Here is a 57671-nt window from a genome sequence, read left to right on the forward strand (position 1 = left end):
GGCATGCGGCGCAAGCTCGGGTTCTGCATGGCGATCGTGCACACCCCGGACCTCGTCGTGCTCGACGAGCCGAGCACCGGCGTCGACCCCGTCAGCCGCATCGACCTGTGGCGGCTGGTCTCGGAGACCGCGGCGGCCGGCGCGGCCGTGATCATGTCGACCACCTACCTCGACGAGGCCGAGCGCGCGGGGCACCTGGTGGTACTCGACGGCGGGGAGGTGTTGGTGCAGGGCTCGTACGACGAGGTCCGCGCCGGCTTCCCGGGGACGGTGACACGGGCGCCCGAGGCCGTCCGCCCGCAGTGGTCGTGGCGTCGCGGCCGCGAGCGGCACGAGTACTGGCCGGACGGGGACGCACCCGCGGGACGCGAGGTCGTCGCCCCCGACCTGGAGGACATCGTGATCGCGTCGTCCCTGGTCCGACGAGCGACGGCGGTGGCGCGATGAGCGTCGCGCTGCGCGCGGTCGACGTGACGCGCCGCTTCGGGCACTTCACCGCGGTCGACTCGGTGACGATGGAGGTGCAACCGGGCGAGGTCGTCGGCCTGCTCGGGGCGAACGGAGCCGGGAAGACGACGCTCATGCGGATGCTCCTGGGCCTCCTGCCGACGAGTGCCGGTGACGTCGAGATGCTCGGCGGCCCGCCCAACAGGGACCGCCGTCGGCGTGTCGGGTACGTGCCGCAGAACCTCGGCCTCTACCGCGACATGACCCTGGCCGAGAACCTGGCGTTCGTCTGCGACACGTACGGGACCCCGGTGCCCGCGCTGCCTGACGGGCTCGAGCCCTACGCGCGCACCCTGGTGGCCGAGATGCCGCTCGGCGCCCAGCGGCAGGCCGCGTTCGTCGCCGCTCTCTCTCACGGCCCGGAGCTCGTCCTGCTCGACGAGCCCACGTCCGGGGTGGACGCGCTCGCGCGCGCCGCGCTGTGGGACACGATCCGCGGTCAGTCCGACGAGGGCGTCGGCGTGCTCGTCACCACGCACTACATGCAGGAGGCGCAGCAGTGCGACCGCCTGCTGCTCATGTCCCGCGGCCGGCTCGTCGCGCAGGGGAGCGAGGCCGACATCATCGGCGACACCCGTGCGCTCGCGGTCCGGACCGACGACTGGGCCGCGACGTTCGCCGCCCTCAACGCCGCCGACGCGCCGGTGATCCTCGACGGTCGCTCGGTCCGGGTCGCCGATCTCGCGCAGTCCGACGTGGAGGGCATCCTGCGCGGGGCCGGTCTGCACGCGACGGTCGAGGCGGTCCCGGCGACGATCGAGGAGCGGATGCTCGTGCTGGCCCGCGCGGACGCGCGCGCGGACTGACGTCCGGTCGTCACGCCAGGGACAGGAAGAGCTTCTCCAGCTTCTGCACGTCCAGCGCCGTGGCCTCGTCGTCAGCCGCACCCTCCGGCCGGACCAGGCACTGGCGCATCCCGGTGGCGATGATCGCGAACCCCGCGCGGTCCAGCGCGCGCGAGACCGCGGACAGCTGCGTGACCAGCTCCTCGCAGTCGCGCCCCTCGTCGAGCATGCGGATCACGCCCGCGAGCTGGCCCTGCGCACGCTTGAGCCGGTTGGCGATCTTGGCGACCTCGTCGCGGTCGAGCTCCATCAGAGCTCTCCTCTCAGCGGCAGGTGCAGCGCTCGTCGGTGGGGACGTCGGCCATCACGTCGTCGACGTGCATGCCGCAGCCCTCCCAGCCGATCTTGCGACAGGTGGCGCAGCGGACGGGGTAGCACATGGTGGCCTCCTTTGGGCTTCGCGGTCAGGCCGCGAGGTGAGGGTGGACGGCGGTCAGCGTGAGCCAGCCGCCGGACAGGTTCCGGGCGTCCAGGCCCGCGGCGAGCAGCACGCGGGTGGCCAGGTAGGAGCGCACGCCGCTCGCGCAGTGCACGCTCACCGGGCGGCCGGAGGCGGCGTCGCGGACCTCGTCGAGACGTCCGCGCAGCTCGGTGTGCGGGATGTTGAGTGCACCCTTGAGGTGGCCGGCCGCGAACTCGGCCGCGCTGCGGACGTCGAGCACGAGGGTGTCGGTCAGGACGTCGTCGAGCTCGTCGGCCTGCCACTGTGGCATGGTGCCGTCGAGCACGTTCTGCGCGACGAACCCCAGCATGTTGACTGGGTCCTTCGCCGAGCCGAACGGCGGCGCGTAGGCGAGCTCGAGCTCGGCCAGGTCGTCGGCCGTCATGCCGGCGCGCAGGGCGGTGGCGAGCACGTCGATGCGCTTGTCGACGCCGTCGGGGCCGACGCCCTGCGCGCCGAGCAGTCGCCCGTCTGGGGCGAAGCTCGCGACGAGGTGCACCTGCTCCGCACCCGGGAAGTATCCCGCGTGGTGCCCGCCGTGCAGGCGGACGACGACGTGCTCGGTGCCCGCTCGGCGCAGCGTCTCCTGGCTCGCGCCGGTGACGGCGGCGGTGAGGCCGAAGACGCGCACGATCGCGGTGCCCAGCACGGTCGCCTGCGGCGTGGTGCGGCGGCCCAGCATGGAGTCGGCGGCGCGCCGGCCCTGGCGGTTGGCCGGGCCCGCGAGCGGGACCGGGCCGACGTCGCCCGTGACGGCGTGACGCACCTCGACGGCGTCGCCGACCGCCCAGACGTGCGGGTCGGACGTACGCTGGTCCGCGTCGACGACGATCGCACCGCGCGCGCCGAGCTCGAAGCCGGCGTCGCGAGCGAGGTTGCTCGCGGGGCGGACGCCGATGTTCATCACGACGTCGTCGGCGGGCAGCGCCGTGCCGTCGGACAGGTGCACGACGACGCCGTCGTCGTGACCCGAGATCGACACGACCGCGACACCCAGGTGCAGCCGCGCGCCGTTCGCTCGCAGCTCGTCGGCCAGCCGGACCGCCAGCTCCGCGTCGAGCGGGGGCAGCACCTGCTCCGCGAGCTCGACGAGGTCCACCTGCAGTCCGCGCGCGACGAGTGCCTCGGCCGCCTCGAGCCCGATGAACCCGCCGCCGACGACGACCGCGCGGCGCTGCTCGTCGACCTGCTCTTCGTGCCCCTCGAGGCGTGCGAGCAGCGCGTCGAGGTCCGGGATGGTGCGCAGGCTGTGCACGGCCGGGTGGTCGATGCCGTCGATCTGCGGGCGCACCGCGACCGCACCGGGCGCGAGGAGCAGCGCGTCGTAGGGGAGCGCGTACTCGTCGTCGGCCGTCGCGACCGTCACCGTGCGCGCCGCGCGGTCCACCGCGGTGACGCGGTGACCCGTGCGGACGTCGAGGTCCAGCGCCGCGCGCAGGGTCGCGGGGGTGTGCAGGAGGAGGGCGTCGCGGCTCTCGATCTCTCCGGACAGGTGGTACGGCAGGCCGCAGTTGGCGAACGACACGTAGTCGGACTTCTCGAGTACGACGATCGACGCGTGCTCGTCGATCCGCCGTGCCCGGGCCGCCGCGCTCATGCCGCCCGCGACGCCGCCGACGACGACGATCCGACGGGGCGCGGTGTGGTGCGAGGTGGTGTCCATGGCATCACGATACCCCGGGGGGTATCTGACGACGAATGCGGCGGCGTTAGCGAGAGCCGGGCATCTCCCCCGCGACCCGTAACGACCTGTGGCGGCTCGTGTCGCAGACCGCCGCGGTGGGCGCGACGCGAGGCCCTTTGTGCAGCGCCACGACCCCTCCGCGGTCAATGTGATGGGCGTCACTCCATCTCGACCGTTTCCGCGCAGCAAATCGACACAAAGCAGACGCCGAGCTTGGTTCACTGTTCACAGTCGCGCACGCTGCGCGGCTGTGAGCAGGGGGTGCGTGGAATGTTGTCTGTCGTGAAAATGCTGCCGAAGGTCGCTGTCGTGTCAGGTGTCGCAATGGCCGCCAGCATGCTCATCGGGGCGGCCATGCCTGTCGCGCCAGATCCCCGCCCGCCGGCCGCGGATCAGGTCGAGGCGCTCGCGAAGCTCGTAGACGTCGAGCCGTCGTCCGACCTGGATGGCCCGGTGCTTGCGGCAGGAGAAGTGGACGGCGCCGACGCCGGGGTGCCCGTGATCGCCACAGCGTGGCCTGACCAGAAGACGCTCGATTCGCAACGACCCGGCGACGAGGTCGAGCTCGTCACGATCGCCGCAACCCTGACTGACTCGGATGGTAGCTTCAAGCTCGTCGCCGACCCCGGAGCCGTCGCCGAACTGACCGGCGGAAACGAGCGTACGGTCAACTTCGACGTCACCGCTGCGAACGCTGGCGACGACGTCGCGGTCGTTTCGACCTCAGCCGTGCTGTCTCCGGAGATCGTCGCCGACAAGTCGATCGACGATGCGCTGGCGGGCGACGTCACGATCGAGGCCGACGAGCCGCTCACCGTCGATGACGTCGCCAGTGCGCGCGTTCGCAGCGGCAGTGCGACGGCTTCGGGTCATGTGGAGTTCTCCACGACCGACGTGAAGTCGACGGATGGCCCTGCGAAGGTGGCGATGAGTGCTGCCACCGTGACGGCTGGGTACAAGTGCGGCACCGTACTTCTCGAGCGGCTGGACAAGCGCCCGACAATCATCGGATCCACCTATTCAACTTCGTCGGCGGTGACGTCGCAATTCATCTATGAGTCGGGCGCCGAGTCGTCGTTCGGGGTCGGGGCGAGCAAGAGCGGCGCCTTTGGTTCTTGGGAAGCCAGCGGCACCAACAAGATCACGAACGGGGACATCGACGAGTTCGACCAGCACAAGGGGCAGCACGGAATCATCTACAAGAAATTCCAGAATTACGGCAAGTACCGGAACGTGCTCTGCGACGGCGACACCGGGCAGTTCGTGTCGTACTCGGTCAGGCCTATCGGCTCGCCCTACGGATCCTATGAGGCGGGATCGCCTGTACCCGCGACGTCCTCCAAGAACTGCGTCCAGTACAAGTCCAAGCACACTTTCAGTACAGGGAAGGCTCAGAACTGGACCACGGGCGTCACGCTCGAACCGCTCATTGGCTTCAACGCGTCGGCGCAGTCGGGCTACACGACGAAGGCCGAGATCGTCATGAGCCGCGCGGCCGGCACCTACTTCACCGTATGCGGGACGGGAAACGTCCCGCAGCAGAGCAACTCCGGACGACTGGTCGCGAAGTAGTGAACAGGGTCCCGTGGCCTCGAAAGGCGCTCGCGGGCGTGCTCCTCGCCGGCATCGTCGTCGGATCCGCAGCGTGCAGCGGATCCGACGAGCTGCCGTCCGGTTCGCTCAGCATCGGCTCGGGCGCCGAGGAGTGGAACTGCCCGGATCCCGGGGTGCGCACCACGCAGGCCCTGGGCGCGATGTGGGTGACCAATACGGGCACGGCGCCGATCAAGATCCGCAAGGTCGAGCTGGTCGCGCCCCATGACGTGCAGGTCGACCCGGCGTTCCTCGTTCCTGAGGGTGGGCTGTGGTACACCGTCAGCGGCGACGTCCCGCCGCCGGCACGGGGTGACAAGTCGGCAGCGGACGCCTGGTCGCGCAGGGTCACGCCGGACGAGGCGGTCATCCGCCCCGGACAGCTTTGGGAGATCGTCGTGCCGATGCGCACGCTGAGCGACGACGCGAGCTTCGAGGCGACACGCATCGAGTACGACGAGGACGGCACGCGCAGGGTCGGCCGGGACGCGACCGCCATGGCCATCGACGGCAAGGGCCCGGGATGTGGTGACGGCGGTCAGGTGAACGGCAGGTAGCTCGTGGACCGTGCCGCGCGCGTTGGGGCCGCCCGTCTCGACGAGCACCCGATCGCGGCGATCGACCACACCGGTTGACGAGCGCGTCAGCATCGGCAAACATGGAATTGGAAGCGCTTCCAAAACCTGGACCCGCTCCGTGCACCGCGACTCGACGACGCCTCGCGGTGCGACCCGGGTGATCCCCTCGACCGGTCGTCGACGTCGGCGCCGGCTCTCCTCGGCCTGCCTGCAGGCCCTTCGCACCATCCGTACCGATGGAGGTACACACATGCGATCAACGACGACGCATCACCACCGCCACGCGCACCTGCGCCGCTGGGGACTGGCCGCCGCGCTCGTGGCTGGCATCGCCGCCGGCCCCGTGCTCGCACCGCCCGCCGAGGCCGCGATCGGCGGCAGCTTCACCGACAACCTCGACGGCTTCGACACCGCCCGCTGGTACAAGCCTGACGGGTACAGCAACGGCGGGATGTTCAACGCCGGCTGGCGCGCGGACCACGTGTGGCACAGCGGCGGTGTCATGGGCATCAACCTCGACACCACGAGCTGCCCCGGCGGCTGCTCCGGCAAGCCGTACGCGTCCGGCGAGTACCGGTCGACCGACCTCTACTCCTACGGCCGCTACGAGGTCCGGATGAAGGCCGCGTCCGGCGGCTCCGGCACGGTGAGCTCGTTCTTCACGTACACCGGCCCGAGCGACGGCCAGCCCTGGGACGAGATCGACGTCGAGATCCTCGGCAAGAACACCCGTCAGGTGCAGCTCAACTACTTCACCAACGGTGTGGGCGGCCACGAGACCCTGATCGACCTGGGCTTCGACGCCGCTGCCGGGTATCACAACTACGCGATCGAGTGGTGGAACGGGGGCACCATCAACTGGTTCGTGGACGGCAACCTCGTCCACCAGGAGAACGGCTCGCGCGGGGCACTGCCCACGCATCCGCAGCGGATCATGATGAACCTGTGGCCCGGAACCGGCGTGGACGGCTGGCTCGGGCCTTTCAGCTACTCCGGCCAGCGCACGGCGACGTACGACTGGGTGAAGTACACGAAGTACTGAGGCATCTCCGTCGGCCGGGCGGTCCGGGCCCCTGCCATGGACCGTCCGGCCGGGCAAGACCACGATGCGCCGGTCGCTCAGACGGGCAGCACCCCACGGTCGCGTGCCACCGCCACCGCCCGGGTGCGCGAGGTGACACCGAGCTTGTCGTACAGGTGCGCCAGGTGCGTCTTCACGGTCGCGCGAGAGACGAACAGCTCGCGCGCGATCTCGTCGTTCGACCGACCGGCCGCCACCAGCCGCAGCACGTCGAGCTCGCGCGAGGTCAGCGCGAGCTGCGGGGTGCGGACCCGCCCGAGCAGCCGTTCCTGGACGGCGGGGCCGAGCGTCACCTGCCCGGCCGCTGCGGCCCTGACCGCGCGCACGAGCTCGTCGGTCGGTGCGTCCTTGAGGAGGTAGCCGGTCGCGCCCGCCTCTACGGCCGCCAGGATGTCCGCGTCCGAGCCGTACGTCGTCACGACGAGCACCGCGGGTCCGCCGCGTTCGGCGAGCAGCCGTGTGGCCTGGGCGCCGCTCATGCGGCCGGGCCCGAAGCGCAGGTCGAGGAGGACCACGTCGGCCCGATGGGCTCCTGTCCACGCGAGCATGTCCTCGGCCGTGGACGCCTCGGCGACCACACGGATGTCCTCGTGGCTCTCGAGGACCGACCGCAGGCCGGCGCGGACCACGGGGTGGTCGTCGGCCAGCGCGACGTCGATCACGTGCCCTCCTCGTCGTCGGGCCGTGGCACGGGCAGCGCTACCGCGACGGCCGTCCCCAGTCCGGTCGCGGTCTCGAGGGACAGGGTGCCGCCCAGCTCGCGCACGCGCGACCGTATCGCCGCGAGCCCGAAGCCGCCGCCGGACGCAGGTCCGGCCGGGTCGAAGCCGCGACCGTCGTCGACGACGTCCAGCAGCACGCGGTCGTCGAGGTAGGTCAGCGTGACGTCCGCACGACGGGCGTCGGCGTGCTGACGCACGTTGGCCAGCGCCGACTGCGCGATGCGCAGGAGCGTGGTCTCGACTGGCGCCGCGAGCGGCCGCGCCGTGCCCTCGACGCGCGCGACGACATGCAGCCCCTGCCCGTCTACGCGGTCGGCGACGCGCCGCAGGGCGTCCGGTAGGGCGGCAACGGCCAGGTCCGCCGGTGCGAGGGCGCGCACGAAGCGCCGCGCTTCCGCGAGGTTGTCGAGAGCAGTAGCACGCGCTCGGTCGACGAGGGCGCCCGCGCGCTCGTCGTCGCTGCCGAGCGCCGCCCGGGCGGAGCGCAGCAGGAGCTCGACCGCCGAGAACCCCTGCGCGAGCGTGTCGTGCACCTCGCGGGCCAGCCGCTCGCGTTCGGCGGCGACGGCTCGGTCACGCTCGGCCTCGGCCAGGTGCTCGCGCGCCGCGGTGAGCTCGTCGAGCGCACGTTGGCGCGCCTGCGACTCGCGGACGAGCGCCTCGAGGGCGAGCACCACACCGACCGCGACGGCGGCGCCGACCACTGGCCCCAGGACGTAGCCGAGTGCGGGGTCGCCGGGCGCTCGCCACGACGATCCGCTCACCACGGCGCCCGCGGTGGTGAGCGCCACCGCGACGATGCCGAGCCGAGGTCCGAGGACGTGCATCTGGAGCAGGACGAGCGGGAACGCGAGCCACAGGCCGGCCGGGGACGTGACGAGCAGGACGCACCAGAGCGCCAGGTCGACAAGCATCCAGGCGATCGCCTCGGGGCGCTTCCCGCGGGGGACGTCGACGGACACGTCGTGGACCCGCACGCGGCGTCGGCCCCAGACGTGCACGGCGACCAGCGCACCTCCGGCTGCCGCCGCCGCCCACCGCGACCCGTTCGGTGCGCGCAGGACGGCGACGAGCACGAGCGCGACGAGCAGGGCATCCAGCCCTCGCAGCAGGGCGCGCGTCGCGTCGACCAGTCGTCCCACGCCCGCCACGCTAGCCGCCGCCGAACGCCGCGCATCGGCCGAAAGGACGAGTCCGGCCTCGTCCGTCCGTCGGCGAAGGCAGGGCCGACCTCACGAGCCGCGAGGGGCGGTGCCTGGACGAGCCTGAGTGCAACACCGTCGCACACCCTGGGAGAACTCGTGTTCGTCGCGCTCCGCGAGCTGCGGTACGCCCGTGGCCGCTTCGCCCTGATCAGCGCCGTCGTCGTCCTCGTCGCCGCGCTCGTCACGTTCCTGTCCGCGCTGACCGCTGGGCTCGCGCGAGCCTCGGTGTCCGCGCTGACCGACCTGCCCGCCGACCACCTCGCCTTCGGCATGGCTGCGCACGACGACAAGCCGGACCTGACGTCGTCGCGCGTGACCCGCGACCAGTGGGAGCAGTGGTCATGGGTGTCGGGCGTGCGTCACGCCGAGCCGCTCGGGGTCGTGACGACGCGCGCCTCGGCGCACGGCACGACCGTCGCCGTCACGGCGCTCGGCGTGCGGGCCGGCTCGATGCTCGCCCCGGGCGGTGCTCCGACCTCGGGCCACGTCGTGCTCACGCAGCGGGGAGCCATGGCTCTCGGGGTCGCGGGCGGCGACGGCCTCGCGATCGACGGCGTGGCGCTGACGGTCTCACGCGTCGTGGACGACGACCAGCAGCTGGCGCACACGCCGGTCGTCTGGGTGTGGCTCGACGACTGGCAGACGTTCGGTGCACGGGATGGCGACGGCGGCCCGGTCGCGACGGTCGTCGCGCTCGACACCGACGGGTCCGCCATGCTCCCCGCGGCCGATGCGCGCGTCGGCACGACGACCGTGCCGATCGCCGACGCCCGCAGCGCGGTCTCGTCGTTCACCGCCGAGAACCTGTCGCTCACCACGATGCAGGCGTTCCTCGTCGCGATCTCCGCGCTCATCGTCGGTGCGTTCTTCACCGTGTGGACCATCGGCCGGCAGGGCGACGTGGCCGTGCTCAAGGCCCTCGGCGCCTCGACCCGCTACCTGCTGCGCGACGCGCTGGGCCAGGCGGCGCTCGTCCTCGTCGGCGCGGTGGCCGTGGGCACGGCGCTGGCGGCCGCGGCCGGCTCTGCGCTCGCGGACGTGATGCCCGTCCTCGTGTCACCCGCGACCACCGTCGCGCCCGCGGCCCTGCTCGTCGTCGTCGGGCTCGTCGGAGCCGCCGCGGCCATCGCCCGCATCACCCGTACCGACCCGCATGCGGCGCTCGCCGCCAGATGAGAGGCGCACCGATGGACCTGCACCTGAACGACCTCACCCTCGTCTACCCCGACGGCGACGCGGTGCTCACCGCGGTGGACGGTGTCACCCTCCACGTGCCGGCCGGCACGACGACCGCCCTGCTCGGCCCTTCGGGCGCCGGGAAGTCGAGCCTGCTCGCCGTCGCGGCGGGGCTCACCCGCCCGACCTCCGGGAACGTCGCGTTCGGGGAGCAGGTCGTGCTGACGTCGAGCACGAGCCGGGCCGACGCGACACGTGTGCGCCTCGAGCGGGTCGGCATCGTCTTCCAGGCTCCCCAGCTCATCGCCTCGCTCACGGCGCTCGAGCAGATCGAGCTGCACGCCCACCTGGGTGGCCGACGTCCGGCGAGCGTCCGTGACGAGGCCATGCAGCTGCTCGACGCCGTCGGTCTCGCGGAACAGGCCCATCGCCGGCCGGCGCACCTGTCCGGCGGTCAGCGCCAGCGGATCGCGATCGCGCGCGCGCTCGTCGGCCGGCCGGACGTGCTGCTCGTGGACGAACCGACGTCCGCGCTGGACCACGATCGCGGCACGCTCGTCGTCGAGCTGCTGACGAGCCTTGCGCACGAGCTCGGCGCAGCGACCCTGCTGATCTCGCACGACGCGTCGACGCTCGGATCGGTCGACGCGACCGTACGGATCGTCGACGGGCGCCTCGCGGAGGCGGACTCCTTGGTGTGACGGTTCTGGCCCGGGCTCGGTCAGACCTCGCGGAGCATCGTGTCGGAGTCTCCGTTGCGACCGACGACGACGAACCCGTGCCGCTCGTACAGCCTGCGCGCGCCGGTGTTGCCGTCCTCCACGCTCAGGCTCAGCGCGCGCCACCCGAGCTCGCGTGCGAGGTCGATGCAGCCGACGAGCAGCGCGCAGCCGATCCCGCGTCCGCGGTGGGTCGCCGCGACGCCGAGCCCGAGCTCCGGGACGTCGTCCGCCACGTACCCGTACCCGGGCTCGCTCGCCGGCAGCGCGCGTGCCCAGACGGCTCCGACGGCGGGGGAGTCGTGCGGGTCGTCGTGCCCGTCGTCGTCCAAGGCCACCAACCCGAGGTCCCCGGGCCGCATCCACCCGCCGAGGTACCGCGCGGTGTGGCTGTCGGAGACCACCTCGTCACGCGTGAAGCGCGCGGTGCCGTCCCAGTTGAACGCCTCGAGAAGCATGTCGTGGAGCAGGTCGAGGTCGTCCGTCGTCGCCCGGCGCAGGTGCATGGCGTCGGGTCAGGTGATCGTCGAGCCGGAGCGGACGAACGCCTTGCCAAGGAAGAAGATGCTGTGCGCCTTGCCGGTCCAGAAGCTCGCGCCGGTGTTCTTCGTGATCGTCGAGTGCGTGATCTTCAGCGTGCCGGTCCGGTCGTTGCTCACGTAGAAGACGCCCGGGCCGCCCTCGGGGGAGCGGTTGCGCTGGATCGTCGTGCGGTCGACCGTCACGGACTGCTTGGTCCCGTCGAAGTACACCGCGCCGCCGTTGCCGCCCTTGCCCGACGAGGCTCCGCTGCCCGTCGCGACGTTGTCGGTCAGGGTGCTCCCGCGCAGCAGCATCGGTGCCTGCAGCGAGGAGACCGCGCCACCGTTCGCGCAGCGGTTGCGCACGAAGGTCGAGTCGAGCAGGCGCGCGGTCACGCGCTGGCCGACGAGGCGCACCGCCCCGCCGCCCGCGTCGGAGTCGCGCTTGACGCACCGGTTGTCGCGGAACGTCACGTGCTGCACGGTCAGGCGGCCACCCCGCATCGCGATCGCCCCGCCGCCCCGCAGGTCGTCGAGCCGGTGGCCCTTCCAGGTGGGTGCCTTGCTGGCGTCACCCTTCTGCATGACGAGGTCCTTCACGACGACGTGCGGCGTCTTCTGCCTGTCGCAGTGCGCGTCGAGCCAGCCGAACCGCTCCTCGCACGCGTTGGCGTACAGGATCGGCCGCTTGCCCGCGCCGGAGAGCGTGACCTTGCCGCCGCCGTCGAGCACCAGCTTCTCGACCACCTTCGCCGAGCGGTCCTGCCACGGGTGCTTGCAGGTGGTGGTGTTGCAGACGACGAGCGTGCGGTCGAGCGTGATCGTCACCGGCTTGCTCCCGCACCGGAACCTCACGGTGCCGCCGCGCTGGACCGCCTTGGCCAGCGCGGCCGGCGTGCAGGACTTCGCGGTGCCCTTGCCGACGTACGTGACGTCGGCCGTCGGCGCGGCGGCGGTCGCAGCGGACGTCGACGCCAGCGCGGTCACGACGAGCGCGGCGATCCAGGCGAGGCGACGAAGCATGAGCGCACGGTAGCGCGCACCGGCCCGACGACCGCTACCTACGTGACGAGCCCGGCGACCCGCAGGATCTCGTCGACCACGCGCGCGACCGGCGCGGTGGCGTCGATCGCGACGCCGACCGGCACGGTCTCCTTCGTCGAGTGCCACCGCGCGATGAGCGCACGGTCGGTCGGGACGCCGTCGCGCCACTCGTCGTCCGGCCGCGCGTCGAGCCGTCGGTGCAGCGTGTCCAGGTCGACCTCGAGCACGAAGACGCCGTCGAACGCGTCGACGAACTGCGAGAGGTTCCGCGACCCGCCGCAGAAGAAGGTGACCGCCTCGTCGTGGTCCGCGACGAGCGCTCGGACCTTCGCGGCGTCCCACACGTGGTCGTCGCGGCCGCTCGTCTCGAACGGCTCGCCCGTGCGCGCGTCGCCCGCGTACGCCAGCTCGCGGTCGCCGTGCACGGCGTGGAAGCCGCGTCGCTGCAGCTCGTCGGCCACGGTCGTCTTGCCCGTGCCCGACAGCCCTTCGACGAGGTAGTTGGCCCGGCCCACGTGCGGGAGACTAGCGCGCAGGCGGAGCCATGCTCTCGCCGGTGCACGCACGTCGGGCACGACGAGAGGACACCACGATGCCCAGGCCACCGCTCCCGCCCGACGTCGCCGCGCTGCTCGCGCGCCCCAACCCGGCCGTCATGGCGACGATCCACCCCGCCGGCCACCCGGTGACGGTGGCCACGTGGTACCTGCTCGAGGACGACGGTCGGGTGCTGCTCAACCTCGACGCAGAGCGAGCCCGGCTCGAGCACCTGAGGAGGGACCCGCACGTCTCGCTCACCGCGCTCGCGGAGGGCGACTGGTACACGCACGTGAGCGTGCAGGGGCGGGTCGTCGAGATCCGCGACGACGTCGACCTGGTCGACATCGACCGGCTCTCGGACCGCTACGGCGGGCGGCCGTACCCGGTGCGTGACCGGGCGCGGGTCAGCGTGCTCGTGGAGATCGACCACTGGCACGGGTGGGGTGCGGCGCGCTCGTCCTGAGCGGTCGAGACGGTGGTCGGCGCCCGAGGCGCGGGCCGACGGGCTCAGGCCCAGGAGAAGGCGGGCGGGAACACCAGCACGACGACCGCGGCCCAGGCGGCGTAGACCGGCAGGTAGCGGGTCTGCCAGCGTTCGACGGCGTCGAACGTGCCGCGCCCGCGCAGGAACCGCCACAGCAGCCACCCGGTGCCCACGAGGTGCACGCACAGCACCACGTCGAGCCCGAAGGCGGCGAGCTTGTTGGCCGTCCAGCCGGCGTCCGCGATCCTCGTGACCATCGCGGTCAGCGCGAGCACGTTGACGGCGAGGGCGACCACGACGAGCACCAGCTGGAGCCGGTCGAACAGCCGTGCCGGGGCGAGGGGGTCGCGCGCGCTGATCGAGTACAGCAGCAGCCCGAGCACCAGCAGCAGCATGGCGTCCATGAGGGTCAGCAGGTCGCGGTCGACGGTGGCGAGCGGGGCGCCTGCGAGCAGCGCGACGAACGTGGCGGCCAGCAGCACGATCGTCAGCGGGGTGAACACCCTGGTCAGGACGGGTGCCATGTTCTCCACCACGCTCTTCTTCGCCTCGACCAGCCAGGCCGCCACGAAGAACGCTCCGGGTACCGCGAACGGCATGAGCCAGGTCTGCACGAAGGTCGAGACGTCGATGTCCACCGCGCCGAAGGTCGCGAACAGCAGGGCCAGCAGCACGCCGCCGCCCAGCGCGATCAGCGCGAAGTAGACGACGAGCTCGCCCGTGAACCGCACGAAGTCCATCCGTTGCTCGTGCTCGCGCCAGCGCCCGCCGGCGTAGGCGACGCCGAGCAGCAGCCACAGGAGCACCGGCAGGTGCGCGGCGGCCAGCACGAGTGTCGTCGCCGGTGCGTCGGGCACGTCGACGAAGGGGTACAGGTTCACGGCCAGGGCGACGGCTGCCGTGAGGCCGACGAGGGTCGCGACGACCAGGCGGGACGGCCGCCGCGACCACGCGAAGTACGCCGCGAGGAACGGGAGGACCGCGAAGCCGACGTCGAGACCGAATCGTGCCCCGTCGCCCAGCGCGAGCAGCGCCTTGACCGCGATGCCGGCGCACACGGCGAGCGCGACGAGCACACCGAGGTCGCGCCAGCGGCGGTCGTTCGTGGTCGCCTGCGGCACGAGCACGAGCTGCTTCCACAGTCGCTCCGAGTGCTCGCGGGCGAACTCGCGCGAGACGTCGTCGAGGTTGCCCATGCGCCGCACGGCCACGAGGAACGCCTCGTCGTCGTCGAGACCTCCCGCCCGCAGGTCGGCGACCCGGCCACGCAGGTTGTCCTCGAGCTCCGCGGCGTCGTCGGCCGTGATGGCCCTGCGCCGCAGCACCCAGTCGCGCCACTGGCCGATCTGGTCCTCGAGGTCGCTCATGCCCACGCCCCCGCCGCGTCGGGGCCCTGCAGCGTGCTCCACACCTGACGGAGCGCGTCGGCGACGACGTCCCACTGGGCCTGGCGCTGCCCCAGGGTGTCCCGGCCGGCGGCGGTCAGCGCGTAGTGCTTGCGCCTGCGGCCCGCCTCGGCGTCCCAGCGTGCGCTGACCCAGCCGTTGCGCTCGAGGCGGTGGAGCAGGGGGTAGAGCATGCCGTCGGTCCACTGCATCTGGCCGTCGGAGAGCTCGGCGACCCTCTTGAGGATCGCGTAGCCGTGCAGGTCGCCGTCGGCGAGGATGCCGAGCACCAGCGGTGTGGCCGACGCCGCCACCAGGTCCTTGTCGATGTGCATGTGCTGCTCCGATGCCTTGAGGTACTAGGGATGGTACCCCTAGATCTGCAAGTGGTCGTCAGCAGTACACCATGGCCTGTATTCAGCAATCGATGTACTGTCCGACGTCATGGAGACCGCGACCCTGACGCACACGGCAGCTCTCGTCCGGCTGGGGCACGCGATGTCGGACGGCACCCGCGCGCGGATCCTGCTCGCACTGCGGGAGGCGCCCGCGTACCCGTCCGACCTCGCGGACGCGCTCGGCGTCTCGCGCCAGGTGATGTCCAACCAGCTCGCGTGCCTGCGCGGGTGCGGCCTGGTCGAACCCATCCCGGACGGGCGGCGGACGTGGTACCGCCTCGCGGACCCCCACCTCACGCAGGCGCTCAACGACATGCTCCAGCTCGTCCTCGTCGTCGACCCGGAGTGCTGCGGGCCCGACTGTGCGTGCGGCCGATGAGCGCCCTGTCCATCGGGCCGCGACCGCTCGACACCGAGCGACGCCGGGTCCTGGAGCGCCGGATCCGGTGGGTCGTCGGCGCGACGATCAGCTACAACGTCGTCGAGGCGGTCGTCGCCCTGGCGTCCGGCACCGCGGCGTCGTCCACGGCTCTCGTGGCGTTCGGGCTCGACTCCGTGGTCGAGGTGCTCTCCGCGGTCGCGGTCGCGTGGCAGTTCGCCGCGCCCGCCCCCGAGACACGCGAACGCGCCGCGTTGCGCACGATCGCGCTCTCGTTCTTCGGCCTTGCGGCCTTCGTCGCCGCCGACGCCGGCAGGTCGCTGCTCGGCGCTCGCCAACCGGACCACTCGACGGTCGGGATCGCGCTGGCGGCCGTCTCCTTGGCCGTCATGCCCGGGCTGTCGTGGTTCGAGCGCCGGACCGGACGCGAGCTGGGCTCCGCCTCCGCGGTCGCGGACTCCCACCAGACCCTCATCTGCTCCTACCTGTCCGCGGTCCTGCTGGTCGGTCTCGTGCTCGACAGCGCGATGGGCTGGTGGTGGGCCGACCCGGTGGCTGCGCTGGTCATCGCCGCGTTCGCGGTCCGGGAGGCGATCGAGGCCTGGCGCGGCGACGCCTGCTGCGCCCCCGCGTCGGCCCTCGTCGACCCCGCGGCCTGCCGGGACGACTGTTGCCGTCCCGGCGAGTAGGGCGCGCGCCGCACCGCACGCCCGCCCGGCGCGCCTGGGGGACACTGGAGGACAAGCTGTCGCCTGACGAGGAGTTCACCGTGCCGCAGGGAGTTGTCCGCTGGTTCGACGCCGAACGGGGGTTCGGGTTCCTGGACCTCGGTGAGGGTGCCGACGACCTGTTCGTGCACGCGTCGGAGGTCGTCGGCGACGACGGCCCCCGCGTGCTCCGCGAGGGCCAGGAGGTCGAGTTCGAGGTCGGCGAGGGCGACCGCGGCCCGCAGGCGCGCAACGTGCGCGTGACCGGCGACGTCGCGTCCGACGCACCGCTCGGCGTGCTCGGGACCGTCGCCTGGTACGAGTCGACCAAGGGGTACGGCTTCGTCATCCCCGACGACGGCCGGCCGCAGATCTTCGTCCACAGCTCCGCGATCGTCGGCGGCGGGGTGATCCGGGACGGACAGCGGGTCGCGTTCCTCGTCGTCGATGGCGAGAAGGGCCCGCAGGCCGACCACCTGCTGCCGCTGGCCGCCCGCGTCGAGGCGCCCGACGGCGCCGACGGGACCGTGACGTTCTTCGATGCCGACAAGGGGTTCGGCTTCATCTCGCCCGACGGCGGCGGCGAGGACGTGTTCGTGCACGTCCGGTCCCTGCTCGGGGGGCTGCGCGAGCTGTCCGAGGGCGACCGCGTCGCGTTCGAGTCCGCGCCCGGCGAGCGCGGCCCGCAGGCCCGGGACGTGTCCCTCGTCGGCGGCGCGCCTCGACGGTCCGCACCTGCGGCCGCGCGCGGCCGCTCCGACCGCGCCCGCCCCACCGCTGGCGCCGCGCGCGGCGGCCTGGGCGTCGTCGCGCGCTACGACGCGGACCGCGGGTTCGGCTTCATCACGCCCGACGACGGTGGCGACGACCTGTTCGTGCACGTCTCCGTGGTCCGGGGCGACGAGGTGCTGGAGGAAGGCGACCGCGTCCGCTTCGCGGTGCGCCAGAGCGACCGGGGACCCCAGGCGGACCGCGTCGAGCTGGTGTGACGCTGGGCTCGCACGGGGCGGCTCCCGACGTCAGGAGCGCACGGGGAGGGACTCGAGCCACGTCTGCCAGGTGGGCTCCTCGCGACGCACGTACTCGGGTGCGTCCACGGAGAAGAAGTAGGCGCGGACGACGGCTAGCGCGGTGCCACCCTCCTCGGCCCACGCGACCACGCTGAGGATGCCCGGCACCGGTGCGGCGAGCCTCACGACGGCGTGCCGGTCGCCGATCCGCTCGGTGGTCCCGGTCGTGCCGTTCACCTCGACGGTCGCGCCCTCGCTCGTGAGCCCCAGCTCGTCGCGCAGCGTCGACCAGAGCGAGGCCTCGTCGCCCGGCCTGGACGCACTGACCTCCAGCTGCGTCGCCTCCTGCCCTGCGAAGTCCCGCAGGTAGACGCGCAGGTTGTCGAAGGACGGGAGCCAGCCGGGCGCCAGGGTGTCCCACCACTCCTGCTCCCAGGCCGCGCCGGTGCCGAACCCGCTGCTGGTGACCCGGACGACGCACGTGCCGCCGGACCGCGCCTCGACGACGAACTCCGACGTCAGCGGGCTCAGCTCGTCGGGGTCCTTGCCCATCAGGGCGGCCCAGTCCTCCTCGTACTCGAGGCGACGCGGCGGGTCCCAGCCGGTGACGCGTCCGTCCGAGCCCGTCTCGGGGCCCATCGCGAAGTGGAGGGAGCCGCCCTCGCGTTCCTCCAGGTCGGTGGGGAGGAACCACGCGCTCATGCCCTTGGCCGTCGCGATCGCCTCCCAGACCTGCTGCGGGGTCCCGGGGACCTCGACGCTGAACTCCAGGCGGTACGGGACGTCGGTGGTCGTGCTCATGACTCCTCCTCGGGTACGGGGTGCGAGGCGACGACGAGCCGGTGCGGCCGCCCGTCGTCGTGGTGGTAGCGCGCGGCCAGGTCGAGCACCGCGGCGGTGAGGTCGTCGGCGAAGGCGGACCGGTCGGCGGCCGACCGGAAGCCGATGGTGGTGTCGACGGTCAGCGTGGGCAGCCGCTCGCCGGAGCGAGCCGCGCGCCGCGCGAGGACGCCGACCTCCCGCACCACTCGTCCTGCCAGCGCGACCAGGTAGGCCGCCGAGCGGCGGTCGGCGCTCGCTCCGGGATCGGCGGCGGATGCGGTGACCGCCGCGGGCGAGACGACGAACGCTGCGGCCGAGGCCTGCAGCACGCGCTCGGTGATGCCGCCGTGGTGGCGCTCCTCGGCCAGCTCCACCAGCCCGTGCGCCTCGAGCGACCGCAGGTGGTAGTTGACCTTCTGCCGCGTGATCCCGACGCGCGCGGCGAGCCCGGCCGCCGATGCGGGGACGCTCAGCTCGCGGAGCAGCATGGCCCGGACGGGGTCCAGCGCGACGGCGGCGGCGTCGGGGTCCTCGATGACGGCGATGTCCTGCATGCGATAGACGGTGCCCCTTGACAAGTATTCTTGTCAAGGGGTCGACGGCAGCGGCGCCGCGCGACTCAGCTGTGCGGTGCGGCCGGAGGCGGCGGGGTCCACCCCATCGCGGCCCGCGAGCCACGAAGGACCGCGCTCGCGGGGGTCAGGCGCATGAGGCCGTTGCGGAGGCCCTGCCGCCATCCTCCGCCGAGGTGCGACCCGAACCGTCCGGACGCGACCGCCGACCGCGCGAGGGCGCGGCACCTCGGCCGACGAACGGCGTCGAACTCGTCGAGCGCGGGAGCCAGACGCCCGCCGGCCGCGACGGGCGAGCCCACGAGGAGGCCGACGCACAGCCCGTCCTCGAGAGCGGTGGCGGCGCCCTGCCCCATCGTCGGGAGGGTGCCGTGGGCCGCGTCCCCGACCATGACGACGCGGCCCGCGGTGTAGCGGGGCAGGCCGCCCGGCAGGTGGTGGACGTCGTGGCGCATGACCGCACCGGGCGGCGTCGCGCCGAGCACCTCCAGCACCGGGGGCGCCCATCCTGCGAATCGGCTGCGGGCGGCCGCGAGCTCGTCGTGCACGGGCAGTCGCTCAGGCATCGCGACGTACCCGTACCAGTAGGTCTCGTCCTCGGCGACGCGCAGGATGCCGAACTCGGCGTGCGGGCCCCAGTACTGCCGCAGGGCCTCGTCGCCGAACGTGCCGGGGGTGACCGCACGCCAGCTGGAGTAGCCGCTGTACACGGGCCGGCTCGCGGGGAACAGCGACCGGCGTACCGCGCTGCTCATGCCGTCCGCCCCGACCACCAGGTCGGCCCGCCTGTCGTCGACGACGGCTGGTGCGCCGTCGGGGTCCCCGGGCCCGACGGTCGTGACGGTGGCTCCCGTCTGCACCTCGACCCCGCAGTCGGCCGCCCGGCGCAGCAGCGCCGAGTGCAGGCGACGACGATGGACACCGATCAGGGCGACGGCCTCGCGCATCGCTGGGGTGTCCGCCAGCTCGAGGATCGCCCGCCCGTGCAGGTCCCAGGTGCCGCCCGCCCGGGTGGGGTAGCCGAGGGCCGCGACGTCGTCGTCGTCGAATCCCAGCCCCCTGAAGGCGGCGACCGCGTTGCCGGACATCGCAAGCCCGGCCCCGACCTCGCCCAGGTCCGCCGACCTCTCGAGCACCGTGACCTGCCACCCCGTGCGCGCGAGCGAGATCGCCGACGCCAGGCCGGCGATCCCGGCACCCACGACGATCGCCGTGCATCCCATGCCGACCTCCTCGAGAGGGCGGGTCGTCCTGCGTTGCGGGCGACCGTGGTGGTACGCATGCTGCCGCACTCCCGTCCTCGGCGCCGAGCGCGTCGACGGGCGACGACGCCGTCGAGCCTCTCCGTCAGCGAGGCGGTTCCGTCGTCGGCCGAGCCAGCCGGAGCTCGTTCCCGTCAGGGTCGGTGAGCGTGACGACACCGTCGCGCCCACCCTCGCGGCCGGCGCCCAGCCCGACGAGGCGCGCAGCCGCCGCGTCGGGGTCGGTGGCGACGAGGTCGAGGCGCTGGCGGCTCCCCTCGTGCCGGCGGGTGGCGGGCTCGCCGCCCCAGGAGACCTTCGTGCCGCCCGCCGGCGACTGCACCGCGGTCTCGTCGTCCTGGTCCCACACGAGCGGCCACCCGAGTGCGTCGCGCCAGAACAGCCCGACCTCGCGGGTTCCCTCGCACGTCACCTCGCCGAGCGGCCCGCAGCCGGCGAGGAAGCGGTTGCCGGGCTCGATGACGCAGAACGCGTTGCCGCCCGGGTCGGCGAGGACGACGTGCGGCTCGTCGGGGAGCTGGCCGACGTCGAGGTGGGTGCCGCCGAGGCTCAGCGCCGTCTCGACGGTGCGGCGCTGGTCGTCGAGGCTCTCGCTCGTGACGTGCAGGTGCAGGTGGCTGCGCCTGATTTCGTCTGCCGGCGTCGCGACGAAGCGCAGCCCGACCTGCGTCTCGTCGCCCGGCAGCAGGGCGCCGGTCGCCTCGGGGACCACGGTCCGGCCCAGCAGCCGCGCCCAGAAGGTTGCTACCGCGCCGGGCTCGACGACGTCGAACGCCACTGCCTCCAGATGCACGGTCATCGCCCCACGGTACGAATCGGCGCTCCGGGACGGTCAAGGCGAAATCGGGGCTCCGCCCATAGCGCTCGCCGACGAGGCCGGTCTCCGCTCAGCGCGCGGCGACGACCCGGAGGCCGGGCACCTGGGACATCGCGGCGTCGGCGGTCACGAGCGCGACGCCTTCGATCACCGCCTGCGCGACCAGCAGGCGGTCGAACGGGTCGCGATGGTCCCAGCCCATGGACCCGGCGAGCAGCGCGTGCTCAGTGGAGATCGGCAGCTCGTCGGCGCTGATCTCGCGCAGCCACGACGCCCAGGCCGGCACGAGCGTGTGGCCGATGTCGAGCTTGCCGAGCCGCGTCTTCGTCGCGACCTCCATCGCGCTCGCTGCCGAGACGAGCACGCGGTTCCGGGGGTCGCCGAGGGCGTCCCGCACGTCGGCCGCGAGCCTGCCCGGCGAACCCCAGAGCCACAGGACGACGTGCGTGTCCAGCAGGTAGCTCACTCCCATGCCGCGAGCTCGTCGTCCGGCAGCGGCTCCGAGAACGAGTCGGGCACCTCGAACTCGAGGCCTCCGAAGGGCCGACGCCACGAGGTGTCGATCGGGACGAGCCGTGCGACGGGGGAGCCCGCGCGGGCCACGACGACCTCCTCGCCACGCTCGACGCGCGCGAGGAGCTCGGACAGCCGCGTCTTGGCCTCCTGCACGTTGACTGTCGTCATGACCGGCAGGCTAGGTTGACCAGACCAGGCTGGTCAATGGCGAGCCCGCTGGCGGATCGGTGCACGAATCCGGCTCACGTGCGCTTCGAGTCCAACGGGCATCGCATCCAAGCGGTCAGGGATCTCGAGGTCTCGGAGGCGCAGGTGTAGGAACTCAGCGGAGTTGTCCGAGGTCCGAAGCCCCGACCTGCGGTTGGACAAGTAGGTGAGACGAACCGTGTCTCACCTACTTGTCCGAATCCTCGTCCCGGACCGCAACGAGGGCATCGCGGCAAGGTGGACTCGTCTAGCCAGTGTCGCCACCGGGCACCAGCAAGGCGGTTGCGGTGATCGATTGTTGCCGCCGACACTGGGTGCGGCCCCGTCGCTGCAACGACGAGGCCGCACCCAGAGCTAGTTGGGCTCGAGCGTGATGGAGACCGAGCCACGGGACCATGTGACGGTCAGTCGAAATCCGCGCTTCACGAGCATCACCTCCTTCTCCTGGGTCGGTAGAACCTGTCGGGGCCGGGCCAGGCGGCTCGGCCCCGACGTCGCCCATGATTCCCGGAAAGTCGCGAAGCACCAAGGCCGAACTTCGACCATCTGAGCGGGTTCGAACAGCCGATACAGCGGGCTAAATTGCGGTGCGAGCCGTAGACGTAGACGCTCTGAGCGCAACCCGTGTACCATCGCAGCGACCCACTTTCTCGGGTTCACGTGCAGGTACGGCTGTAGGCCTTGACGGCATGACCCCATTGACCCCGCTACAGCAGCGGAGGGGGCTCAGATGGTCAGTCAGTTTAGGAGGGCGGCCGTGGGAGCTCTCACCGTGACGGCCAAGAGGCTGCTCGCCGAAGCGGTCAAGGCGTCAGGCCGCAAAGCGACGGTGCAGATCGCGGGGGAGTATGCGTGGAAGCAGACTCCGAGCCAGTCGTCGACCGACCTCTCGAAGCTGTTCGCGCTCGGCGAGGTGCCGATGAAGCTCTACCTCACCCTTGTCATGCTGACTCGCAAGCCCCCGCACGTGCTCTATCGTGCCCGGCCCGACCACTACTGGGCCGAGATGCTGGGCTATGAGGAGCTTGACGATCGTCGCCCTACGCCGGGCGCGGGCACGCGACGCATCAAGCGAGCGTTTGCGGTGTTGGGCAGCGCGGGACCTCGCGGCGCGAGCATGGTGACACGCACGCCGGAGCCCGGGTACGGCGCTCGGATCACCGTCCCCATCCATCCTCCGCAGCCGCCGAAGACGCTGCGGGGGCCGTACATCACGATCCCGATCGAGTTGTGGTCTCGCGGCTGGATCAACGTTCTGTCAGCTCGAGCACTCTTCGTCTACCTGTGTCTACGACTGGTGCTCGCCGGCAGACCCGAGGCCGAGGGGGCCCACGTCTCCATCTGGGACAGGGAGAACTTCTGCATCAAGGACGACACCTGGGAGCGTGGCTTCAGGGACCTCGAGGCGCTTGGCCTGGCGAGGGCCAAGGTGGAGGACGAGGTGCAGGCCGATCGCTGGTCCACGGACCGCCTGTACAAGCGCAAGGTGTACTACCTCAACAGGACGTTTCTCGAGACGACTGATGCCCCCGACGGAGCGGACGACTTGGTCGACGGCGGTGTGGCAGGCGTGCCAGACCACCAGACCGCCCGGTAGACGATGGTCTCGCGCTCCGGCGGATCGAGCGCACTCTTCCTCGCTGCAGTGGCATAGGAGGCGAGCGTGTGCCGCACAGATTGGCGACGGTCGGCCTAGGCCGTTGCGACGACTCACATTGAACATCGCAACGACACAGAGTTAGGCGTCCGCCTGATGGGGTCACTTAGACCTACCGCTGATGGTCATTCGTGCCGGCGAACCGACCCGTGATGTTCAGCCGCCCTGCGCGCCCATAGCCATACCGATCGTGGCGGGTGCCTCAAGGATCGCCAGGACATCCCGTCGAGCTCGCCGTACCGGGCGAACGACGACGACCCCGCGGCCGTCCGCGAGCTCCAGGTAGCCGAGGCCGCTGAGCTGCTGCACAACCTCGTCGACAAGGGGACGAAGTTCAAGCGGCAGCCCTCGTGAAAGAGCAGGCAGCTGGCGACCACCGCCCGCCTGCACATAGACCTTCTTCAAGATCGTTAGGGCAACGCGGTGTGGGTTGGGCAGATCCTGGCGGAGCAGGCCCGCTGTGGTCCGCTCGGCCCCCTCGAACGCGTGGATCGTGCAGTTCGAGAAGTGGCCCGCGAGGCTTTCCGGGATGCTCCGCCAGCCTTCGACCGTCCCAATGTCGCAATTCTGAAAGGTCGGGAAACTTGTTCCCTCGACGATCTCTGACACGTCCAGGGTCTCGATCAAGCACCCCGACAACGTTGCGTCGCCAAGAGCTGCATCCTCGTCGGCGAGTTCCAGTCGTTCGATCAGCAGATCTGCGAGGAACGGGCTGGGCCTTACTTCCCGCGCAGACGGCACGAGCGCCAGAACGGATGCGGCGTCGAACAGGATGGCGTCGTACAGTCCTTCATTCGATCTTGCCTGCATGCAGGCAGCGATCGCGGAGCCGTCGAACTTGCCGCTAATGAGTTCGTCTGCGGCCACTTCCGCTACGAGGGCTGAACTGGTTGTCGACCACCTTGCCCGGGAGCGCATGGGGTGTTCGGCGTATGGAGCGGCTAGGTAGCGCGAGAGGTCGATTGCGAACGCGGCATCTGCGAAGTCGGAGTCTACAAATGTCCGCATCTCCTCGGTTCCAGAACCGTTGGAGCGCGCGAGCCCAGGTAGGCGAAGCAGTGCCTGAACACCCTCTTCCTCGGCTTCATATCCACAGATGTCGTAAAACGCGCGGCGCATGCTTTCGAGCGAGATGGGGCCGCGCCCGTCTGAGTCCTCGCGTGCAACAAGCGCGATCCGGGCCACAAGGGACTCGAAAGTCTCGGCAGGAATCGACGTAACTCGCCCGGCCTCGCGCTCCGACACCAGGCGGATTAGGCGCCGCCATCCTCGCCCACGTTCTACGGCGCCGAGCAGTTCGGAAGACATGACGTCGGGAGTTTGAGCTAGATACTCGACGAAGAGCGGCCGAGATGGGAGCCAGGCCGGGAGATCAACGTCCCCAATAAGTGCTTCGACTTGCTTGTCGTCAAAGTCAAGCAACTCAAAGTGAACGCACGTCGGCATGCCCAGCGTGTCGTACAGCTCTTTCTGGGAAGCGAAGTACTGGGGTCGGCCCGAGATGACAACCGACGCGTTCGGTGGAGTGTCGGCGACAAGTTGGCGTACTGGAGCGAGTGTCTGCCAACGGATCGCCTTGAGGTCGCGGGCCGTTCCAACCCACCTCGTCGGCACGAGCTCGTCGAACCCATCGAGAAGAAGATCGGCGTGGCCGGCTCGCCAGGCAGCGATGAGTCCATTCGAGCCGGCAAAGCCAATCTCTTCAGCGTGTCGTTGGAGAATCTCGCGAGGCGAACGAAGGCCAACGCAATCACGAATGTTGACGTGAATCGGGAATCTGCGCTCGTTCGGCTTTTGAAAGTAAGCCGAACGAAGCCGCCCGAACATCTCCTTGAGCGCTGCGCTCTTTCCGATTCCAAAATCGCCCGTAACGACGAGTCGCGCGCCCCGCTCAACTTCGCGGACGACATCATTTACCTTCGTCGCCTCTCCGGTAGATGCAAGGTTGAGCGTCGGCTCGACGTAACTGCGAGTTGGGGTGGGGGTGGACGTAAGGAGCGCCGAGGCGCTGCCGAACGGCGCGTTTCGCCGTAAGGCGATGTACCCCTCGACGTCGACGAGGCTTTTCTGCAGCGTCAGGAAACTGAGGCAGTGCAGAGTCACGCCGTGGGCTCTCGCAATGGCGTCGATAGCCTTCTTCTGCTCGATCTCCGGCTCTTGCTGAGTGACGAAATAACCTGTCGCGCTCTTGTACCGGTTCTTGGCATCCGACAAGAGGTGCTTTATCAAGCGGGCGAGCTTCCCGCCGTCCTTATTGGCTTTGTCTTTCGTGCGCAACGTGGTGAACTCGTAGACGTTGATGGAGTTTTCGTCGATGAAGGCGCCGTCGTGCTCCGCGCCCTCAAACTCGACAGCACCTTGCAAGCCGGATGGGTCGTGCTTTGCTCGTGCGACGGCGAGAGCCCTCTGCTCAAACTCGCGACCAAGGTCCTCGGCGACCATCGGATCCCTTTCGATCGAGTGACGAGTTGCTGACGCTGGAACGTGCGCCGTGTTGAGGTCGACCCCAGGTCGTTAAGCCGTGCTTGGTAGCGTGCTCGCCGCCGCGTGGATCATCGCGCCGATCTCGGCGATGAGCCGGTGGGAGTCGGTGTTCCCCGAGGCGATGTAGTCGGCGATCGCGTTGTGTGAGTGCTGGTTGGCGAACACCGCGTCGACGACGGCGTCCGACAGGTCGGGAGACTCGAGGAACTGCACGCGGGAGTTGACGCGCGCCTGCTCGACGAGCGCCTCGTTCTCCAGCAGCACGGCGCCGAGGGTGTCGACGAACCCTTCCACCTGGCTGCGCGAGAACTCGGCACCGAACAGGTCGTTGAGCCGGTCGATGACGGCCTGGAACGCGATCAGCACAGGGTCGGGTGCCTTGCCGGAGCCCGCGGCGACGACTCCGCGGAGCCCGGCTCCGCTACCGAGCGTGATGTCCTGGGTCTCGCCGGGCGTGTGCTTGATCTTCTTCAGCACGACGTCCGACACGTCGATCTCCGCCGTCACGGTCGACGGCCGGATGTACCGCTCGAGCAGGCGCAGGAAGATCGCGCGCTTCTCGAGCTGGGTGTCGGCGTAGTCGACGACCTGGCTCATGAAGTCGTAGAGCCGCACGAACGTGCCGACGTCCTTGCGGAACTGGTCGAGCGCCTCTACCTCGGCAGTGTCCTCGCGCCGGACGGCGTCGGTGTACCGCTTCGTGAACTCGTCGCGGGCCGGCTTGATCGTCGCCGCCAGCGCGTTGTTGCCGGCGCGTCCTACCCACGCTGCAACGCAGGCGTCTACCTGTGCCTCGGTGAACACGGCGGCCTGGTCGAGCTTGGCGGAGATGTCGTGGACGACGTTCGGGTCTGTCGTCGTCTCCAGGCGAGCGTCGGTGTAGTACGGCTCGAAGGACTTGCGGATCTCCTCGGGGTCGTTGACGAAGTCCAGGACGAACGTGACGTCCTTGCGCACCCCCGACGGGGTCCGGTAGGTACGGTTGAGCCGCGAGAGTGTCTGCACCGCGAGGACGCCGGACAGGCGCTTGTCGACGTACATCGCGGACAGCAGCGGTTGATCGAAGCCCGTCTGGAACTTGTTCGCGACGAGCAGCACCTTGTACTCAGGCCCGGAGAATGCCGAGGCGATCTGCGACCCGACCTTGGTCGGGTTCATCGACGACTCGGTGAACTGCCCCGGCCCGGTGTCCGCGTCCTCGACTGACCCGGAGAACGCGACGAGGGTGCCGATGTCGGTGTACCCGCGCTTGGCGATGTAGGCGTCGATCTGCGTCTTGTACCGGACCGCGGCCTTGCGGGAATCGGTGACGACCATCGCCTTGGCGTGCCCGTCGAGCAGGTGGGCGACGTTCTCGCGGAAGTGCTCGACGATGATCGCGCACTTCTGGCTGATGTTCGTCGGGTGCAGCTTCACCCACCGCATCAGGCCCTTGGTCGCGGCGGCCTTGTCGACGAGCATGTCCTCGAACGCCTGCTCGACGGGGCTGTCGTAGCCCTCCTCCGGCTGCGGGACACCCGCGACGCTCCGGGCGATCTGCCACGCCGTGTCGTAGGTCTGGTAGCCGCGCAGCACGTCGAGGATGAACTCCTCCTCGATGGCCTGCTTCATCGTGTACGTGTGGAACGGCCGCGGGATGCCGTCGGCGTCCGGGGTACCGAATAGCTCGAGCGTCTTGGCCTTCGGGGTCGCCGTGAACGCGAAGAACGACACGTTCGGCGTAGTCGCCCGTGCGGTCATCTCGGCGGCGAGCTCGTCCTCCACGGAGATCTCGCCGCCGTCGTCCAGGTCTGCCTTCTCCGCGGCGGACAGGATCGTGCGGATCTTCCCGGCCGTCGCACCCGACTGCGACGAGTGGGCCTCGTCGGCGATCACGGCGAACGTCCGGCCGGCGAGGCCCCGGTTCTCGGCGATGGCCTCCATCGCAAACGGGAAGGTCTGCAGCGTGACGACGACGATCAGCTTGCCGCCCGTTAGCGCCTGAGCCAGCGCCTGGGACTTTGAGCCCGACTTGCGGGCCTCGACCTCGTCGACGGTCGTGATGATGCCTTCGCCGCCCGACGACCCGGTGTCGGCCGAGTCGATCTGACGGACGGCGACCTGCAGCTGGTCGTCCAGCACGGTGCGGTCGGTGACGACGATGACCGTGTCGAACACCTTGCGGTCCTGGTCGTCGAACAAGCGCGCCAGCCGGTGCGCCGTCCACGCGATCGAGTTCGTCTTCCCTGATCCGGCCGAGTGCTGGATCAGGTACTTCTGCCCTGGTCCGTGCTGACGGGCGTGCGCCACCATCGCGGTGACGGCCTCCCACTGGTGGTAGCGCGGGAACAGCAGCGTCGTCGACTTCGACACCGCACCGCTGATCGGGTCACGCGACTGCCGCGTCTCGACGTGGCAGAACTTGCCCAAAATCGTCAGCCACGCGTCCCGCTCGAGGACCTTCTCCCACAGGTAAGACGTGGCCGAGCCGAACGGATTCGGGGCGTTGCCCTTGCCGCCGTGGCCGTCGCCCGCGTTGAACGGCAGGAAGTGCGTCTTGTCCCCCGCGAGGCGGGTGGTCATCCACACCTCCTCGTTCGACACCGCGAAGTGCACGAGCGCGCGGTTGCCAAACCCGAGCAGCGGCTGCACGTGCCCACCGGGGTCTTTGGGCTGACGAGCCTTCTTGTACTGATCGATCGCCTCGGCGACCGACTGCGTGAAGTCCGTCTTCAGCTCCAGCGTCGCCACCGGCAGGCCGTTGACGAACAGCACCAGGTCGAGTGACCGGTTGTCCTTCGTCGAGAAGTGCACCTGCCGCATGACCCGAACCCGGACTGTGGCATAGTCCGCCAGCGTCGTCGGGTTCAGCGAGGTCGCCGGCTTGAACTGGCACATCCGGAACGACGACGACACGTGCTTGAACCCGCGCCGCAGCACGTTCAGCGCGCCGCCACCCTGGTCGGCCGGGGTGTCGAGCACCTTGCACAGCCGGTCCAGCAGCGCGCTTGTCGCGGCCGGCTCCCGCGACGTGCCGGCCTTCACCGACCTGGCGAACTCCTCCGGCTGTGTGTCCTGTAACCAGCCCAGCACGTCGCCCGGGATGATCGCCCGCTCCCGGTCGTACTCCGCGCCCGGCTCGTGGTCCGTCAGCGAATACAGCCAGCCGTGCCTCGCGAGGTGGGCGCACAGCTCGGACTCGAACGGCTTCTCGTTGTAGTCCGCCATCACGCCACCCCCTGCGTCGCCCGGCGCGCGCTGCGCACGTCGATCTGGCCGGTTACGGCCGCCGTGATCAGCGCCGCCCGGCGCTCCTTCGCGAGGGCGACGTGCCGCTCTGTCTTGGAGATGAGGGCGTCAATACGTTCAACGCTCTGATCCACGGCCCTCGTGATCCGTTCCTGCTCGTGAATCGGCGGGCAGGCAAACTGTGCGGATCGGATCAGCGCTCCGTTGAGTAAAGGTGCACCGTAGATGTTTGTGTTGGCGTTCTTCGGGACGAACACCGGCAGCGCGTAATAGGCGTAGTCCATCCGGAGGTACGGGCTTTCCCTAAAAGTCGCTATGGCCTCGTTGGTGTACATCGGACGCTCAACGAGGGACACGAGGCCGACGCTGAGTTTAAATGAGAACAGGAGATCGCCGGGGTTCGAGAGTGCCTGGCCGTCAATGGCCGCAGTGCTGAGTCGCTTGGAAGTGCTGGATATGCGCTTCGCGCGCATGTCCGAGATATTTGCCCATAGGTGCTCGCCGTCATACATCGCGTCGTCGCCGGTCGGTGGTGTCCATCCTGTTGTGAACTGCGCAAAATGCCTAAGTGGGCCGACGCGCCATTCTTTGGGCACCATTGGGAGCCAGCGGATCGACGTCTGACGGAGTTCCGCCTCCCCCTCTGCTCCGCAGGTCACGAAGTGTTTGATGGTTGCGGTGCGGCGTTCCCGGAGGGTTGTGATGAGCTGGGTCTGCTTGTCGATCAGCGTGTCGATCCGCGACGTCTGCTCGTCCAGGAAGTCCGCAATCGCCCGCTGCTCCGCCATGTCAGTCACCACAACGGGAAAGCGCTTGATGAAGTCGATCGGAACGCGCCGGAGGTTTCCAACGCCCTGAAGGGTGGTTGCGCCCTCTTGAAGGAATGGCTGAGACCTGCATAGGTACGTGACGAACTGCGCGCATGTGTTAGCGCGGGCCCGCAATACATGGACTTCGGTCGTTGCCGCGCCTGGCACATTCGGCGTTGTAGTTACCCGTCCCGCCTCGAAGGTCGGCGTGATCTTCGGAAGCAGGATGTCGCCCCCGTCGAATCGTGTGTAGCCGCTCTCGACGGCGTGCTTCGGTGGACGGCGCTCCCAGTCTGCGCGGCCGTCGGGCCACACAGCTTCGAGCGGCACGAACAGGACGGCATTGTCGGCTGGCAGGGCGTCGAAGGCTGGTGTTGGTGGGTTGAGCTCCACCAGGCGTCCGAGAGTCGTCGTCACGCCTCAACCTCGCGCAGCAGGCCGAGAATCTCCCCCACGAGCGCGTCGAGGTCCCGGTCGATCTCCTCGAGCGGCCGCGGCGGGACGTAGGTGTAGAAGTGTCGGGTGAACGGGATCTCGTAGCCGACCTTGGTCTTGGTTCGGTCGACCCAGGCGTCGGGAACGTGCGGCAGCACCTCGGCCTGCATGTACGCGTCGATCACGGCGCGCTCGGTGCCGTCGGCGTCGGCGGTCTTGGGTGTGCTGTTCCAGCCGAAGGGGATGTTCTCGGTGTCGCGCAGCTTCGGGTCGGGCTCCGGATCGCCCTTGGCATCGCGAACCTCGTCGGCGGTCTCGTCCCGCTCGCCGATCGTCAGCCACAGCGTGCGGCGCTGCGGCGTCGTGAGCGTGACGCCGTTCGAGCCGAGGTGCTTGCCGAGGTCCTTCATGAATGCGTCGCGGTTGAGGTAGACGTGCTCGCCGAACGTGGCGAGCACGTCCGCCAGTCGGTCGCGGTCGACGGCCTTGAGCTTGGGCTCGTCGCGTACGAGAGCGACCCGCTCGGCCGTGCAGGTGAAGCACAGGCGCAGCGGGCGCTCGACGGTGATGGTCCAGTAGCCGAAGTCCTGCGTGTCGAAGATCTTCGAGGTCTCGCTGGTCTCGAACGACGCGTAGTCGGCGAGGATCGCCTTGCGGTCGACGTCGCTGATCTCGACGCGCTTGGAGCCGAGCGACTTGCGCATCTTGCTCGAACGCCCGGAGCCGTCGATGAGCTGCACCTTGCCGGCCCGCTCGTCGGACTTGGTGTTGTCGAGCACCCACACGTACGTCGAGATGCCGGTGTTGAAGAACATGTCCGTCGGCAGTGCGACGATCGCCTCTACCAGGTCCTTCTCCAGCAGCCAGCGACGGATCTCCGACTGTCCCGAGCCGGCGCCGCCGTTGAACAGCGGTGACCCGTTCATCACGACCCCGACGCGCCCGCCGCCCTGCGACGCCGGGCGCATCTTCGAGGCGAGGTGCAGCAGGAAGAGCATCTGCCCGTCGCCGACGCCCGGGAGCCCCGGTCCGAACCGGCCGGCCAACCCGCGCTTGTGCTCGTCCTTGACCGCCTTCTCCGACGCCTTCCAGTCCACGCCGTAGGGCGGGTTGGCCAGGCAGTAGTCGAAGGTCTGGCCGGGGAACTGGTCGTCAGCCAGGGTGTCGCCCAGCTTGATGTTGTCCGGGTTCTGGCCCTTGGCGAGCAGGTCGGACTTGCAGATCGCGTACGACTGGTCGTTGATCTCCTGCCCGTACAGGGTCAGGCGCGCGTCGGGGTTCTCGTCGCGCAGGTGCTCCTCGGCCAACGAGAGCATGCCGCCGGTGCCTGCCGTGGGGTCGTAGACCGTGCGGACGGCGCCCTTCTCGGCCAGGGCGGCGTTGTCCTCGGCGAATATCAGGTCGACGACGAGGCGGACCGCGTCGCGCGGCGTGAAGTGGTCACCGGCAGTGGCGTTGGACGCCTCGGCGAAGCGGCGGATCAGATCCTCGAACAGATCGCCCATGTCGGAGTTCGAGATGACGTCCGGGTGCAGGTCCACCTTCGTGAACCGCTCGACCACCAGGTAGAGACGGTCCTTCTCGGCGAGCTTGGCGACGACCTCGTCGAACTTGAACCGGTCGAACACGTCGATCGCGGAGGAGAACGAGTGCACGTACTCCACGAGGTTGGCCTGTAGGCCGTCCGGGTCTTGCAGCAGGCCGGTGAGCGTGAACTTCGAGGTGTTGTAGAACCGCAGCCCCGTGGCTTGCCGCACGAGCGAGGCCTGGCGCATCTCGGAGTCGACGCCGGCGATCAGGCCGGCGATCTGCTCGCGATGGGGCTCGAGGATCGCGTCGAGCCGGCGCAGGATCGTCATCGGCAGGATGACCGACCCGTACTCGTGCTGCTGGTACGGGCCGCGCAGCTGGTCCGCGATCCCCCACACGAAGCTGCTGAGCTTGCTCACCGGTGTTGCCTCGACTCTCGACGTACCTCACGGCGCGCGAGCGAGAGGCCCGGTCGCCACTGATCGTTCGTGAGGCTAGCGCGCCGGTGGTTCAGCGAAGCGGCGCAGCGCGAACCGGACCGAGTTGCCCGGGTCTGCGGAAGTCGTGAGCAGCCGGGAACAACCATGGCCGCTCGAGAGTTGAGCCCAACAGACTCAAGTTCGCCGCCCCGAGGTTGCGCATCGCGCAACGCAGGGGCAAGGTTGAGCGTGGCGGACTCAAGAGGCTGTCCGAGACATCCAGCAAGGAAAGAAGGCACGCACATGGCACGAGCAGTCGGCATCGACCTCGGCACCACCAACTCCGTGGTCGCCGTCCTCGAGGGTGGCGAGCCCACGGTCATCGCCAACGCCGAGGGGTCGCGCACGACGCCGTCGGTGGTCGCGTTCTCCAAGACGGGCGAGGTGCTCGTCGGCGAGATCGCCAAGCGCCAGGCCGTCACCAACGTCGACCGCACCATCACGTCCGTCAAGCGTCACATGGGCACGGACTGGTCGGTGGAGATCGACGACAAGAAGTACACCGCGCAGGAGATCAGCGCGCGCGTGCTGTCGAAGCTGAAGCGCGACGCGGAGGCCTACCTGGGCGAGCCCGTCACCGAGGCCGTCATCACGGTCCCGGCCTACTTCAACGACGCCGAGCGCCAGGCGACGAAGGACGCGGGCACCATCGCGGGCCTCAACGTCCTGCGCATCATCAACGAGCCCACCGCGGCGGCCCTGGCCTACGGCCTCGAGAAGGGCAAGGAGGACGAGCTCATCCTCGTCTTCGACCTCGGTGGCGGCACGTTCGACGTCTCGCTGCTCGAGGTGGGCAAGGACGACGACGGCTTCTCGACGATCGAGGTCCGCGCGACCTCGGGCGACAACCGCCTCGGCGGCGACGACTGGGACAACCGCATCGTCGACCACCTGGTGGCCGAGGTGAAGAACTCCACGGGCGTCGACCTGTCCAAGGACAAGATCGCCCTGCAGCGTCTGCGCGAGGCCGCGGAGCAGGCCAAGAAGGAGCTGTCGTCCGCGACGAGCACCAACATCTCGCTGCAGTACCTCTCGATGAGCGAGAACGGCCCGGTCCACCTGGACACCAAGCTCACGCGCGCGCAGTTCCAGCAGATGACGCAGGACCTCATCGACCGCACCAAGGCCCCGTTCAACGCGGTGATCCGCGACGCGGGCGTGAAGCTCTCCGAGATCGACCACGTGGTCCTCGTCGGCGGCTCGACCCGCATGCCCGCGGTCACCGAGGTCGTCACCGAGCTCACGGGCGGCAAGGAGCCCAACAAGGGCGTCAACCCCGACGAGGTCGTGGCCGTCGGTGCCGCGCTGCAGGCCGGCGTCATGAAGGGCGACCGCAAGGACGTCCTGCTCATCGACGTCACGCCGCTGTCGCTCGGCATCGAGACCAAGGGCGGCGTGATGACCAAGCTCATCGAGCGCAACACGGCCATCCCGACGAAGCGCTCGGAGATCTTCTCGACCGCCGAGGACAACCAGCCCTCGGTGCTCATCCAGGTCTTCCAGGGCGAGCGCGAGTTCGCGCGCGACAACAAGCCGCTGGGCACGTTCGAGCTCACCGGCATCGCGCCGGCCCCGCGCGGCATCCCGCAGGTCGAGGTCACGTTCGACATCGACGCGAACGGCATCGTGCACGTGTCCGCCAAGGACCGCGGCACGGGCAAGGAGCAGTCGATGACGATCACCGGCGGCTCGGCCCTCCCCAAGGAGGACATCGACCGCATGGTCAAGGAGGCCGAGGAGCACGCGGCCGAGGACAAGAAGCGCCGCGAGGACGCCGAGGCCCGCAACTCCGCCGAGCAGCTCGTCTACTCGACCGAGAAGCTGCTCGTGGACAACGCGGACAAGCTGCCCGACGACGTCAAGACCGAGGTCCAGGCCAAGGTCGGCGAGCTGAAGGTCGCGCTCGAGGGCACGGACGCCGACGAGGTGAAGGCCAAGACGGCCGAGCTCTCGACCGCCGCGCAGAAGATCGGCGAGGCGATCTACGCGAACCAGGGCTCCGCTGACGCGCCGGCCGACGAGCAGCCCGCTGCGTCGTCGTCCGCCGCCGATGAGGACGTCGTGGACGCCGAGGTCGTCGACGACGAGGAGACCAAGTGACCGACGAGAACCGCACCCCCGGGCCCGGGCAGGGCCCGGGGGGCGACCCCGAGGAGCAGCCGCGCTTCACGGACAAGCGGCGCATCGACCCGGAGACGGGCGCGGTGCGCACGCCGGCCGAGGACGCGCTGGCCGAGGCCGAGGCGACGCTCGACGCCGCTGAGGAGTCGGTGGTGCTCGAGGGCCTGGTCGAGGCGCAGAAGCTGGCCGCCGAGCGGCTCGACGAGCTGCAGCGCGCGAACGCGGCGCACTACAACCTCGAGCAGCAGTACTCGGCGTACGTGAAGCGCTCGAAGGCAGAGGTGCTCGCGGCGCAGGACCGCGGCGTGGCGAACGTCGTCGAGGCGCTCATCCCGGTGCTCGACGACATCGAGCTGGCTCGCCAGCACGGTGACCTGACCGGCCCGTTCGCGTCGATCGCGGAGAAGCTCGAGGCGACCCTCGGCCGATTCGGCGTCGAGCGGTACGGCGCGGCCGGCGAGCCGTTCGACCCGGCGGTCCACGAGGCGCTCATGCACGCGCACTCGGCGGACGTCACCGAGCCGACGGTGCAGATGGTGCTCCAGCCCGGCTACCGCACGGCCGACCGCGTGCTGCGTGCAGCACGCGTCTCGGTCGTCGACCCGGAATCCTGACGCGCGACGTCCGAGCGGGCGCGCGTCGGCAGCGACGCCGCCCGCTCGGACGAGACGCAGGAACGACGAACGAGGAGGTCGGGTGACCGGGCAGGACTGGATCGAGAAGGACTTCTACAAGGTCCTCGGTGTGGCCAAGGACGCCGACGCGGCGACCATCAAGAAGGCGTACCGCAAGCTCGCCCGCACCAAGCACCCCGACCACAACCCGGGCGACGCCAAGGCGGAGGCCGAGTTCAAGGAGATCGGCGAGGCCTACGCCGTGCTCTCCGACGCGGAGCAGCGCTCGCAGTACGACCAGCTGCGCGCCATGACCGGTGGCGCCCGCTTCCAGGCGGGCGGTCGCGGCGGCGGCGCGGGTGGGTTCGAGGACATGTTCAGCTCGATGTTCGGCGGGGGCGCGGGCCAGGGTGGCCGCGTGCGCTACTCGACGGGTGGCGGCGGCCAGGCCAACCTCGAGGACCTGCTGGGCGGGATGTTCGGCGGTGGCGGTGGCGGCTTCCAGCGGGGGCCGCAGCGCGGCGTCGACCTGACCGCGAGCGTCACGCTGCCGTTCCGCGACGTGACCGCGGGCTCGACGGTGTCCCTGTCGGTCGAGGGTCGGACCGTCAACGCGCGCATCCCCGCGGGGGTGCGCGACGGCCAGAAGATCCGGCTGCGCGGCAAGGGCCGCCCGGGCGAGCGGGGCGCGGAGCCGGGCGACCTCGTCGTCACGGTGCACGTCACGCCGCACCCGGTGTTCTCCGCCGACGGCGAGAACCTGCGCGTCACCGTCCCGGTCGCGTTCGACGAGGCGGCGCTCGGGGCGACCGTCGAGGTGCCGACCCTCGACGGCGGGACCGTGAAGGTCAAGGTCCCCGAGGGCACCCCGAGCGGGCGCGTGCTGCGCGTCAAGGGTCGCGGCATCGCCGGCCCCAAGTCGACGGGTGACCTGCTCGTCACCGTGCAGGTCGTCGTGCCGCAGCGGCTCACGCCCGCGGCGCGCGAGGCCGTTCAGGCGTTCGGCATCGCGACCTCCGGCGAGGACGTGCGCGCCGGGCTGATGGAGCAGGCGCGGCAGTGAGCGGGCGGCCGTGAACGAGGACGCACCGCAGTTCGTCATCTCCGTGGCCGCCGACCTGGCGGGCATGCATCCGCAGACGCTGCGCCAGTACGACCGGCTCGGGCTCGTCGTGCCGCGGCGCACGTCCGGCCGCGGCCGCCGCTACTCGCTGCGCGACATCGCGCACCTGCGCGAGGTGCAGCGGCTCTCGCAGGACGAGGGCGTCAACCTCGCCGGGATCAAGCGGATCCTCGACCTCGAGCGCGACGTCGAGCGGCTCACGCGGCAGGTCGACTACCTGCGGGCGTTCGTCGACCCGGGCCGGCGCGTGTTCACCGCGGACGCACGCGGTGACGTCGTCGCGACCCGGCGCGTGCCGCGCCAGCCCCGCGTGGCGCAGCCGCCGCGCGCGATCGCCGCGGCCGGCGCAGTGGTGCTGTGGCGCCCGAGCGAGCGGTCGACCGGCAGGTCGGGGTGACCGGTCCGGCGACCGCTGACCCACGCGACCGTCCCAGGTCGTGAGCCCGCGGCAGCGCGCGCGTCAGACCTGCGCGATCCGCACCCCCGGCGCACCGGGCAGCGCGCGGACCGGGCTCACGGCCGACGAGGCACGCGGCGCGAGCTCGCTCTGCAGCACCAGCGCCGCCCCGCCGATCGCCGCCGACTCCGACGCGTGCGTCGAGATGACGACCTCCACGGGGTGCGACGCGCGCGCGAAGAACCCGCGGACCAGCCGTTGCTGGATCGCCGGCACGTAGAGCGACCCGGCGTGCGCGAACGACGGCCCGGTGAGCACGACGAGGTCGAGGTCCATGATGTTCGCGAGCGCCTGCACCGCCACCGCGACGTAGCGCGCGGAGTGCTCGACGATCTGCACGGCGGGCTCGGTGCCCGCGAGGGCGGCGCGGGCGAGCGCGGCGAAGTCCTCCGCCACCCCGATGCCGGGCAGCTCGATGCCGGCCTGGCGGGCTGCGGAGACGGATGCCGCGGGTCCGGCGAGGGCCTCGACGCAGCCGTCGCTCCCGCACCAGCACGGCGGCCCGTCGACCTGCACGCAGATGTGGCCGATCTCCGCGGTGTTGCTGCTGGCCCCGCGGTAGAGGTCGCCGCGCACCATGACGCCGGCGCCGATGCCTGTGCCCATGTAGATGGCTGCGAAGCTGCGGTCCGCCTCGCGCGAGCCCGACCAGTACTCGCCGACGGCGGCCGCCGTCGCGTCGTTCTCGAGCATGACGGGCAGGCCGGTCGCGTCGTGCAGCGCATCGGACAGGGGGAAGTCGGTCCACGCCTGCATGGGTGGTGGCGCCAGGGCCATCCCGCCTGAGCCGGCGACCGAGCCGCCGAGCGGCCCGGGGGACACGACGCCCAGGCCGACGATGCGGTCGGCGTCGACCCCCACCTGCGCGACGAAGGTGCGCAGCTCGGTTCCGACGCGCGCGACGACCTCGTCGGGTGCGTCGGCACCCGCGCCGGGCCGTCGCCAGCGGCCGACGATCGAGCCGCCGAGGTTGGCGAGCACGTAGGTGATGCCCGAGTGGTCGAGGTGCACGCCGATCGCGAAGCGCGCGTCGGGATCGAGCGCGAGCAGCACCGCGGGCTTGCCCCCGGTGGACTCGGCGCGCCCGGTCTCGACGACGAGCCCGTCGTCGATGAGCCGCCGGACCACGGTCGACACCGTCGCACCGGTCAGCCCCGTGGCCCGTGTGAGCTCGACGCGGCTGATGGTGCCCGCGCCGCGGATGACGTCGAGCAGCGCCGCTCGCGTGGACAGGTGGGCGACGCCCCCGCCCCCGGGCCCGGTGCTCATCGGTCCTCCGCTCGTCGTGCTCGTCCCGCGCCACACGGTAACGGTTGCGCATCGTCGGACGGTGCTCCGCCACCGGCCTGTTGACTTACTTTAGATACCGAACTAAGAATGTCTCCCGGGAGGAAGGGCCGCTCCCACGGCCCGGGCGATGGCGCCCTCCACGCCGGTTCGTCGTCACTGACGTCGTCGTCCGGCCCGTCGAGAGGATCAACGATGTTCCACGCGCGACACCCGCGGCTCGCCGCCGCAGCGGCTGCCACCGCAGTCGTCCTCACGCTGACCGCCGCCTGCTCGAGCGGCAGCGACGACACGTCCGACGACGCGGCGACCGGCGGCTCCACCGCCGGAACCCCGTCGGGCGACATCCTCGTCCTGACCAACCGCACCGACCTCGTCGACTCCAAGCTCAAGGAGTACGCCGCGACGTTCGAGCAGAAGTACCCCGAGGTCACGGTGAAGTTCGAGGCCCTCACGGACTACGAGGGCGAGGTCAAGACGCGCATGAGCACCAAGGACTACGGCGACGTCCTGCTCATCCCCAACAGCGTCTCGGCCGCCGACTACAAGGACTTCTTCGAGCCGCTCGGCAAGACCGACGAGCTCGCGCAGAAGTACCACTTCACTGGCGAGGCCGCGTTCGACGGCATCACCTACGGCATGGCAACGTTCGGCAACGCGAACGGAATGGTCTACAACAAGGACGTCTTCACGAAGGCCGGCATCACGGACCTGCCGACGACGCCCGAGCAGCTCATCAGCGACCTGCAGGCGGTCAAGGACAAGACCGACGCGATCCCGTTCTACACGAACTACAAGGACGGCTGGCCGCTGACCTGGCCGCAGAACCTCATGGGCGCGGTCTCGGGGGACAAGGACGCGGGCGTGAAGATGGCGGCCGACGACGCACCGTGGACCTCCGGCAAGGAGAAGTACACGCTCGACTCGCTGCTCTACGACATCGCGAAGGCCGGCCTCATCGAGCCCGACCCGACGACCACCAACTGGGAGAGCTCGAAGAACCTCATCGGGACCGGCAAGGTCGCCGTCATGGCGCTCGGCTCGTGGGCCGTCCCGCAGATGCAGGACGCGGCCACGAAGGCCGGCGGCTCGGCCGACTCGATCGGCTTCATGCCGGCGCCGTTCCAGGTGGACGGGAAGTTCACGTCGCCCATCGCCGGTGACTACAAGAACGCGATCAACATCAACTCGAAGCACAAGGCCGCGGCCCGTGCGTGGATCGACTGGTTCACGGCCGACTCCGGCTTCTACGACTTCGCCGGCGGCCTGCCGACCGTCATCGGCCAGCCCGCCCCCGCGACGCTCAAGGACTTCGAGGCGACCGGCGTGCAGTACCTCGAGATGACGCCCGAGCCGAAGCTCACGCTCATCGACAACCAGGCCGAGATCGGCCTGAGCCAGCCCGACTACTACCGCCAGCTCGTCGACTCGGCGCGCGGTGCGCTCAAGCAGAGCAAGGACCAGATCTTCGAGGGCCTGAACAAGAAGTGGGCCGCGGCCCACTTCTTGTTCAGGCCCTCGAAGATCTGGTCCTTGCTCTGCTTGAGCGCACCGCGCGCCGAGTCGACGAGCTGGCGGTAGTAGTCGGGCTGGCTCAGGCCGATCTCGGCCTGGTTGTCGATGAGCGTGAGCTTCGGCTCGGGCGTCATCTCGAGGTACTGCACGCCGGTCGCCTCGAAGTCCTTGAGCGTCGCGGGGGCGGGCTGGCCGATGACGGTCGGCAGGCCGCCGGCGAAGTCGTAGAAGCCGGAGTCGGCCGTGAACCAGTCGATCCACGCACGGGCCGCGGCCTTGTGCTTCGAGTTGATGTTGATCGCGTTCTTGTAGTCACCGGCGATGGGCGACGTGAACTTCCCGTCCACCTGGAACGGCGCCGGCATGAAGCCGATCGAGTCGGCCGAGCCGCCGGCCTTCGTGGCCGCGTCCTGCATCTGCGGGACGGCCCACGAGCCGAGCGCCATGACGGCGACCTTGCCGGTCCCGATGAGGTTCTTCGAGCTCTCCCAGTTGGTGGTCGTCGGGTCGGGCTCGATGAGGCCGGCCTTCGCGATGTCGTAGAGCAGCGAGTCGAGCGTGTACTTCTCCTTGCCGGAGGTCCACGGTGCGTCGTCGGCCGCCATCTTCACGCCCGCGTCCTTGTCCCCCGAGACCGCGCCCATGAGGTTCTGCGGCCAGGTCAGCGGCCAGCCGTCCTTGTAGTTCGTGTAGAACGGGATCGCGTCGGTCTTGTCCTTGACCGCCTGCAGGTCGCTGATGAGCTGCTCGGGCGTCGTCGGCAGGTCCGTGATGCCGGCCTTCGTGAAGACGTCCTTGTTGTAGACCATTCCGTTCGCGTTGCCGAACGTTGCCATGCCGTAGGTGATGCCGTCGAACGCGGCCTCGCCAGTGAAGTGGTACTTCTGCGCGAGCTCGTCGGTCTTGCCGAGCGGCTCGAAGAAGTCCTTGTAGTCGGCGGCCGAGACGCTGTTGGGGATGAGCAGGACGTCGCCGTAGTCCTTGGTGCTCATGCGCGTCTTGACCTCGCCCTCGTAGTCCGTGAGGGCCTCGAACTTCACCGTGACCTCGGGGTACTTCTGCTCGAACGTCGCGGCGTACTCCTTGAGCTTGGAGTCGACGAGGTCGGTGCGGTTGGTCAGGACGAGGATGTCGCCCGACGGGGTTCCGGCGGTGGAGCCGCCGGTCGCCGCGTCGTCGGACGTGTCGTCGCTGCCGCTCGAGCAGGCGGCGGTCAGCGTGAGGACGACTGCGGTGGCAGCCGCTGCGGCGGCGAGCCGCGGGTGTCGCGCGTGGAACATCGTTGATCCTCTCGACGGGCCGGACGACGACGTCAGTGACGACGAACCGGCGTGGAGGGCGCCATCGCCCGGGCCGTGGGAGCGGCCCTTCCTCCCGGGAGACATTCTTAGTTCGGTATCTAAAGTAAGTCAACAGGCCGGTGGCGGAGCACCGTCCGACGATGCGCAACCGTTACCGTGTGGCGCGGGACGAGCACGACGAGCGGAGGACCGATGAGCACCGGGCCCGGGGGCGGGGGCGTCGCCCACCTGTCCACGCGAGCGGCGCTGCTCGACGTCATCCGCGGCGCGGGCACCATCAGCCGCGTCGAGCTCACACGGGCCACGGGGCTGACCGGTGCGACGGTGTCGACCGTGGTCCGGCGGCTCATCGACGACGGGCTCGTCGTCGAGACCGGGCGCGCCGAGTCCACCGGGGGCAAGCCCGCGGTGCTGCTCGCGCTCGATCCCGACGCGCGCTTCGCGATCGGCGTGCACCTCGACCACTCGGGCATCACCTACGTGCTCGCCAACCTCGGCGGCTCGATCGTCGGCCGCTGGCGACGGCCCGGCGCGGGTGCCGACGCACCCGACGAGGTCGTCGCGCGCGTCGGAACCGAGCTGCGCACCTTCGTCGCGCAGGTGGGGGTCGACGCCGACCGCATCGTCGGCCTGGGCGTCGTGTCCCCCGGGCCGCTCGGCGGCTCGGTCGCCGGCTCAGGCGGGATGGCCCTGGCGCCACCACCCATGCAGGCGTGGACCGACTTCCCCCTGTCCGATGCGCTGCACGACGCGACCGGCCTGCCCGTCATGCTCGAGAACGACGCGACGGCGGCCGCCGTCGGCGAGTACTGGTCGGGCTCGCGCGAGGCGGACCGCAGCTTCGCAGCCATCTACATGGGCACAGGCATCGGCGCCGGCGTCATGGTGCGCGGCGACCTCTACCGCGGGGCCAGCAGCAACACCGCGGAGATCGGCCACATCTGCGTGCAGGTCGACGGGCCGCCGTGCTGGTGCGGGAGCGACGGCTGCGTCGAGGCCCTCGCCGGACCCGCGGCATCCGTCTCCGCAGCCCGCCAGGCCGGCATCGAGCTGCCCGGCATCGGGGTGGCGGAGGACTTCGCCGCGCTCGCCCGCGCCGCCCTCGCGGGCACCGAGCCCGCCGTGCAGATCGTCGAGCACTCCGCGCGCTACGTCGCGGTGGCGGTGCAGGCGCTCGCGAACATCATGGACCTCGACCTCGTCGTGCTCACCGGGCCGTCGTTCGCGCACGCCGGGTCGCTCTACGTGCCGGCGATCCAGCAACGGCTGGTCCGCGGGTTCTTCGCGCGCGCGTCGCACCCCGTGGAGGTCGTCATCTCGACGCACGCGTCGGAGTCGGCGGCGATCGGCGGGGCGGCGCTGGTGCTGCAGAGCGAGCTCGCGCCGCGTGCCTCGTCGGCCGTGAGCCCGGTCCGCGCGCTGCCCGGTGCGCCGGGGGTGCGGATCGCGCAGGTCTGACGCGCGCGCTGCCGCGGGCTCACGACCTGGGACGGTCGCGTGGGTCAGCGGTCGCCGGACCGGTCACCCCGACCTGCCGGTCGACCGCTCGCTCGGGCGCCACAGCACCACTGCGCCGGCCGCGGCGATCGCGCGCGGCGGCTGCGCCACGCGGGGCTGGCGCGGCACGCGCCGGGTCGCGACGACGTCACCGCGTGCGTCCGCGGTGAACACGCGCCGGCCCGGGTCGACGAACGCCCGCAGGTAGTCGACCTGCCGCGTGAGCCGCTCGACGTCGCGCTCGAGGTCGAGGATCCGCTTGATCCCGGCGAGGTTGACGCCCTCGTCCTGCGAGAGCCGCTGCACCTCGCGCAGGTGCGCGATGTCGCGCAGCGAGTAGCGGCGGCCGCGGCCGGACGTGCGCCGCGGCACGACGAGCCCGAGCCGGTCGTACTGGCGCAGCGTCTGCGGATGCATGCCCGCCAGGTCGGCGGCCACGGAGATGACGAACTGCGGTGCGTCCTCGTTCACGGCCGCCCGCTCACTGCCGCGCCTGCTCCATCAGCCCGGCGCGCACGTCCTCGCCGGAGGTCGCGATGCCGAACGCCTGAACGGCCTCGCGCGCCGCGGGCGTGAGCCGCTGCGGCACGACGACCTGCACGGTGACGAGCAGGTCACCCGTCGACTTGGGGCCGGCGATGCCGCGACCCTTGACGCGCAGCACGCGCCCGCTCGGGGTGCCCTCGGGGACCTTGACCTTCACGGTCCCGCCGTCGAGGGTCGGCACCTCGACGGTCGCCCCGAGCGCCGCCTCGTCGAACGCGACCGGGACGGTGACGCGCAGGTTCTCGCCGTCGGCGGAGAACACCGGGTGCGGCGTGACGTGCACCGTGACGACGAGGTCGCCCGGCTCCGCGCCCCGCTCGCCCGGGCGGCCCTTGCCGCGCAGCCGGATCTTCTGGCCGTCGCGCACCCCCGCGGGGATGCGCGCGTTGACGGTCCGACCCTCGACCGACAGGGACACCGTCGAGCCCGCGGTCACGTCGCGGAACGGCAGCGTGACGCTCGCGGTCAGGTCGACGCCGCGCTGCGGCCCCCGCTGGAAGCCGCCACCGCCACCGCCGAACATCCCGCCCAGCAGGTCCTCGAGGTTGGCCTGGCCGCCGCCACCCGTCGAGTAGCGCACGCGGCCACCCTGGCCCGCGCCCCCGCCGAACATCGAGCTGAACATGTCCTCGAACCCACCCGCGCCGCCGCCGCGACCGCCCGCCTGGAAGCGGGCGCCACCGGTCATGGCGCGCAGCTGGTCGTACTGCGAGCGCTGCTCCGCGTCGGAGAGCACGGCGTAGGCCTCGCCGATCTCCTTGAACTCGGCCTCCGCCTTGGCGTCGCCCGGGTTGTGGTCGGGGTGCTTGGTGCGGGCGAGCTTGCGGTACGCCTTCTTGATGGTCGCCGCGTCGGCGTCCTTGGCCACACCGAGGACCTTGTAGAAGTCCTTCTCGATCCAGTCCTGCCCGGTCACCCGACCTCCTCGTTCGTCGTTCCTGCGTCTCGTCCGAGCGGGCGGCGTCGCTGCCGACGCGCGCCCGCTCGGACGTCGCGCGTCAGGATTCCGGGTCGACGACCGAGACGCGTGCTGCACGCAGCACGCGGTCGGCCGTGCGGTAGCCGGGCTGGAGCACCATCTGCACCGTCGGCTCGGTGACGTCCGCCGAGTGCGCGTGCATGAGCGCCTCGTGGACCGCCGGGTCGAACGGCTCGCCGGCCGCGCCGTACCGCTCGACGCCGAATCGGCCGAGGGTCGCCTCGAGCTTCTCCGCGATCGACGCGAACGGGCCGGTCAGGTCACCGTGCTGGCGAGCCAGCTCGATGTCGTCGAGCACCGGGATGAGCGCCTCGACGACGTTCGCCACGCCGCGGTCCTGCGCCGCGAGCACCTCTGCCTTCGAGCGCTTCACGTACGCCGAGTACTGCTGCTCGAGGTTGTAGTGCGCCGCGTTCGCGCGCTGCAGCTCGTCGAGCCGCTCGGCGGCCAGCTTCTGCGCCTCGACCAGGCCCTCGAGCACCACCGACTCCTCAGCGGCGTCGAGCGTCGCCTCGGCCTCGGCCAGCGCGTCCTCGGCCGGCGTGCGCACCGCGCCCGTCTCCGGGTCGATGCGCCGCTTGTCCGTGAAGCGCGGCTGCTCCTCGGGGTCGCCCCCCGGGCCCTGCCCGGGCCCGGGGGTGCGGTTCTCGTCGGTCACTTGGTCTCCTCGTCGTCGACGACCTCGGCGTCCACGACGTCCTCATCGGCGGCGGACGACGACGCAGCGGGCTGCTCGTCGGCCGGCGCGTCAGCGGAGCCCTGGTTCGCGTAGATCGCCTCGCCGATCTTCTGCGCGGCGGTCGAGAGCTCGGCCGTCTTGGCCTTCACCTCGTCGGCGTCCGTGCCCTCGAGCGCGACCTTCAGCTCGCCGACCTTGGCCTGGACCTCGGTCTTGACGTCGTCGGGCAGCTTGTCCGCGTTGTCCACGAGCAGCTTCTCGGTCGAGTAGACGAGCTGCTCGGCGGAGTTGCGGGCCTCGGCGTCCTCGCGGCGCTTCTTGTCCTCGGCCGCGTGCTCCTCGGCCTCCTTGACCATGCGGTCGATGTCCTCCTTGGGGAGGGCCGAGCCGCCGGTGATCGTCATCGACTGCTCCTTGCCCGTGCCGCGGTCCTTGGCGGACACGTGCACGATGCCGTTCGCGTCGATGTCGAACGTGACCTCGACCTGCGGGATGCCGCGCGGGGCCGGCGCGATGCCGGTGAGCTCGAACGTGCCCAGCGGCTTGTTGTCGCGCGCGAACTCGCGCTCGCCCTGGAAGACCTGGATGAGCACCGAGGGCTGGTTGTCCTCGGCGGTCGAGAAGATCTCCGAGCGCTTCGTCGGGATGGCCGTGTTGCGCTCGATGAGCTTGGTCATCACGCCGCCCTTGGTCTCGATGCCGAGCGACAGCGGCGTGACGTCGATGAGCAGGACGTCCTTGCGGTCGCCCTTCATGACGCCGGCCTGCAGCGCGGCACCGACGGCCACGACCTCGTCGGGGTTGACGCCCTTGTTGGGCTCCTTGCCGCCCGTGAGCTCGGTGACGACCTCGGTGACCGCGGGCATGCGGGTCGAGCCGCCGACGAGGACCACGTGGTCGATCTCGGAGAGCTTCACGCCCGCGTCGCGGATCACCGCGTTGAACGGGGCCTTGGTGCGGTCGATGAGGTCCTGCGTCATCTGCTGGAACTGCGCGCGCGTGAGCTTGGTGTCCAGGTGGACCGGGCCGTTCTCGCTCATCGAGAGGTACTGCAGCGAGATGTTGGTGCTCGTCGCGGACGACAGCTCCTTCTTGGCCTGCTCCGCGGCCTCGCGCAGACGCTGCAGGGCGATCTTGTCCTTGGACAGGTCGACGCCCGTGGAGTTCTTCACCTCGGCCACCAGGTGGTCGACGATGCGGTTGTCCCAGTCGTCGCCGCCGAGGCGGTTGTCGCCCGAGGTCGCGCGGACCTCGATCGTCGAGAAGCCGTCGTCGTCCTTGCCCACCTCGAGCAGCGAGACGTCGAACGTGCCGCCACCGAGGTCGAAGACGAGGATGAGCTCGTCCTCCTTGCCCTTCTCGAGGCCGTAGGCCAGGGCCGCCGCGGTGGGCTCGTTGATGATGCGCAGGACGTTGAGGCCCGCGATGGTGCCCGCGTCCTTCGTCGCCTGGCGCTCGGCGTCGTTGAAGTAGGCCGGGACCGTGATGACGGCCTCGGTGACGGGCTCGCCCAGGTAGGCCTCCGCGTCGCGCTTCAGCTTCGACAGCACGCGCGCGCTGATCTCCTGCGCGGTGTACTTCTTGTCGTCGATCTCCACCGACCAGTCCGTGCCCATGTGACGCTTGACGGACGTGATGGTGCGGTCGACGTTGGTGACGGCCTGGCGCTTGGCGATCTCGCCGACGAGCACCTCGCCCGTCTTGGAGAACGCGACCACCGACGGCGTCGTGCGCGACCCCTCGGCGTTGGCGATGACCGTGGGCTCGCCACCCTCGAGGACGGCGACCACGGAGTTGGTGGTGCCGAGGTCGATGCCGACTGCTCGTGCCATGTGCGTGCCTTCTTTCCTTGCTGGATGTCTCGGACAGCCTCTTGAGTCCGCCACGCTCAACCTTGCCCCTGCGTTGCGCGATGCGCAACCTCGGGGCGGCGAACTTGAGTCTGTTGGGCTCAACTCTCGAGCGGCCATGGTTGTTCCCGGCTGCTCACGACTTCCGCAGACCCGGGCAACTCGGTCCGGTTCGCGCTGCGCCGCTTCGCTGAACCACCGGCGCGCTAGCCTCACGAACGATCAGTGGCGACCGGGCCTCTCGCTCGCGCGCCGTGAGGTACGTCGAGAGTCGAGGCAACACCGGTGAGCAAGCTCAGCAGCTTCGTGTGGGGGATCGCGGACCAGCTGCGCGGCCCGTACCAGCAGCACGAGTACGGGTCGGTCATCCTGCCGATGACGATCCTGCGCCGGCTCGACGCGATCCTCGAGCCCCATCGCGAGCAGATCGCCGGCCTGATCGCCGGCGTCGACTCCGAGATGCGCCAGGCCTCGCTCGTGCGGCAAGCCACGGGGCTGCGGTTCTACAACACCTCGAAGTTCACGCTCACCGGCCTGCTGCAAGACCCGGACGGCCTACAGGCCAACCTCGTGGAGTACGTGCACTCGTTCTCCTCCGCGATCGACGTGTTCGACCGGTTCAAGTTCGACGAGGTCGTCGCCAAGCTCGCCGAGAAGGACCGTCTCTACCTGGTGGTCGAGCGGTTCACGAAGGTGGACCTGCACCCGGACGTCATCTCGAACTCCGACATGGGCGATCTGTTCGAGGATCTGATCCGCCGCTTCGCCGAGGCGTCCAACGCCACTGCCGGTGACCACTTCACGCCGCGCGACGCGGTCCGCCTCGTCGTCGACCTGATATTCGCCGAGGACAACGCCGCCCTGGCCGAGAAGGGCGCCGTCCGCACGGTCTACGACCCCACGGCAGGCACCGGCGGCATGCTCTCGTTGGCCGAGGAGCACCTGCGCGACGAGAACCCCGACGCGCGCCTGACCCTGTACGGGCAGGAGATCAACGACCAGTCGTACGCGATCTGCAAGTCCGACCTGCTCGCCAAGGGCCAGAACCCGGACAACATCAAGCTGGGCGACACCCTGGCTGACGACCAGTTCCCCGGCCAGACCTTCGACTACTGCCTGGCCAACCCGCCCTACGGCGTGGACTGGAAGGCGTCGGAGAAGGCGGTCAAGGACGAGCACAAGCGCGGGTTGGCCGGCCGGTTCGGACCGGGGCTCCCGGGCGTCGGCGACGGGCAGATGCTCTTCCTGCTGCACCTCGCCTCGAAGATGCGCCCGGCGTCGCAGGGCGGCGGGCGCGTCGGGGTCGTGATGAACGGGTCACCGCTGTTCAACGGCGGCGCCGGCTCGGGACAGTCGGAGATCCGTCGCTGGCTGCTGGAGAAGGACCTGGTAGAGGCGATCGTCGCACTGCCGACGGACATGTTCTTCAACACCGGCATCTCGACGTACGTGTGGGTGCTCGACAACACCAAGTCCGACGAGCGGGCCGGCAAGGTGCAGCTCATCGACGGCTCCGGGCGTTCGAGCAAGATGCGCAAGTCGCTCGGCTCCAAGCGCGTCGAGATCAGCGACGTCGACCGCAAGGCGATCCTCGCCGACTACGCGTCGTTCGAGACCAGCGAGACCTCGAAGATCTTCGACACGCAGGACTTCGGCTACTGGACCATCACCGTCGAGCGCCCGCTGCGCCTGTGCTTCACCTGCACGGCCGAGCGGGTCGCTCTCGTACGCGACGAGCCCAAGCTCAAGGCCGTCGACCGCGACCGACTGGCGGACGTGCTCGCCACGTTCGGCGAGCACGTCTACCTCAACCGCGACGCATTCATGAAGGACCTCGGCAAGCACCTCGGCTCGAACGGCGTCACGCTCACGACGCCGCAGCGCCGCACGCTGTGGCTGACGATCGGCGAGCGGGACGAGACCGCCGACGAGGTTCGCGATGCCAAGGGCGATCCGGAGCCCGACCCGAAGCTGCGCGACACCGAGAACATCCCCTTCGGCTGGAACAGCACACCCAAGACCGCCGACGCCGACGGCACCGAGCGCGCCGTGATCGACGCGTACATGCAGGCCGAGGTGCTGCCGCACGTTCCCGACGCCTGGGTCGACCGAACCAAGACCAAGGTCGGCTACGAGATCCCGTTCACCCGACACTTCTACACCTACGTCCCGCCGCGGCCGCTCGAGGAGATCGACCGGGACCTCGACGCGCTCGTGGGGGAGATTCTCGGCCTGCTGCGCGAGGTTGAGGCGTGACGACGACTCTCGGACGCCTGGTGGAGCTCAACCCACCAACACCAGCCTTCGACGCCCTGCCAGCCGACAATGCCGTCCTGTTCGTGCCGCTCGAAGCTGTGTGGCCCGACGGCCGCGCAGACTGGGAGCGCCGTCCACCGAAGCACGCCGTCGAGAGCGGCTACACACGATTCGACGGGGGCGACATCCTGCTTCCGAAGATCACGCCGACCTTCGAGGCGGGACGGGTAACTACAACGCCGAATGTGCCAGGCGCGGCAACGACCGAAGTCCATGTATTGCGGGCCCGCGCTAACACATGCGCGCAGTTCGTCACGTACCTATGCAGGTCTCAGCCATTCCTTCAAGAGGGCGCAACCACCCTTCAGGGCGTTGGAAACCTCCGGCGCGTTCCGATCGACTTCATCAAGCGCTTTCCCGTTGTGGTGACTGACATGGCGGAGCAGCGGGCGATTGCGGACTTCCTGGACGAGCAGACGTCGCGGATCGACACGCTGATCGACAAGCAGACCCAGCTCATCACAACCCTCCGGGAACGCCGCACCGCAACCATCAAACACTTCGTGACCTGCGGAGCAGAGGGGGAGGCGGAACTCCGTCAGACGTCGATCCGCTGGCTCCCAATGGTGCCCAAAGAATGGCGCGTCGGCCCACTTAGGCATTTTGCGCAGTTCACAACAGGATGGACACCACCGACCGGCGACGACGCGATGTATGACGGCGAGCACCTATGGGCAAATATCTCGGACATGCGCGCGAAGCGCATATCCAGCACTTCCAAGCGACTCAGCACTGCGGCCATTGACGGCCAGGCACTCTCGAACCCCGGCGATCTCCTGTTCTCATTTAAACTCAGCGTCGGCCTCGTGTCCCTCGTTGAGCGTCCGATGTACACCAACGAGGCCATAGCGACTTTTAGGGAAAGCCCGTACCTCCGGATGGACTACGCCTATTACGCGCTGCCGGTGTTCGTCCCGAAGAACGCCAACACAAACATCTACGGTGCACCTTTACTCAACGGAGCGCTGATCCGATCCGCACAGTTTGCCTGCCCGCCGATTCACGAGCAGGAACGGATCACGAGGGCCGTGGATCAGAGCGTTGAACGTATTGACGCCCTCATCTCCAAGACAGAGCGGCACGTCGCCCTCGCGAAGGAGCGCCGGGCGGCGCTGATCACGGCGGCCGTAACCGGCCAGATCGACGTGCGCAGCGCGCGCCGGGCGACGCAGGGGGTGGCGTGATGGCGGACTACAACGAGAAGCCGTTCGAGTCCGAGCTGTGCGCCCACCTCGCGAGGCACGGCTGGCTGTATTCGCTGACGGACCACGAGCCGGGCGCGGAGTACGACCGGGAGCGGGCGATCATCCCGGGCGACGTGCTGGGCTGGTTACAGGACACACAGCCGGAGGAGTTCGCCAGGTCGGTGAAGGCCGGCACGTCGCGGGAGCCGGCCGCGACAAGCGCGCTGCTGGACCGGCTGTGCAAGGTGCTCGACACCCCGGCCGACCAGGGTGGCGGCGCGCTGAACGTGCTGCGGCGCGGGTTCAAGCACGTGTCGTCGTCGTTCCGGATGTGCCAGTTCAAGCCGGCGACCTCGCTGAACCCGACGACGCTGGCGGACTATGCCACAGTCCGGGTTCGGGTCATGCGGCAGGTGCACTTCTCGACGAAGGACAACCGGTCACTCGACCTGGTGCTGTTCGTCAACGGCCTGCCGGTGGCGACGCTGGAGCTGAAGACGGACTTCACGCAGTCGGTCGCCGAGGCGATCGATCAGTACAAGAAGGCTCGTCAGCCCAAAGACCCCGGTGGGCACGTGCAGCCGCTGCTCGGGTTTGGCAACCGCGCGCTCGTGCACTTCGCGGTGTCGAACGAGGAGGTGTGGATGACCACCCGCCTCGCGGGGGACAAGACGCACTTCCTGCCGTTCAACGCGGGCGACGGCCACGGCGGCAAGGGCAACGCCCCGAATCCGTTCGGCTCGGCCACGTCTTACCTGTGGGAGAAGGTCCTCGAGCGGGACGCGTGGCTGACGATTTTGGGCAAGTTCTGCCACGTCGAGACGCGGCAGTCGCGTGACCCGATCAGCGGTGCGGTGTCGAAGTCGACGACGCTGCTGTTCCCGCGCTACCACCAGTGGGAGGCCGTCACCGCGATGGTGGCGCACGCCCGTCAGCACGGACCAGGGCAGAAGTACCTGATCCAGCACTCGGCCGGATCAGGGAAGACGAACTCGATCGCGTGGACGGCGCACCGGCTGGCGCGCTTGTTCGACGACCAGGACCGCAAGGTGTTCGACACGGTCATCGTCGTCACCGACCGCACCGTGCTGGACGACCAGCTGCAGGTCGCCGTCCGTCAGATCGACTCGGCCGACACCGGGTCGTCGGGCGGCGAAGGCATCATCACGACCGTCGACGAGGTCGAGGCCCGCAAGTCGGGCTCAAAGTCCCAGGCGCTGGCTCAGGCGCTAACGGGCGGCAAGCTGATCGTCGTCGTCACGCTGCAGACCTTCCCGTTTGCGATGGAGGCCATCGCCGAGAACCGGGGCCTCGCCGGCCGGACGTTCGCCGTGATCGCCGACGAGGCCCACTCGTCGCAGTCGGGTGCGACGGCCGGGAAGATCCGCACGATCCTGTCCGCCGCGGAGAAGGCAGACCTGGACGACGGCGGCGAGATCTCCGTGGAGGACGAGCTCGCCGCCGAGATGACCGCACGGGCGACTACGCCGAACGTGTCGTTCTTCGCGTTCACGGCGACCCCGAAGGCCAAGACGCTCGAGCTATTCGGTACCCCGGACGCCGACGGCATCCCGCGGCCGTTCCACACGTACACGATGAAGCAGGCCATCGAGGAGGAGTTCATCCTCGACGTGCTGCGCGGCTACCAGACCTACGACACGGCGTGGCAGATCGCCCGGAGCGTCGCGGGTGTCCCGCAGCCGGAGGAGGGCTACGACAGCCCCGTCGAGCAGGCGTTCGAGGACATGCTCGTCGACAAGGCCGCCGCGACCAAGGGCCTGATGCGGTGGGTGAAGCTGCACCCGACGAACATCAGCCAGAAGTGCGCGATCATCGTCGAGCACTTCCGCGAGAACGTCGCCCACCTGCTCGACGGGCACGCCAAGGCGATGGTCGTCACCGATTCCCGCAAGGCCGCGGTCCGGTACAAGACGCAGATCGACGCCTACATCGCCAAGCGCGGGTACACCGACATCGGCACCCTCGTCGCGTTCTCCGGGTCAGTCGAGGACGCGGACACCGGGCCGGGGCAGTTCACCGAGTCGTCGATGAACCCGACCAAGGTCGGGTCGCAGATCGCCTCGGCATTCTCCGGGCCTGAGTACAAGGTGCTGCTCGTCGCGAACAAGTTCCAGACGGGCTTCGATCAACCGCTGCTGTCCGCGATGTACGTCGACAAGCGCCTGTCCGGCGTCCTCGCGGTGCAGACACTCTCGCGGCTCAACCGTACCTACCGGACCCCGTCGGGGGTGCGCAAGGACGTCACGTTCGTCCTGGACTTCGTCAACGACCCCGAGGAGATCCGCAAGTCCTTCGAGCCGTACTACACCGACGCTCGCCTGGAGACGACGACAGACCCGAACGTCGTCCACGACATCTCCGCCAAGCTCGACCAGGCCGCCGTGTTCACCGAGGCACAGGTAGACGCCTGCGTTGCAGCGTGGGTAGGACGCGCCGGCAACAACGCGCTGGCGGCGACGATCAAGCCGGCCCGCGACGAGTTCACGAAGCGGTACACCGACGCCGTCCGGCGCGAGGACACTGCCGAGGTAGAGGCGCTCGACCAGTTCCGCAAGGACGTCGGCACGTTCGTGCGGCTCTACGACTTCATGAGCCAGGTCGTCGACTACGCCGACACCCAGCTCGAGAAGCGCGCGATCTTCCTGCGCCTGCTCGAGCGGTACATCCGGCCGTCGACCGTGACGGCGGAGATCGACGTGTCGGACGTCGTGCTGAAGAAGATCAAGCACACGCCCGGCGAGACCCAGGACATCACGCTCGGTAGCGGAGCCGGGCTCCGCGGAGTCGTCGCCGCGGGCTCCGGCAAGGCACCCGACCCTGTGCTGATCGCGTTCCAGGCCGTCATCGACCGGCTCAACGACCTGTTCGGTGCCGAGTTCTCGCGCAGCCAGGTGGAAGGGTTCGTCGACACCCTCGGCGCCGTGCTGCTGGAGAACGAGGCGCTCGTCGAGCAGGCGCGCGTCAACTCCCGCGTGCAGTTCCTCGAGTCTCCCGACCTGTCGGACGCCGTCGTCGACGCGGTGTTCGCCAACCAGCACTCACACAACGCGATCGCCGACTACATCGCCTCGGGGAACACCGACTCCCACCGGCTCATCGCCGAGATCGGCGCGATGATCCACGCGGCGGCGAGCACGCTACCAAGCACGGCTTAACGACCTGGGGTCGACCTCAACACGGCGCACGTTCCAGCGTCAGCAACTCGTCACTCGATCGAAAGGGATCCGATGGTCGCCGAGGACCTTGGTCGCGAGTTTGAGCAGAGGGCTCTCGCCGTCGCACGAGCAAAGCACGACCCATCCGGCTTGCAAGGTGCTGTCGAGTTTGAGGGCGCGGAGCACGACGGCGCCTTCATCGACGAAAACTCCATCAACGTCTACGAGTTCACCACGTTGCGCACGAAAGACAAAGCCAATAAGGACGGCGGGAAGCTCGCCCGCTTGATAAAGCACCTCTTGTCGGATGCCAAGAACCGGTACAAGAGCGCGACAGGTTATTTCGTCACTCAGCAAGAGCCGGAGATCGAGCAGAAGAAGGCTATCGACGCCATTGCGAGAGCCCACGGCGTGACTCTGCACTGCCTCAGTTTCCTGACGCTGCAGAAAAGCCTCGTCGACGTCGAGGGGTACATCGCCTTACGGCGAAACGCGCCGTTCGGCAGCGCCTCGGCGCTCCTTACGTCCACCCCCACCCCAACTCGCAGTTACGTCGAGCCGACGCTCAACCTTGCATCTACCGGAGAGGCGACGAAGGTAAATGATGTCGTCCGCGAAGTTGAGCGGGGCGCGCGACTCGTCGTTACGGGCGATTTTGGAATCGGAAAGAGCGCAGCGCTCAAGGAGATGTTCGGGCGGCTTCGTTCGGCTTACTTTCAAAAGCCGAACGAGCGCAGATTCCCGATTCACGTCAACATTCGTGATTGCGTTGGCCTTCGTTCGCCTCGCGAGATTCTCCAACGACACGCTGAAGAGATTGGCTTTGCCGGCTCGAATGGACTCATCGCTGCCTGGCGAGCCGGCCACGCCGATCTTCTTCTCGATGGGTTCGACGAGCTCGTGCCGACGAGGTGGGTTGGAACGGCCCGCGACCTCAAGGCGATCCGTTGGCAGACACTCGCTCCAGTACGCCAACTTGTCGCCGACACTCCACCGAACGCGTCGGTTGTCATCTCGGGCCGACCCCAGTACTTCGCTTCCCAGAAAGAGCTGTACGACACGCTGGGCATGCCGACGTGCGTTCACTTTGAGTTGCTTGACTTTGACGACAAGCAAGTCGAAGCACTTATTGGGGACGTTGATCTCCCGGCCTGGCTCCCATCTCGGCCGCTCTTCGTCGAGTATCTAGCTCAAACTCCCGACGTCATGTCTTCCGAACTGCTCGGCGCCGTAGAACGTGGGCGAGGATGGCGGCGCCTAATCCGCCTGGTGTCGGAGCGCGAGGCCGGGCGAGTTACGTCGATTCCTGCCGAGACTTTCGAGTCCCTTGTGGCCCGGATCGCGCTTGTTGCACGCGAGGACTCAGACGGGCGCGGCCCCATCTCGCTCGAAAGCATGCGCCGCGCGTTTTACGACATCTGTGGATATGAAGCCGAGGAAGAGGGTGTTCAGGCACTGCTTCGCCTACCTGGGCTCGCGCGCTCCAACGGTTCTGGAACCGAGGAGATGCGGACATTTGTAGACTCCGACTTCGCAGATGCCGCGTTCGCAATCGACCTCTCGCGCTACCTAGCCGCTCCATACGCCGAACACCCCATGCGCTCCCGGGCAAGGTGGTCGACAACCAGTTCAGCCCTCGTAGCGGAAGTGGCCGCAGACGAACTCATTAGCGGCAAGTTCGACGGCTCCGCGATCGCTGCCTGCATGCAGGCAAGATCGAATGAAGGACTGTACGACGCCATCCTGTTCGACGCCGCATCCGTTCTGGCGCTCGTGCCGTCTGCGCGGGAAGTAAGGCCCAGCCCGTTCCTCGCAGATCTGCTGATCGAACGACTGGAACTCGCCGACGAGGATGCAGCTCTTGGCGACGCAACGTTGTCGGGGTGCTTGATCGAGACCCTGGACGTGTCAGAGATCGTCGAGGGAACAAGTTTCCCGACCTTTCAGAATTGCGACATTGGGACGGTCGAAGGCTGGCGGAGCATCCCGGAAAGCCTCGCGGGCCACTTCTCGAACTGCACGATCCACGCGTTCGAGGGGGCCGAGCGGACCACAGCGGGCCTGCTCCGCCAGGATCTGCCCAACCCACACCGCGTTGCCCTAACGATCTTGAAGAAGGTCTATGTGCAGGCGGGCGGTGGTCGCCAGCTGCCTGCTCTTTCACGAGGGCTGCCGCTTGAACTTCGTCCCCTTGTCGACGAGGTTGTGCAGCAGCTCAGCGGCCTCGGCTACCTGGAGCTCGCGGACGGCCGCGGGGTCGTCGTCGTTCGCCCGGTACGGCGAGCTCGACGGGATGTCCTGGCGATCCTTGAGGCACCCGCCACGATCGGTATGGCTATGGGCGCGCAGGGCGGCTGAACATCACGGGTCGGTTCGCCGGCACGAATGACCATCAGCGGTAGGTCTAAGTGACCCCATCAGGCGGACGCCTAACTCTGTGTCGTTGCGATGTTCAATGTGAGTCGTCGCAACGGCCTAGGCCGACCGTCGCCAATCTGTGCGGCACACGCTCGCCTCCTATGCCACTGCAGCGAGGAAGAGTGCGCTCGATCCGCCGGAGCGCGAGACCATCGTCTACCGGGCGGTCTGGTGGTCTGGCACGCCTGCCACACCGCCGTCGACCAAGTCGTCCGCTCCGTCGGGGGCATCAGTCGTCTCGAGAAACGTCCTGTTGAGGTAGTACACCTTGCGCTTGTACAGGCGGTCCGTGGACCAGCGATCGGCCTGCACCTCGTCCTCCACCTTGGCCCTCGCCAGGCCAAGCGCCTCGAGGTCCCTGAAGCCACGCTCCCAGGTGTCGTCCTTGATGCAGAAGTTCTCCCTGTCCCAGATGGAGACGTGGGCCCCCTCGGCCTCGGGTCTGCCGGCGAGCACCAGTCGTAGACACAGGTAGACGAAGAGTGCTCGAGCTGACAGAACGTTGATCCAGCCGCGAGACCACAACTCGATCGGGATCGTGATGTACGGCCCCCGCAGCGTCTTCGGCGGCTGCGGAGGATGGATGGGGACGGTGATCCGAGCGCCGTACCCGGGCTCCGGCGTGCGTGTCACCATGCTCGCGCCGCGAGGTCCCGCGCTGCCCAACACCGCAAACGCTCGCTTGATGCGTCGCGTGCCCGCGCCCGGCGTAGGGCGACGATCGTCAAGCTCCTCATAGCCCAGCATCTCGGCCCAGTAGTGGTCGGGCCGGGCACGATAGAGCACGTGCGGGGGCTTGCGAGTCAGCATGACAAGGGTGAGGTAGAGCTTCATCGGCACCTCGCCGAGCGCGAACAGCTTCGAGAGGTCGGTCGACGACTGGCTCGGAGTCTGCTTCCACGCATACTCCCCCGCGATCTGCACCGTCGCTTTGCGGCCTGACGCCTTGACCGCTTCGGCGAGCAGCCTCTTGGCCGTCACGGTGAGAGCTCCCACGGCCGCCCTCCTAAACTGACTGACCATCTGAGCCCCCTCCGCTGCTGTAGCGGGGTCAATGGGGTCATGCCGTCAAGGCCTACAGCCGTACCTGCACGTGAACCCGAGAAAGTGGGTCGCTGCGATGGTACACGGGTTGCGCTCAGAGCGTCTACGTCTACGGCTCGCACCGCAATTTAGCCCGCTGTATCGGCTGTTCGAACCCGCTCAGATGGTCGAAGTTCGGCCTTGGTGCTTCGCGACTTTCCGGGAATCATGGGCGACGTCGGGGCCGAGCCGCCTGGCCCGGCCCCGACAGGTTCTACCGACCCAGGAGAAGGAGGTGATGCTCGTGAAGCGCGGATTTCGACTGACCGTCACATGGTCCCGTGGCTCGGTCTCCATCACGCTCGAGCCCAACTAGCTCTGGGTGCGGCCTCGTCGTTGCAGCGACGGGGCCGCACCCAGTGTCGGCGGCAACAATCGATCACCGCAACCGCCTTGCTGGTGCCCGGTGGCGACACTGGCTAGACGAGTCCACCTTGCCGCGATGCCCTCGTTGCGGTCCGGGACGAGGATTCGGACAAGTAGGTGAGACACGGTTCGTCTCACCTACTTGTCCAACCGCAGGTCGGGGCTTCGGACCTCGGACAACTCCGCTGAGTTCCTACACCTGCGCCTCCGAGACCTCGAGATCCCTGACCGCTTGGATGCGATGCCCGTTGGACTCGAAGCGCACGTGAGCCGGATTCGTGCACCGATCCGCCAGCGGGCTCGCCATTGACCAGCCTGGTCTGGTCAACCTAGCCTGCCGGTCATGACGACAGTCAACGTGCAGGAGGCCAAGACGCGGCTGTCCGAGCTCCTCGCGCGCGTCGAGCGTGGCGAGGAGGTCGTCGTGGCCCGCGCGGGCTCCCCCGTCGCACGGCTCGTCCCGATCGACACCTCGTGGCGTCGGCCCTTCGGAGGCCTCGAGTTCGAGGTGCCCGACTCGTTCTCGGAGCCGCTGCCGGACGACGAGCTCGCGGCATGGGAGTGAGCTACCTGCTGGACACGCACGTCGTCCTGTGGCTCTGGGGTTCGCCGGGCAGGCTCGCGGCCGACGTGCGGGACGCCCTCGGCGACCCCCGGAACCGCGTGCTCGTCTCGGCAGCGAGCGCGATGGAGGTCGCGACGAAGACGCGGCTCGGCAAGCTCGACATCGGCCACACGCTCGTGCCGGCCTGGGCGTCGTGGCTGCGCGAGATCAGCGCCGACGAGCTGCCGATCTCCACTGAGCACGCGCTGCTCGCCGGGTCCATGGGCTGGGACCATCGCGACCCGTTCGACCGCCTGCTGGTCGCGCAGGCGGTGATCGAAGGCGTCGCGCTCGTGACCGCCGACGCCGCGATGTCCCAGGTGCCCGGCCTCCGGGTCGTCGCCGCGCGCTGAGCGGAGACCGGCCTCGTCGGCGAGCGCTATGGGCGGAGCCCCGATTTCGCCTTGACCGTCCCGGAGCGCCGATTCGTACCGTGGGGCGATGACCGTGCATCTGGAGGCAGTGGCGTTCGACGTCGTCGAGCCCGGCGCGGTAGCAACCTTCTGGGCGCGGCTGCTGGGCCGGACCGTGGTCCCCGAGGCGACCGGCGCCCTGCTGCCGGGCGACGAGACGCAGGTCGGGCTGCGCTTCGTCGCGACGCCGGCAGACGAAATCAGGCGCAGCCACCTGCACCTGCACGTCACGAGCGAGAGCCTCGACGACCAGCGCCGCACCGTCGAGACGGCGCTGAGCCTCGGCGGCACCCACCTCGACGTC

50 protein-coding genes and 1 pseudogene (2 of these 51 only partly in view) are annotated in these 57671 nt (G+C 69.5%); 25 read left to right on the forward strand and 26 right to left on the reverse strand.

Annotated features, from left to right (window positions below):
- Together AW16_RS0103890 and AW16_RS0103895 are read left to right on the forward strand one after the other, a co-directional pair.
- Positions 1-447: the 3' portion of an ABC transporter ATP-binding protein gene (locus tag AW16_RS0103890; RefSeq protein WP_029288378.1), read on the forward strand. Its footprint begins 378 nt before the window's first position; only the last 447 of its 825 coding nucleotides appear in the window; its start codon lies off the left edge, out of view; the stop codon is at positions 445-447.
- Positions 444-1313: an ABC transporter ATP-binding protein gene (locus AW16_RS0103895; RefSeq protein WP_029288380.1), complete on the forward strand. Its 870-nt coding sequence runs from the start codon at positions 444-446 to the stop codon at positions 1311-1313. Before AW16_RS0103890 ends, AW16_RS0103895 begins: the two co-directional genes overlap by 4 nt.
- Before the next feature lie 10 nt (positions 1314-1323).
- On the opposite strand, the gene AW16_RS0103900 is transcribed toward AW16_RS0103895, so the two are convergent.
- Together AW16_RS0103900 and AW16_RS0103910 are read right to left on the reverse strand one after the other, a co-directional pair.
- Positions 1324-1602: a metal-sensitive transcriptional regulator gene (locus AW16_RS0103900; protein WP_029288382.1), complete on the reverse strand. Its 279-nt coding sequence runs from the start codon at positions 1600-1602 to the stop codon at positions 1324-1326.
- A gap of 154 nt (positions 1603-1756) precedes the next feature.
- The gene (locus AW16_RS0103910; RefSeq protein ID WP_029288384.1) at positions 1757-3457 is read right to left on the reverse strand and encodes an FAD-dependent oxidoreductase; all 1701 of its coding nucleotides are present in this window, start codon (positions 3455-3457) and stop codon (positions 1757-1759) included.
- Positions 3458-3802: 345 nt separating this feature from the next.
- Here AW16_RS0103910 and AW16_RS0103915 point away from each other — a divergent pair, with 345 nt between their 5' ends.
- The 3 genes from AW16_RS0103915 (at position 3803) to AW16_RS0103925 (ending at position 6691) form a co-directional block, all read left to right on the forward strand.
- On the forward strand, positions 3803-5050 hold the full coding sequence (locus AW16_RS0103915; RefSeq protein ID WP_029288386.1) for a hypothetical protein: 1248 nt from the start codon (positions 3803-3805) through the stop codon (positions 5048-5050).
- Between the two features lie 38 nt (positions 5051-5088).
- Complete coding sequence (locus AW16_RS0103920) at positions 5089-5628, forward strand: hypothetical protein (protein WP_156044044.1); 540 nt, start codon at positions 5089-5091, stop codon at positions 5626-5628.
- A 271-nt stretch (positions 5629-5899) separates the two neighbouring features.
- Positions 5900-6691 carry a glycoside hydrolase family 16 protein gene (locus tag AW16_RS0103925; RefSeq protein ID WP_029288390.1) on the forward strand — a complete coding sequence of 264 codons (792 nt, stop codon included), beginning with the start codon at positions 5900-5902 and terminating at the stop codon, positions 6689-6691.
- Positions 6692-6768: 77 nt separating this feature from the next.
- Here AW16_RS0103925 and AW16_RS0103930 read toward each other — a convergent pair whose 3' ends face one another.
- Entirely contained in the window at positions 6769-7392 is a 624-nt protein-coding gene (locus AW16_RS0103930; protein WP_029288391.1) for a response regulator transcription factor, read from the reverse strand.
- Entirely contained in the window at positions 7389-8594 is a 1206-nt protein-coding gene (locus AW16_RS0103935; protein WP_029288393.1) for a sensor histidine kinase, read from the reverse strand. Before AW16_RS0103935 ends, AW16_RS0103930 begins: the two co-directional genes overlap by 4 nt.
- A gap of 159 nt (positions 8595-8753) precedes the next feature.
- On the opposite strand from AW16_RS0103935, the gene AW16_RS0103940 reads away from it, so the two are divergent.
- Together AW16_RS0103940 and AW16_RS0103945 are read left to right on the forward strand one after the other, a co-directional pair.
- Positions 8754-9833, forward strand: coding sequence for an FtsX-like permease family protein (locus AW16_RS0103940; RefSeq protein ID WP_029288395.1), 1080 nt, complete (start codon positions 8754-8756; stop codon positions 9831-9833).
- An 11-nt stretch (positions 9834-9844) separates the two neighbouring features.
- Positions 9845-10534 (forward strand): ABC transporter ATP-binding protein, encoded by a 690-nt coding sequence (locus AW16_RS0103945; RefSeq protein WP_029288450.1) that lies wholly within the window; start codon positions 9845-9847, stop codon positions 10532-10534.
- Positions 10535-10554: 20 nt separating this feature from the next.
- Here the strand turns inward: AW16_RS0103945 and AW16_RS0103950 are convergent, their stop codons facing one another.
- From AW16_RS0103950 to AW16_RS0103960, 3 genes are read right to left on the reverse strand one after another with little or no spacing between them, the layout of a single operon-like run.
- The gene (locus tag AW16_RS0103950) at positions 10555-11058 is read right to left on the reverse strand and encodes a GNAT family N-acetyltransferase (protein ID WP_029288399.1); all 504 of its coding nucleotides are present in this window, start codon (positions 11056-11058) and stop codon (positions 10555-10557) included.
- A gap of 9 nt (positions 11059-11067) precedes the next feature.
- Positions 11068-12096 (reverse strand): right-handed parallel beta-helix repeat-containing protein, encoded by a 1029-nt coding sequence (locus AW16_RS0103955; RefSeq protein ID WP_051681654.1) that lies wholly within the window; start codon positions 12094-12096, stop codon positions 11068-11070.
- Between the two features lie 38 nt (positions 12097-12134).
- On the reverse strand, positions 12135-12632 hold the full coding sequence (locus AW16_RS0103960) for an AAA family ATPase (protein WP_029288402.1): 498 nt from the start codon (positions 12630-12632) through the stop codon (positions 12135-12137).
- Between the two features lie 77 nt (positions 12633-12709).
- On the opposite strand from AW16_RS0103960, the gene AW16_RS0103965 reads away from it, so the two are divergent.
- On the forward strand, positions 12710-13120 hold the full coding sequence (locus AW16_RS0103965; protein ID WP_029288404.1) for a TIGR03618 family F420-dependent PPOX class oxidoreductase: 411 nt from the start codon (positions 12710-12712) through the stop codon (positions 13118-13120).
- A 44-nt stretch (positions 13121-13164) separates the two neighbouring features.
- Here AW16_RS0103965 and AW16_RS0103970 read toward each other — a convergent pair whose 3' ends face one another.
- Entirely contained in the window at positions 13165-14508 is a 1344-nt protein-coding gene (locus tag AW16_RS0103970; RefSeq protein ID WP_029288406.1) for a permease prefix domain 1-containing protein, read from the reverse strand.
- A complete protein-coding gene (locus AW16_RS0103975) occupies positions 14505-14861 on the reverse strand; it encodes a PadR family transcriptional regulator (protein ID WP_029288408.1) in 357 nt (118 codons plus the stop codon). The genes AW16_RS0103970 and AW16_RS0103975 overlap by 4 nt, the downstream gene beginning before the upstream one ends.
- A gap of 109 nt (positions 14862-14970) precedes the next feature.
- On the opposite strand from AW16_RS0103975, the gene AW16_RS0103980 reads away from it, so the two are divergent.
- The 3 genes from AW16_RS0103980 to AW16_RS0103990 all read left to right on the forward strand — a co-directional run bounded on the left by AW16_RS0103980 (position 14971) and on the right by AW16_RS0103990 (position 16999).
- A complete protein-coding gene (locus AW16_RS0103980) occupies positions 14971-15303 on the forward strand; it encodes a helix-turn-helix transcriptional regulator (RefSeq protein WP_029288409.1) in 333 nt (110 codons plus the stop codon).
- A complete protein-coding gene (locus AW16_RS0103985) occupies positions 15300-15992 on the forward strand; it encodes a cation diffusion facilitator family transporter (protein ID WP_029288411.1) in 693 nt (230 codons plus the stop codon). Before AW16_RS0103980 ends, AW16_RS0103985 begins: the two co-directional genes overlap by 4 nt.
- Positions 15993-16072: 80 nt before the next feature.
- Complete coding sequence (locus AW16_RS0103990) at positions 16073-16999, forward strand: cold-shock protein (RefSeq protein WP_029288413.1); 927 nt, start codon at positions 16073-16075, stop codon at positions 16997-16999.
- Positions 17000-17029: 30 nt separating this feature from the next.
- Here the strand turns inward: AW16_RS0103990 and AW16_RS17510 are convergent, their stop codons facing one another.
- The 6 genes from AW16_RS17510 to AW16_RS0104020 all read right to left on the reverse strand — a co-directional run bounded on the left by AW16_RS17510 (position 17030) and on the right by AW16_RS0104020 (position 21177).
- Entirely contained in the window at positions 17030-17821 is a 792-nt protein-coding gene (locus AW16_RS17510; protein ID WP_029288414.1) for an SRPBCC domain-containing protein, read from the reverse strand.
- On the reverse strand, positions 17818-18396 hold the full coding sequence (locus AW16_RS0104000) for a helix-turn-helix domain-containing protein (protein WP_029288416.1): 579 nt from the start codon (positions 18394-18396) through the stop codon (positions 17818-17820). Before AW16_RS0104000 ends, AW16_RS17510 begins: the two co-directional genes overlap by 4 nt.
- A 65-nt stretch (positions 18397-18461) precedes the next feature.
- Positions 18462-19637 (reverse strand): NAD(P)/FAD-dependent oxidoreductase, encoded by a 1176-nt coding sequence (locus AW16_RS0104005; protein ID WP_029288417.1) that lies wholly within the window; start codon positions 19635-19637, stop codon positions 18462-18464.
- 124 nt (positions 19638-19761) lie between these two features.
- Positions 19762-20475, reverse strand: coding sequence for a VOC family protein (locus tag AW16_RS0104010; protein ID WP_029288419.1), 714 nt, complete (start codon positions 20473-20475; stop codon positions 19762-19764).
- A gap of 88 nt (positions 20476-20563) precedes the next feature.
- Entirely contained in the window at positions 20564-20965 is a 402-nt protein-coding gene (locus AW16_RS0104015; RefSeq protein WP_029288420.1) for a type II toxin-antitoxin system VapC family toxin, read from the reverse strand.
- Complete coding sequence (locus AW16_RS0104020) at positions 20956-21177, reverse strand: type II toxin-antitoxin system Phd/YefM family antitoxin (protein ID WP_029288422.1); 222 nt, start codon at positions 21175-21177, stop codon at positions 20956-20958. Before AW16_RS0104020 ends, AW16_RS0104015 begins: the two co-directional genes overlap by 10 nt.
- 796 nt (positions 21178-21973) lie before the next feature.
- On the opposite strand from AW16_RS0104020, the gene AW16_RS0104025 reads away from it, so the two are divergent.
- On the forward strand, positions 21974-22813 hold the full coding sequence (locus AW16_RS0104025; protein WP_197021556.1) for a hypothetical protein: 840 nt from the start codon (positions 21974-21976) through the stop codon (positions 22811-22813).
- Positions 22814-23029: 216 nt separating this feature from the next.
- Here AW16_RS0104025 and AW16_RS0104030 read toward each other — a convergent pair whose 3' ends face one another.
- From AW16_RS0104030 to AW16_RS0104045, 4 genes are all read right to left on the reverse strand, one after another.
- Positions 23030-25315: a hypothetical protein gene (locus AW16_RS0104030; RefSeq protein WP_051681655.1), complete on the reverse strand. Its 2286-nt coding sequence runs from the start codon at positions 25313-25315 to the stop codon at positions 23030-23032.
- Positions 25316-25387: 72 nt separating this feature from the next.
- On the reverse strand, positions 25388-28564 hold the full coding sequence (locus AW16_RS0104035; protein WP_051681658.1) for a type I restriction endonuclease subunit R: 3177 nt from the start codon (positions 28562-28564) through the stop codon (positions 25388-25390).
- Positions 28564-29811 (reverse strand): restriction endonuclease subunit S, encoded by a 1248-nt coding sequence (locus tag AW16_RS0104040; RefSeq protein WP_156044045.1) that lies wholly within the window; start codon positions 29809-29811, stop codon positions 28564-28566. The genes AW16_RS0104035 and AW16_RS0104040 overlap by 1 nt, the downstream gene beginning before the upstream one ends.
- Positions 29808-31778, reverse strand: coding sequence for a class I SAM-dependent DNA methyltransferase (locus AW16_RS0104045; RefSeq protein WP_029288430.1), 1971 nt, complete (start codon positions 31776-31778; stop codon positions 29808-29810). The genes AW16_RS0104040 and AW16_RS0104045 overlap by 4 nt, the downstream gene beginning before the upstream one ends.
- A 303-nt stretch (positions 31779-32081) precedes the next feature.
- On the opposite strand from AW16_RS0104045, the gene dnaK (AW16_RS0104050) reads away from it, so the two are divergent.
- The 4 genes from dnaK (AW16_RS0104050) to AW16_RS16825 all read left to right on the forward strand — a co-directional run bounded on the left by dnaK (AW16_RS0104050) (position 32082) and on the right by AW16_RS16825 (position 36093).
- Complete coding sequence (gene dnaK, locus AW16_RS0104050; RefSeq protein WP_029288432.1) at positions 32082-33938, forward strand: molecular chaperone DnaK; 1857 nt, start codon at positions 32082-32084, stop codon at positions 33936-33938.
- Entirely contained in the window at positions 33935-34573 is a 639-nt protein-coding gene (gene grpE / locus AW16_RS0104055) for a nucleotide exchange factor GrpE (protein WP_029288434.1), read from the forward strand. The genes dnaK (AW16_RS0104050) and grpE (AW16_RS0104055) overlap by 4 nt, the downstream gene beginning before the upstream one ends.
- Before the next feature lie 82 nt (positions 34574-34655).
- A complete protein-coding gene (locus AW16_RS0104060) occupies positions 34656-35636 on the forward strand; it encodes a DnaJ C-terminal domain-containing protein (RefSeq protein WP_029288435.1) in 981 nt (326 codons plus the stop codon).
- 10 nt (positions 35637-35646) lie between these two features.
- The gene (locus tag AW16_RS16825) at positions 35647-36093 is read left to right on the forward strand and encodes a heat shock protein transcriptional repressor HspR (RefSeq protein WP_029288446.1); all 447 of its coding nucleotides are present in this window, start codon (positions 35647-35649) and stop codon (positions 36091-36093) included.
- Positions 36094-36156: 63 nt separating this feature from the next.
- Here AW16_RS16825 and AW16_RS0104070 read toward each other — a convergent pair whose 3' ends face one another.
- Complete coding sequence (locus AW16_RS0104070; protein WP_034648113.1) at positions 36157-37422, reverse strand: ROK family transcriptional regulator; 1266 nt, start codon at positions 37420-37422, stop codon at positions 36157-36159.
- Between the two features lie 213 nt (positions 37423-37635).
- Here AW16_RS0104070 and AW16_RS0104075 point away from each other — a divergent pair.
- Positions 37636-38667: pseudogene (locus tag AW16_RS0104075) on the forward strand (ABC transporter substrate-binding protein); the annotation flags it as partial.
- A 182-nt stretch (positions 38668-38849) separates the two neighbouring features.
- Here AW16_RS0104075 and AW16_RS0104080 read toward each other — a convergent pair.
- A complete protein-coding gene (locus AW16_RS0104080; RefSeq protein ID WP_034648114.1) occupies positions 38850-40235 on the reverse strand; it encodes an ABC transporter substrate-binding protein in 1386 nt (461 codons plus the stop codon).
- Between the two features lie 213 nt (positions 40236-40448).
- Between AW16_RS0104080 and AW16_RS0104085 the strand changes: the two genes are divergently transcribed.
- Positions 40449-41714 carry an ROK family transcriptional regulator gene (locus AW16_RS0104085; RefSeq protein WP_034648113.1) on the forward strand — a complete coding sequence of 422 codons (1266 nt, stop codon included), beginning with the start codon at positions 40449-40451 and terminating at the stop codon, positions 41712-41714.
- A gap of 63 nt (positions 41715-41777) precedes the next feature.
- Here AW16_RS0104085 and AW16_RS0104090 read toward each other — a convergent pair whose 3' ends face one another.
- From AW16_RS0104090 to dnaK (AW16_RS0104105), 4 genes are all read right to left on the reverse strand, one after another.
- Entirely contained in the window at positions 41778-42224 is a 447-nt protein-coding gene (locus AW16_RS0104090) for a heat shock protein transcriptional repressor HspR (RefSeq protein ID WP_029288446.1), read from the reverse strand.
- A gap of 10 nt (positions 42225-42234) precedes the next feature.
- The gene (locus tag AW16_RS0104095; RefSeq protein WP_029288435.1) at positions 42235-43215 is read right to left on the reverse strand and encodes a DnaJ C-terminal domain-containing protein; all 981 of its coding nucleotides are present in this window, start codon (positions 43213-43215) and stop codon (positions 42235-42237) included.
- Between the two features lie 82 nt (positions 43216-43297).
- Positions 43298-43936, reverse strand: coding sequence for a nucleotide exchange factor GrpE (gene grpE / locus AW16_RS0104100; RefSeq protein ID WP_029288434.1), 639 nt, complete (start codon positions 43934-43936; stop codon positions 43298-43300).
- Positions 43933-45789, reverse strand: a complete 1857-nt coding sequence (dnaK, locus tag AW16_RS0104105) for a molecular chaperone DnaK (protein WP_029288432.1) — start codon at positions 45787-45789, stop codon at positions 43933-43935. The genes grpE (AW16_RS0104100) and dnaK (AW16_RS0104105) overlap by 4 nt, the downstream gene beginning before the upstream one ends.
- A gap of 303 nt (positions 45790-46092) precedes the next feature.
- On the opposite strand from dnaK (AW16_RS0104105), the gene AW16_RS0104110 reads away from it, so the two are divergent.
- The 4 genes from AW16_RS0104110 (at position 46093) to AW16_RS0104125 (ending at position 54841) form a co-directional block, all read left to right on the forward strand.
- Positions 46093-48063: a class I SAM-dependent DNA methyltransferase gene (locus tag AW16_RS0104110; RefSeq protein WP_029288430.1), complete on the forward strand. Its 1971-nt coding sequence runs from the start codon at positions 46093-46095 to the stop codon at positions 48061-48063.
- Entirely contained in the window at positions 48060-49307 is a 1248-nt protein-coding gene (locus AW16_RS0104115) for a restriction endonuclease subunit S (RefSeq protein WP_156044045.1), read from the forward strand. The genes AW16_RS0104110 and AW16_RS0104115 overlap by 4 nt, the downstream gene beginning before the upstream one ends.
- Entirely contained in the window at positions 49307-52483 is a 3177-nt protein-coding gene (locus tag AW16_RS0104120; RefSeq protein WP_051681658.1) for a type I restriction endonuclease subunit R, read from the forward strand. Before AW16_RS0104115 ends, AW16_RS0104120 begins: the two co-directional genes overlap by 1 nt.
- A gap of 72 nt (positions 52484-52555) precedes the next feature.
- A complete protein-coding gene (locus AW16_RS0104125; RefSeq protein WP_051681655.1) occupies positions 52556-54841 on the forward strand; it encodes a hypothetical protein in 2286 nt (761 codons plus the stop codon).
- A gap of 216 nt (positions 54842-55057) precedes the next feature.
- Here AW16_RS0104125 and AW16_RS0104130 read toward each other — a convergent pair whose 3' ends face one another.
- Positions 55058-55897, reverse strand: coding sequence for a hypothetical protein (locus tag AW16_RS0104130; protein ID WP_197021556.1), 840 nt, complete (start codon positions 55895-55897; stop codon positions 55058-55060).
- A gap of 796 nt (positions 55898-56693) precedes the next feature.
- Between AW16_RS0104130 and AW16_RS0104135 the strand changes: the two genes are divergently transcribed.
- The 3 genes from AW16_RS0104135 to AW16_RS0104145 form a co-directional block, all read left to right on the forward strand.
- Positions 56694-56915: a type II toxin-antitoxin system Phd/YefM family antitoxin gene (locus AW16_RS0104135; RefSeq protein WP_029288422.1), complete on the forward strand. Its 222-nt coding sequence runs from the start codon at positions 56694-56696 to the stop codon at positions 56913-56915.
- A complete protein-coding gene (locus tag AW16_RS0104140; protein ID WP_029288420.1) occupies positions 56906-57307 on the forward strand; it encodes a type II toxin-antitoxin system VapC family toxin in 402 nt (133 codons plus the stop codon). The genes AW16_RS0104135 and AW16_RS0104140 overlap by 10 nt, the downstream gene beginning before the upstream one ends.
- A gap of 88 nt (positions 57308-57395) precedes the next feature.
- Positions 57396-57671, forward strand: partial view of a VOC family protein gene (locus AW16_RS0104145; protein ID WP_029288419.1) — the beginning only. Its footprint extends 438 nt past the window's final position; 276 of the gene's 714 nt are visible here — the first part of the coding sequence; its start codon is at positions 57396-57398; the stop codon falls past the right edge of the window.

Origin of the sequence: Cellulomonas sp. HZM (assembly GCF_000708885.1) — a bacterium.
Classification (GTDB): Bacteria; Actinomycetota; Actinomycetes; order Actinomycetales; family Cellulomonadaceae; genus Cellulomonas.

What these genes read in the sequence shown, in the direction of transcription:
- AW16_RS0103900 (WP_029288382.1), bottom strand. Translation starts at nt 1,602, where the DNA reads ATGGAGCTCGACCGCGACGAGGTCGCCAAGATCGCCAACCGGCTCAAG.
- AW16_RS0104080 (WP_034648114.1), bottom strand. Translation starts at nt 40,235, where the DNA reads ATGTTCCACGCGCGACACCCGCGGCTCGCCGCCGCAGCGGCTGCCACC.
- AW16_RS0104000 (WP_029288416.1), bottom strand. Translation starts at nt 18,396, where the DNA reads ATGCAGGACATCGCCGTCATCGAGGACCCCGACGCCGCCGCCGTCGCG.
- AW16_RS0103950 (WP_029288399.1), bottom strand. Translation starts at nt 11,058, where the DNA reads ATGCACCTGCGCCGGGCGACGACGGACGACCTCGACCTGCTCCACGAC.
- AW16_RS0104035 (WP_051681658.1), bottom strand. Translation starts at nt 28,564, where the DNA reads ATGGCGGACTACAACGAGAAGCCGTTCGAGTCCGAGCTGTGCGCCCAC.
- AW16_RS0103910 (WP_029288384.1), bottom strand. Translation starts at nt 3,457, where the DNA reads ATGGACACCACCTCGCACCACACCGCGCCCCGTCGGATCGTCGTCGTC.
- AW16_RS0104020 (WP_029288422.1), bottom strand. Translation starts at nt 21,177, where the DNA reads ATGACGACAGTCAACGTGCAGGAGGCCAAGACGCGGCTGTCCGAGCTC.
- dnaK (WP_029288432.1), bottom strand. Translation starts at nt 45,789, where the DNA reads ATGGCACGAGCAGTCGGCATCGACCTCGGCACCACCAACTCCGTGGTC.
- AW16_RS0103895 (WP_029288380.1), top strand. Translation starts at nt 444, where the DNA reads ATGAGCGTCGCGCTGCGCGCGGTCGACGTGACGCGCCGCTTCGGGCAC.
- AW16_RS0104135 (WP_029288422.1), top strand. Translation starts at nt 56,694, where the DNA reads ATGACGACAGTCAACGTGCAGGAGGCCAAGACGCGGCTGTCCGAGCTC.
- AW16_RS0104125 (WP_051681655.1), top strand. Translation starts at nt 52,556, where the DNA reads ATGGTCGCCGAGGACCTTGGTCGCGAGTTTGAGCAGAGGGCTCTCGCC.
- AW16_RS0104015 (WP_029288420.1), bottom strand. Translation starts at nt 20,965, where the DNA reads ATGGGAGTGAGCTACCTGCTGGACACGCACGTCGTCCTGTGGCTCTGG.
- AW16_RS0103965 (WP_029288404.1), top strand. Translation starts at nt 12,710, where the DNA reads ATGCCCAGGCCACCGCTCCCGCCCGACGTCGCCGCGCTGCTCGCGCGC.
- AW16_RS0104010 (WP_029288419.1), bottom strand. Translation starts at nt 20,475, where the DNA reads ATGACCGTGCATCTGGAGGCAGTGGCGTTCGACGTCGTCGAGCCCGGC.
- AW16_RS0104030 (WP_051681655.1), bottom strand. Translation starts at nt 25,315, where the DNA reads ATGGTCGCCGAGGACCTTGGTCGCGAGTTTGAGCAGAGGGCTCTCGCC.
- AW16_RS0104070 (WP_034648113.1), bottom strand. Translation starts at nt 37,422, where the DNA reads ATGAGCACCGGGCCCGGGGGCGGGGGCGTCGCCCACCTGTCCACGCGA.
- AW16_RS0103975 (WP_029288408.1), bottom strand. Translation starts at nt 14,861, where the DNA reads ATGCACATCGACAAGGACCTGGTGGCGGCGTCGGCCACACCGCTGGTG.
- AW16_RS0104005 (WP_029288417.1), bottom strand. Translation starts at nt 19,637, where the DNA reads ATGGGATGCACGGCGATCGTCGTGGGTGCCGGGATCGCCGGCCTGGCG.
- AW16_RS0104085 (WP_034648113.1), top strand. Translation starts at nt 40,449, where the DNA reads ATGAGCACCGGGCCCGGGGGCGGGGGCGTCGCCCACCTGTCCACGCGA.
- AW16_RS0103915 (WP_029288386.1), top strand. Translation starts at nt 3,803, where the DNA reads ATGGCCGCCAGCATGCTCATCGGGGCGGCCATGCCTGTCGCGCCAGAT.
- dnaK (WP_029288432.1), top strand. Translation starts at nt 32,082, where the DNA reads ATGGCACGAGCAGTCGGCATCGACCTCGGCACCACCAACTCCGTGGTC.
- AW16_RS17510 (WP_029288414.1), bottom strand. Translation starts at nt 17,821, where the DNA reads ATGAGCACGACCACCGACGTCCCGTACCGCCTGGAGTTCAGCGTCGAG.
- AW16_RS0103970 (WP_029288406.1), bottom strand. Translation starts at nt 14,508, where the DNA reads ATGAGCGACCTCGAGGACCAGATCGGCCAGTGGCGCGACTGGGTGCTG.
- AW16_RS0103955 (WP_051681654.1), bottom strand. Translation starts at nt 12,096, where the DNA reads ATGCTTCGTCGCCTCGCCTGGATCGCCGCGCTCGTCGTGACCGCGCTG.
- AW16_RS0104140 (WP_029288420.1), top strand. Translation starts at nt 56,906, where the DNA reads ATGGGAGTGAGCTACCTGCTGGACACGCACGTCGTCCTGTGGCTCTGG.
- AW16_RS0103925 (WP_029288390.1), top strand. Translation starts at nt 5,900, where the DNA reads ATGCGATCAACGACGACGCATCACCACCGCCACGCGCACCTGCGCCGC.
- AW16_RS0104120 (WP_051681658.1), top strand. Translation starts at nt 49,307, where the DNA reads ATGGCGGACTACAACGAGAAGCCGTTCGAGTCCGAGCTGTGCGCCCAC.
- AW16_RS0103985 (WP_029288411.1), top strand. Translation starts at nt 15,300, where the DNA reads ATGAGCGCCCTGTCCATCGGGCCGCGACCGCTCGACACCGAGCGACGC.
- AW16_RS0103945 (WP_029288450.1), top strand. Translation starts at nt 9,845, where the DNA reads ATGGACCTGCACCTGAACGACCTCACCCTCGTCTACCCCGACGGCGAC.
- AW16_RS0103980 (WP_029288409.1), top strand. Translation starts at nt 14,971, where the DNA reads ATGGAGACCGCGACCCTGACGCACACGGCAGCTCTCGTCCGGCTGGGG.